We start from the raw sequence: 57671 nt of genomic DNA on the forward strand, positions 1-57671 counted from the left end.
TCGATGAATTTTTCGCGCGGCACGGCGGCGAGCGCCTCAAGCACATGCTCATCGCGGATCCCCTGCCCGCGAAGTTGATCAAGAAGCGTCTGTACGCGTCTGCTTACCATTGCGTGTCAACTCCCACGCTGTCTAACCAGTCAGAAACCACATCATGCGCGCTGTGCGCGGTTAAATCCACATGCAGCGGCGTAATGGAGACATAACCGTCCTCCACCGCGGCAAAATCGGTGTCAGGCCCGGCGTCATGCTTGTCGCCCGGCGGGCCAATCCAGTACAGCGTATTGCCACGCGGATCTTCCTGCGGGATCACTTTATCCGCCGGATGGCGGCTGCCGCAGCGGGTTACGCGGATCCCTTTGATCTGATCCAACGGCAGGTCCGGGACGTTGATGTTCAGGATCCGTCCTGTACGCAGCGGCTCACGGCTTAACGCGCGCAGGATACGGCAGGTGATGGCTGCGGCGGTCTCGTAATGCTGATAGCCGTCCAGCGAAACGGCCAGCGCCGGAAAACCAAGATGCCGTCCTTCCATCGCCGCGGCGACGGTCCCCGAGTAAATCACATCATCGCCGAGATTCGGCCCGGCGTTAATCCCGGACACCACGATGTCCGGACGCGGACGCATCAGCGCATTTACGCCCAGATAAACGCAGTCAGTGGGCGTACCCATTTGGACCGCAATGTCGCCGTTATCAAAGGTGAAGGTGCGAAGCGAAGATTCCAGCGTTAATGAGTTCGACGCGCCGCTGCGGTTACGATCCGGGGCGACGACCTGTACGTCGGCAAACTCCCGCAGCGCTTTCGCCAGCGTTTGTATACCGGGTGCGTGGACCCCGTCATCGTTACTCAGCAATATGCGCATAATCACCCATTGTGTTAATCAGTTCCCTCACTACGCTGGTGGCGAAGCTCCCGGCAGGTAGCCAGAAACGCAGTTCGACGGTGACGTCGTCCCACCAGTTCCAGCACATCTGTTGCGGATAAAGCAGCATCGCCCGGCGCGCCGCGTCTACTTTTTCACGCACCAGTAATGACTGTAACTGCGTTTCTTCCGCGATAGCGGCCTGTTCAAACGCCAGCGCATCACGCTGGGTTCCCCATTCACCGCGACCGGGAAGCGAAGCCGTAATCATCAGCGTTTTAGCGTCGACGCGAGCCTGTAATTCCGCCCTCTCTTCCAACGTCGCCACGAACCAGCTTCCGCGTCCCGCTAATTGTAGCGCATCGCCGTCAACAACTTGATTAAAGTCTGGTTTTTTCAAACGCTCGCTGACAATTTGATTAAACAACGCACTACGGGCCGCCGACAACCAAAAACTGCGTTTATTGCGATCGCGCACCGGCGCATCGCTTTGCGCCCAGCGCAGCGCGCCCTGTATGTTACTGCCGCCAATGCCGAAGCGCTGCGCGCCAAAATAGTTGGGCACCCCCGCCTCATTAATCGCCTTCAGACGGGATTCCACCTCATCACGCTGACTGATGTCGCGCAGCACCAGCGTAAACGCGTTACCCTTCAGGGCGCCTAAACGTAGCTTACGCTTGTGGCGCGCATACTCCAGCACCTTGCAACCTTCCAACTGGAAGGCGCTCAGGTCCGGCATCGCTTTGCCCGGCACACGCGCGCACAGCCACTGTTCGGTGACGGCATGCTTATCTTTTTGCCCGGCAAAGCTGACTTCCCGGGCGTGAATTTTCAGAAATTTCGCCAGCGCGTCCGCGACAAAACGGGTATTGCAGCCGTTTTTGAGGATCCGCACCAGGACATGCTCACCTTCACCGTCGGGCTCAAAACCTAAATCTTCCACAACCACAAAATCTTCCGGGTTGGCTTTCAGCAGCCCGGTGCTCTGCGGTTTGCCGTGGAGCCAGGTGAGATCGTCAAACGCTGTCATTTCACCGCCTTTATCAGTAACGCGACCGCCTCACAGGCGATCCCTTCCCCCCGTCCGGTAAAGCCGAGTTTTTCCGTGGTGGTGGCTTTCACGTTAACGTCATCCATGTGACAGCCGAGATCCTCCGCGATAAACACGCGCATCTGCGGAATGTGCGGCAGCATTTTTGGCGCCTGGGCAATAATCGTCACATCAACGTTTCCGAGGGTATAGCCTTTGGCCTGAATGCGACGCCAGGCTTCACGCAGCAATTCACGGCTGTCCGCGCCTTTAAATGCCGGATCGGTATCCGGAAACAGCTTGCCGATATCCCCCAGCGCGGCTGCGCCGAGCAGCGCATCGGTCAGCGCGTGGAGCGCGACGTCGCCGTCAGAATGCGCTAACAGGCCCGTCTCATACGGGATGCGCACGCCGCCAATGATAACCGGGCCTTCGCCGCCAAAGGCATGTACGTCGAAACCGTGTCCAATTCGCATTACGCTATCTCCTCATGGTTTTTTCGGGTCAGATAAAATTCAGCCAGCGCTAAATCTTCCGGACGCGTTACTTTGATATTATCAGCCCGCCCTTCAACAAGCTGTGGATGGAAGCCGCAGTATTCCAGCGCCGAGGCTTCGTCGGTAATGGTCGCGCCTTCGTTCAGCGCGCGGGTCAGACAATCATGCAGCAGTTCACGCGGGAAAAATTGCGGCGTCAGCGCATGCCATAGATCGGTGCGTTCGACGGTATGGGCGATGGCCGCAACGCCCGGTTCGGCGCGCTTCATCGTGTCGCGCACCGGGGCGGCAAGGATCCCGCCGGTGCGGCTGGTTTCGCGGATCGCCAGCAGGCGGGCGAGATCATCCTGATGCAGACAGGGGCGCGCCGCGTCGTGCACCAGCACCCATTCAGCGTCGCCTGCGGCGCGAAGCCCGGCCAGAACGGAATCGGCACGCTCATTGCCGCCGTCCACCACGGTGATGTGCGGATGTTGCGCCAGCGGAAGTTGTGCAAAGCGGCTGTCGCCTGGACTGATGGCAATGATCACGCGGGTGACCTGGGGGTGCGCCAGCAGCGCATGGACCGAGTGTTCGAGAATGGTTTTATTGCCGATCGAGAGGTACTGCTTAGGACATTCAGTTTGCATACGGCGGCCAAAGCCGGCCGCCGGCACCACGGCGCAAACATCCAAATAAGTGGCTGCCATGTTAAATCCCTGGATGGTTTATCGAGTATTTTGCCCCGCAGTTTGCGCGCGTTTAGACGCGTCGGGCACCAGGCGATAAAACGTTTCGCCCGGTTTCGTCATGCTGAGTTCGTTGCGTGCGCGTTCTTCGATAGCTTCCTGACCGCCATTGAGATCGTCAATTTCGGCGAAAAGCTGATCGTTACGCGCTTTAAGTTTGGCGTTCGTCGCCTGCTGCGCCGCCACGTCATCGTTGACGCGACTGTAGTCATGTATACCGTTCTTACCGAACCACAGCGAATACTGCAGCCAGACCAGTAAAGCCAGCAACAGCAGCGTTAGTTTACCCATCCTGCCCCCTGAAAAACGGCACTATCATCCCATACTTCCACAAACGACTCTATGCTGTGGGCGGGAATGCCGCGACAACGCGGGCAAATGTACCACATTTGCCCTGCATAACGTATACCCGGCACCCCGGGAACATCATCTCATTGTTGGTTACGGTTTGAATTATGGACAGCGGTCGCGCTTTAGCCCAGCAGCCATAAAAACAGCGCGCCGAACATCGCACACACCGTCAGCAGCGTGGCGACAATGCTGTAGCGCAATTTTCCGTTGAAGAGGGAATGTTGGGCGATGCCTACGACAACCGCGACGGGCATTAGCGCCAGAAAGAATGGCCAGGTATAGATGAAGAAAAACAAGGTGTTAGGACCATACACCAAAAAAGGGATCCCCAGCGCCAGCAGCCATGACGCGAATCCCACCACGGCGCCGGGCAGCGACCAGGTGGTTTCGTCATCGGCAGAAAACGTTTCGGACGCCGGGAGGGTGATGTTCTGGCTATTACGCATATCGAATCCTGTAACCTTGACTGACCGGGCAAACAGGTCAGGTGTCTCAGGATCTGATAATATCGTCCTGTCTCAGCAGGTCTAACAATTGACTCACCAAATTTGTTACTAATTGTTCACCATTCAGATGAATCTCTGGCGATTCAGGGGCTTCGTAAACCGCATCAATACCGGTAAAGTTGCGCAACTCACCGGCGCGCGCCTTCTTATATAACCCCTTTGGATCGCGCGCTTCACAGGTTTCCAGCGGCGTATCGACAAACACCTCAATAAAACGCCCTTCGCCTACCCGCTCACGCACCATCCGCCGCTCCGCCCGGTGCGGCGAGATAAACGCTGTCAGCACCACCAGCCCGGCATCCACCATCAGATTCGCTACCTCGCCGACCCGACGAATGTTCTCTTTGCGGTCGGCATCGCTAAAGCCCAGGTCGCTGCACAGGCCGTGGCGCACGTTATCGCCATCAAGCAAATATGTGCTGACGCCGAGCGCGTGCAGCGCTTCTTCCAGCACGCCGGCCACCGTCGATTTTCCCGACCCAGAAAGCCCGGTAAACCACAGCACAACCCCACGATGACCATGGCGTTGCTCACGCTGGTGCGGCGTAACGGAATGCGCATGCCAGACGACATTTTCGTCATGCTGCGCCATTATTTGCCCTCCAGCAGATCGCGCGCGCCCCAGTGGGGGAAGTGACGGCGCACCAGCGCATTCAGTTCCAGCTCAAAGTCGCTATAACCAGTTGGGGCTGTCGCTGCCTGCGCAATGGGCTCACGCACCATGCCCGCCCCGACGGTAACGTTGCTGAGACGGTCGATAAAGATCAGTCCGCCGGTCACCGGATTCTGCGAATAGGTGTCCAGCACCAGCGGTTCGTCAAAGGTCAGATTAACCAGGCCAATGCCGTTCAGCGGCAGGTTTTCCACCTCACGCTGGGTCAGGTTGTTGATATCCACCTGATACTGCACGCCGTCAATGCGCGCGCGAGTCTTTTTGCCGGCAATTTTGACTTCGTAGCTCTGACCCGGCGCCAACGGCTGTTCTGCCATCCACACCACATCTACAGCGGCGCGTTGTACGGCAGGTAACGTGTCGCCCGCATCCAGCAGCAAATCGCCGCGGCTAATATCGATTTCATCTTTTAAAACGAGGGTGATCGCCTCACCGGCAAACGCCTGCTCCAAATCGCCGTCAAAGGTGACGATGCGGGCCACACTGGACTCCACGCCGGACGGCAGCACCCGAACGCGTTGACCCACGTTGACGCTTCCGGAGGCCAGAGTGCCGGAGTAACCGCGAAAATCAAGGTTCGGACGGTTAACGTACTGCACCGGGAAGCGCATTGGCTGGTTGTCCACCACCCGCTGGATCTCAACGGTTTCCAGCACTTCCAGCAGTGTCGGGCCGCTGTACCACGGCATGCTCTCGCTTCGGGAAGCCACGTTGTCGCCTTCCAGCGCAGACAGCGGCACAAAGCGGATATCCAGATCCCCCGGCAACTGCCCGGCAAAGTTCAGGTAATCTTCCCGAATGCGCGCAAAAGTCTCTTCGCTGAAACCGACCAGATCCATTTTGTTGATCGCCACGACCAGGTGCTTGATCCCCAGCAGCGTGGAAATAAAGCTATGGCGGCGGGTTTGATCCAGCACGCCTTTTCGCGCATCGATCAGCAGGATCGCCAGATCGCAGGTGGACGCGCCGGTCGCCATGTTACGGGTATACTGCTCGTGCCCAGGCGTATCGGCGATGATAAATTTGCGCTTCTCGGTGGAGAAATAACGGTACGCGACGTCAATGGTGATCCCCTGCTCGCGTTCAGCCTGTAGGCCATCCACCAACAGCGCCAGATCCAGTTTCTCGCCCTGCGTCCCGTGACGTTTGCTGTCATTATGCAGCGATGAGAGCTGGTCTTCGTAAATCTGGCGGGTGTCATGCAGCAGACGACCAATCAGGGTACTTTTGCCATCATCCACGCTGCCGCAGGTTAAGAAACGCAGCAGGCTTTTATGCTGTTGGGCGACCATCCAGGCTTCGACGCCGCCTTCATTGGCGATTTGTTGTGCAAGTGTGGTGTTCATGGCGGCTCCTTAGAAATACCCCTGACGTTTCTTCAGCTCCATAGAGCCTGCCTGGTCGCGGTCGATGACCCGCCCCTGACGTTCGCTGGTGGTCGAAACCAGCATCTCTTCAATAATTTCCGGTAACGTCCGGGCGTTCGATTCAACCGCGCCGGTCAGCGGCCAGCAGCCGAGGGTGCGGAAGCGCACCATCCGTTTTTTGATCATTTCCCCCGGTTGCAGGTCAATGCGATCGTCGTCGATCATCATTAGCATGCCGTCGCGCTCCAGTACCGGACGCTCAGCCGCCAGATACAGCGGGACAATCTCGATGTTTTCCAGCCAGATGTACTGCCAGATATCCTGTTCCGTCCAGTTAGAAAGCGGGAAGACGCGGATGCTCTCGCCTTTGTTAATCTGGCCGTTATAGTTGTGCCACAGTTCCGGGCGTTGGTTTTTGGGATCCCAGCGATGAAAACGGTCGCGGAAAGAGTAAATGCGCTCTTTAGCGCGAGACTTTTCTTCGTCACGACGCGCGCCGCCGAACGCAGCGTCAAACCCGTACTTGTTCAATGCCTGCTTCAAGCCTTCGGTTTTCATGATGTCGGTATGTTTGGCGCTGCCGTGGACAAACGGGTTAATGCCCATCGCTACCCCTTCCGGGTTTTTATGCACCAGCAACTCGCAACCGTAAGCTTTCGCGGTACGGTCGCGGAATTCGTACATTTCGCGGAACTTCCAACCGGTGTCGACGTGCAGCAGCGGAAACGGCAGCGTTCCCGGGTAAAACGCCTTACGCGCCAAATGCAGCATGACGCTGGAGTCTTTACCAATAGAATAGAGCATTACCGGGTTGGAGAATTCTGCCGCCACCTCGCGAATAATATGGATGCTTTCCGCTTCCAGCTGTCGCAGGTGGGTGAGTCGTTTTTGGTCCATAGCCGTTCCTTTACAATACCGCTACTGTCGAGCGCGTCAGATAACCCGACTATAGGGAGCGCAGCAGAACGAATGAAATTACGAATTGGAATGAGTAGTTCCTCAAAGGAATAACGATCTGGGAAAGCAAATATCAAAAAGTGCTTAAGCCAGCGGTTTTTCGGGCATTTCAGAGCAAATGAAATTGTGTTAGTCGGGCCGCGGTTTCATACTAGGCGGGTTAAAATTTTTGCTTTGTATTCAGGGCGTCTCCCTGGCAGGCTATTTAAGGACTCACTATGTTTTCCGCAACGCGCCGTTTTGTCGCCATTCTGGCCCTCGGCGTCTGCTTTATGGCTCCCGCACAGGCGTCAGCATCGTCACCTGGCGATTTTGCGACATTACAAACCCGGCATATTGCGACCGTCTTTCCCGGTCGAATGACGGGTTCCCCGGCTGAAATGCTTTCCGCTGACTATTTACGTCAGCAGTTTGCGCAAATGGGGTATCGCAGCGATATTCGTACCTTTAACAGCCGTTATATTTATACCGCGAAAGATAACCGCAAGAACTGGCATAACGTGACCGGTAGCACCGTGATTGCCGCCCATGAAGGCAAAGCGCCGCAGCAAATTATTATCATGGCGCACCTGGATACCTACGCCCCGCAAAGCGACGCCGACATCGACGCGAATCTGGGCGGGTTGACCCTACAGGGCGTGGACGATAACGCCGCGGGTCTGGGCGTGATGCTCGAGCTGGCCGAACGGCTGAAAGATGTCCCCACCGAATACGGCATTCGTTTTATCGCCACCAGCGGCGAGGAAGAAGGCAAACTCGGCGCGGAAAATCTCCTTAAGCGTATGAGCGCAGCGGAGAAGAAAAACACCCTGCTGGTGATTAATCTCGATAACCTGATTACTGGCGATAAGCTGTACTTTAATAGCGGACAGCGCACTCCGGAAGCCGTGCGCAAATTAACCCGCGACCGGGCGCTCGCCATTGCCCGCCGTCACGGTATCGCCGCCGCCACCAATCCCGGTCTGAATAAGGATTACCCGAAAGGCACCGGCTGTTGTAACGATGCGGAAGTGTTCGACAGAGCCGGAATTGCGGTGCTTTCCGTTGAGGCCACGAACTGGAACCTCGGTAAAAAAGACGGGTATCAACAGCGCGCGAAAACGGCGTCCTTCCCGGCAGGCAACAGCTGGCACGACGTTCGCCTGGATAACCAGCAGCATATCGATAAAGCGCTTCCCGGACGCATTGAGCGCCGCAACCGGGACGTGATGCGTATCATGCTGCCGCTGGTGAAAGAGCTGGCGAAAGCGTCTTAAGTTTCCCATATCGCCTGGCCCTGACGCACGCAGGGCCAGTTGCCAGTCTCCATGACCACAGATCGCCTTCACGCAATTCTCTGGCGCCACACTAATTTTTCAGGAAATAAAACTGTTATTAAGTAGCAGGAATACGGAATTATTATTTGAAAATTTCTACCGAAATAGTCAGCGCTGTAAAATGAGAGAAGAGAAAACCCAATAATCACATTGAAGAATCGTTATAAAACAAGCAATTTAACGCAAAGTAAATCGATGACGAATAATGTGATGTGAAGGGTGCATTTTGCCAACGGGAATAGCAAACTGCAAAAAGCCGGATAACGTCAACAATTTCTCCGGCCCGGAAGTAATTGCGGTACGCGGTATAACCAGGGCGTTATTTGAGACCCATGGACTGTTTCATTTGAACCAGCGCCGCCGCACCTTGCTTACAGCCTGCATCCTGGTTTTCCGCCGGTAATTCCGCAAGTTGTTTTTTAGCCTGTTCCAACTGCGGTTTCATGGCGTCCATTTGTTGTTTAGCTTGTTCGCTGGATTTTGACGCTTCAACAATTAATGTATCAACATCGTTAAAATATTGCTGACAGGTTTCGGTGATTGCTGCAAAAGAAGTGCCGGACACCAGCGTCAGTGCCGTAGCAAAAATGATTTTTTTCATCTGTTTTTCCCTCAGTGTTAAAATGACGTTACTGCCTCCGGCAATAACGTCATCAAGAGTAATGCAAACGAGAGGGTAAAACAGCTTCAGACATTATTTTCAGATTATTCATTTTAGTTTTCGACAAACAGATCACAGTTCGACGCCTGACGACATTTTTAACCCTGCCCCTCAGATGAGAAGAGGCTGATAAGAAAGACTGGCATTTATAAAATAATCAATTCTTTCAACTTCTTACCCATCTTCCGCTCTAAGGAGTACTTTAGGTTAAAAACACTTTTGTTGCTTATTCTGACTATTTCCGCCACTTCCTGGGTGCTGTAACCGGAAAGGAGTAAATGCAGGATCTTTACTTCAAGACCCGTCGCCCTCGTTATCTTTTGGCTCTGGTTCATTGAAACCATACGTCCGGACTTGCGCAATGCTAACGGCTTATAAGTTCGTACAGTCAATACATCAACGATACACGTTTCCTTATGTTTCCAGTAACCGGCAAGAGGCTCCATCGTTTGATCGCTAAGCAAAATTATCTTCATCGGCACTTTTTTCAAATGATTCAGCCATGCATCGTCAGCAAATAGAGAAAGATAATAATGGGAAAAATCAACAAAAATCATCCCGCCCGAATGAATATTGTAATAATTATCCTTCAGCAAGAGAGTTATTCCTTTTTCCAGTAGGAAATTCCCTATAGGCCAGATAATATATTGACTCTCCATGCAATTGAGCATGCGCACGTTAAAAGTATCGGTCATATTACATTGCCAGGCACAGCTTTGGCATTTAATGGGGTAATCTTTATGGTAGTTCACAATGCGTCCATTATGGAGAAATAACATTCCTTATCTAAATATTATTGTTTTATTTGTTGCTATTCTAGATATATTTCACTTCTCTATTATTATGAAAAAGATGGATTATTCTGATGCTTCGCAGAAAAGTATCTCGAGGTTATGCGATACTGATATTGCTTTTTATCCTGTTTACCAGGATTCTTTCCAGACAATTTTAGGATTATTGCTGGCGATGGCGCGGGTTTATGTAAAGGTAAATAGCACAAAATGTTAAATGTATTTCACAAAATGCTTCGAAAATGAAAGCAGCTCTCGCTCTGTGTGGGGAAAAACACCTGGCATCACAAGGTATCATTGCTTTTTCTTTTCTACTTTTTTAATTTTTAGGCGCTCGGGTACTTACCGGGAAACGGGCTTTTCTTAAATTTTCGCTATTTTCTGTATGTCAACGTAAATATATTTCGATAAAGAAATATGTTTACTGTTTGTTCATGCTCGCTTCATTATGGTTCTCTTCGAAAATAAATTAATTGTGAAGGTACATTTTGAAAATAAAAGAAATACCCGATATCACTCACTGTGTAGGTTGTGGGTTACATTGCCCAACCAGCGATCAAAAGACCATTTGGGCTGTACTTTGTGAAAATAAAAAAATAATCATATGGCCTGAGGACAACTATTTTTTCTCGGCATCACTTCATCATTTAGTCTTCAGAAAATTCGCGTGCAAATTACCAAGGGGCGTTATCTTTGTTGATTTTTGCATTGAGAATCTGCCATTGTTCATCGACATTGCCTGGCTGGAAAAACTTAAAAATTTTGAGATGAGCATTGTACTGGTCACCGACCGGTCAATGAAGTCAATGGCCAGGTACTGGTTCAACAGAAGAAAAGAGATTATTGCTATACTGGTGGCAGGCATCGAACGCGCCTCCTTTATGAAGGACGCAGAAGATATCTTACGCGGAAAAAAGGTCAAACCTAAAGGTATTGTTGAAATAACAGAAAATGAAATGCAAGTTTTAAGGATGTTTGGAAGTGGGCACTCAACGTCTTTCATCGCACAAAAACTCAACTGTTCTGTTAAGAGTGTTTATAATTACCAATACTCGCTGTGTAAGAAACTGGGTAATTTAAAACGCTTAGAGCAGTTACGTCTGAAACATCGGGTCAGCTGGTAAACAAACCGGCACAACGTACCGGTTTGTTGTTCAGAAGAGAGAACATGGATGATTAGAAGCTGTAACGGAATCCAAGATTCGCCTGAACAGGGTCTTCTTGCTTATTCCCTTTTGCATAATCAAGTTCGGCAAACAGTGAAAGCTCCTTGTTGAAGGACGCACTTACCCCGATACCCGCTTTTCCCAGGTCACCGGAAAGATTGGTGGTAAACGTATTGCGCTGGTTAATTGTCGTACTGTTGTTGTCGACATATTCATGCACCCACGCCGCTTTGAAATACGGTGTAATAGATGTCCCTTTGTTTAGCAAGAAAGTACGTCCAAGATTAAAACCAGCTTCTGTGGTCAGCGAATCCTGATCGTCAATGCTGCCTTTCATGCCATTATTCAGTTTGATATCCTGACCTTTAACCTGAATTGCGGCAACCTTTGCATACGGCTCAAACCAAAAATGGTTCTGGAAATGGATGCTCTTACCCACTTCGATCGCTGCGCCCAGAGCATGTTGACTGTAATCGGCCGAAATACCGCTTCCATTTGTCGATACTGCATTTAAAGCGTTATCAAAATGGTTGTACTTCAGTATGCCATCAACATACCATCCCTCGTTGTGAAACCAGGTGGCCTGTGCGCCAATGCTAAGGCTATCAATACGGCTTACGCCCCCTCGCGCGTGCTTCACCTTACCGCTGTTATAGCTTGTAAACAGACCAACACGTGTTTTGGCGCCTTCGGTTGCCATTATTTGGTCAACGCCTAACTCTATTCCTGATTGCTCTAGTTTAAAGTCAGTATGCCCGCTGTCGATATTTGAGTCTCCACCCGTGAAACGCACCCATGCGCCATTGTCACCTTCCGTTTTCTCCGCCAGGCCTTGCCGGAAGCGTAAATTCTGCATCTCGTTTTTAAACATGATAACGGGCGCCGCTGACATAGAAAGCACAGCATCCGTCGCGGGCGTGGTTTTCGGCTTGTCCGTGATGGACGGAATTTCCTGACCCGGATCAGGTGTAGGATCGACAGGTGTCGGGGTTTCTTCGCCCGGTTCAGGAGTCGGAGTTTCTTCTCCCGGTTCTGGCTCCGGAATTTCGACTACAGGCTCTTTTTCTGCTGCCAGATACCAAATTTTACCGGTGTCTTCATCTCTTTCATAAAGCGAATACATGTAGGTACCGCCGTCAATGGCATTAATATTGGTACCGGCGAGCGTGGCAAGGCTAAAACTCGCTCCACCGCTTGCATCGGAAATAATATCAAGGCTGCGTCTATCCGGCTCTGTGATCTCCGCACCTGAATCGGCTACGGTAACGTTATGGTTGCCGGTACCCGTGGTGATGTTCAGGTAGTCCCCTTTGCCGCCTTCTAAAGAGGTATTGAAGTAAAAATGTAAATTGCCAGACAGTGAGTCAACATTCAGTCTGGAGTAAATAGCCGCACCGCTGGTGGCATCGCTGCCAGTGTAATACCTGACATTACCTTGTCCAGACAAGGCACCTACGGTTGCCGCGTCACTGTCACTGCTGTTGGCGATAATCAACAATGTTGAATCGCTGCCATTCAGCGCTACGTTATCTGCCCTCGCCCCGCCATCAGCGGATGTCGAAAGCTGCAATTGCCCCCGGTCATTAACCTGCGTTGCTCCTGTCATTGTTGCGCTATTCGCCAACCAGGATTTCGCGCTGCCGTTAATGGTGACATTTTCCGTGGTCGCATTACCATACACCGTCTGTATCGCCGCATCGTTCAGCGTCACATTATTCGCTGCAGAGCCAGCGTAAATCGTCTGTACGGCATTATCGTTCAGGGTGACGATGTTAGCCGTACCGCCCTGTTGTAATACCTGCGCCCCGGTACCAAACAACGTCGTATTATTGGCGACGCCGGCAATGGCTGATGTATCCGAACCGTTGATAAACAAGTACTGAATGCCACCGCTTTTGATGGTTGTATCATTCACTACGCCGCTGTTATAGACATATTGACGTCCATCTTCATTGATGGTCGCGCTATTTGCGATACCTGATAAGGTCACATACTGGATGCCGCCGTTAATCTGCGCATTACTGGAGACTCCAGACTGCTGAGCATATTCGTAGCCGCCTTGATCGATAACGGTACCGCTGCTGCTGCCACCTTCGTAGACAAATAATTTTCCGCCATCACTGACGTTATTATCTATGGCTTTACCAGTACTCCCGGTGTTTCCACTGTTAGAAATATAAGCGGTTCCCCCTTCCAGATGAGAATTTTGCAGCGTGCCACCATCATATACGCGTACTAAGCCGCCACTTTTAATTTTTATATTGGATGCGGTAGCGGGTACTGTACTATCAAAACCACCATTCGCTATTTTTGAGACCTGCGTGATGTAAACTTCGGCGCCCGAGTTGACGATAGAATCTTCCATAAAACCGAGCACACTCATCAGGCTACCGCTCAACATATTGACGTTCATTGCCGTGCCAGCGTAGCCATTAACCCCACCATAGTTATATGCGCCAATTTCGATGCAGCGATTTGCGTCAAGATCACCAGTCACCGTTGCAGAGCCGCCATACGATACGCTGGTGCGGCTACCGCAAAATGTCGCGGCAAAGGAAGATTGCGATAATGATATCGCCGTCAGAAATGCAAGTGTCGTCAGTTGTGTTTTAAGCTTCATCATTTAATACCATGCGTGTGATACAGATAAAAATAAAAAAAAACGCCCCTCTTGCGTAAAATACTTGGGGATTTTTAGCGGGTGATAGCGGGAGGGAAATAAAATGATGCGACTGATACATTAAAAAATCAGCAGGTTGGAGTTCCTTCCTATATATACCGTCCCTTAATTGCTATGGTATGGAAAAGAATAAAACTAAGCAAGATGGTGATATAATTACGAAACGTGATTTTTAATGGAAAAATCCTAACCAAAATGAGTTATCGCCAATAAATATAAATTTTACATATTGCAAAAACAGTTAGATAAAATTGCCGATGCTTTTTTTGGCTGATTTTTCTTAACCACTCCAGGAATATTGCTCTCTTTTTATGAGATAACGAAATTTCACTTTCAGCACTTTTTGCTAAAGTATCGTGACAGGCTGGAAGAGGTCAGACATTTTCGGGAAAATAAGCGCACGCATGATGGCGGGATACCGTGACGAAAGTCCCAGAATTTTAGCCCTGTAACAACATGGTTATCGTCATTAAATCCCCGCTTTCGCAGGGATCTGTCAACACATAACTCACTGGAGTATCAAGAGTTTTTCATTGAATGCTTTACTGATTATTCCATAACATCAAAACGCAGTGGTTGAGTGGTATTAGAATATGGAATAAAAGGGCCTGTAGGCTTTCTTATGTTTCACCAGGGCAAGTATTATGGTGATTCAACCTTCCTGAAGAAATTACCCCTCGTGCAAACCGCATTCGCGTTTCAGGCCAAAGAAGCGGGTTTCTTCTTCTGCCATCCCCGGCTCCCACTTGCGGGTAGTGTGCGTGTCGCCCACCGAGAGATAGCCTTCATCCCACAGCGGGTGGTATTTCAGGCCGTGCTTTTGCAGGTACTGGTACACCGTGCGGTTGTCCCAGTCGATGATGGGCAACACCTTAAACACCCCACGCTGAATGGCCAGCACCGGCAGATGGGCCCGACTCCCGGACTGCTCGCGACGCAAACCGGCAAACCATGTTTGCGCGTTCAGCTCTTTTAGCGCACGGTTCATCGGCTCGACCTTGTTAATCTCATTGTATTTCTCAATGCCCTCAACGCCCTGCTCCCAGAGTTTTCCGTAGCGCGCCTCCTGCCAGGCGGCGCTTTCAGTCGCGCGGTACACCTTCAGGTTCAGCTTAAGCTTGTCCGTTAACTCATCGATAAAACGGTAGGTTTCCGGAAACAAATAACCGGTATCAGTGAGGATCACCGGAATGTCCGGGCGGATCTGATTGACCAGATGCAAACTGACCGCCGCCTGAATGCCAAAGCTGGACGACAGCACGTATTCACCGGGCAGATTTTCCAGCGCCCAGACCACGCGGCCTTCTGCATCCCGTTTTTCCAGCTGGCTGTTGATTTCTGCCAACGCCATAACACGTTCAACTTTTGGCAGATCGTTCAGGGCGTTTAGATCGAGTATGGACATAAGAACCTCGTTTGCCTGCATTGCCGGGCGGCAATGACGTTTGCCCGGCCTGAAAACCTAAAGGCCCGGTAAGCGAAGCGCCTCCGGGCAAAGGCGTGGTTATTCCCAAAAATCCCGCGCAGGATCGCGCACCGGGCGAATAATGCCCGCACGCACCGTAAAGTCGCCGAAGCCTTCACCCGCTTCGCGCTCTTTCACCCAGCGCCCGATCAGTTCATCCAGCGAGGCCAGAATCTCCGGCTCGGTGATATTCTCTTTAAACATGCGGGGAATACGCGTTCCGATGCGATTGCCGCCCAGATGCAGGTTGTAACGACCCGGCGCTTTCCCGACCAGCCCCACTTCCGCCAGCATGGCGCGGCCACAGCCGTTCGGGCAACCGGTCACGCGCATAACAATATGCTCATCGCTCACCCCATGCTTCGCCATCAGCGTATCGACCTTATCAATAAAGGTCGGCAGGAAGCGTTCAGCCTCTGCCATTGCCAGCGGACAGGTCGGGAACGAGACGCAAGCCATTGAGTTTTCCCGCTGCGGCGTTACGGCATTCATTAAGCCGCTCTCCTGCGCGATCTTCTCTATTTTCGCTTTTTCGCTCTCCGGCACGCCGGCAATAATCAGGTTCTGGTTAGCGGTAATGCGGAATTCACCTTTATGGATCTTCGAAATCTCAAGCAGACCCGTTTTCAGCGGACGGCCCGGATAATCCAGAATACGGCCATTTTCAATAAACAACGTCAGGTGCCAGTTATTGTCGATGCCTTTTACCCAGCCGATACGATCGCCGCGACCGGTGAATTCATACGGGCGAATCGGCGCAAATGTGATCCCCGCGCGACGTTCAACTTCCGCTTTAAATGTCTCAACGCCTACGCGCTCCAGGGTGTATTTGGTTTTCGCGTTTTTACGGTCGGTACGGTTACCCCAGTCGCGCTGGGTGGTGACCACCGCTTCCGCCACCGCCAGCGTGTGCTCCAGCGGCAGGAAGCCGAACTCGCTCGCGGTGCGGGCATAGGTTTTCTTGTTACCGTGTTCGATGGACAATCCGCCGCCCACCAGCAGGTTAAAGCCCACCAGCTTGCCGTTTTCCGCCACGGCGACAAAGTTCATGTCGTTGGCATGCAGATCGATATCATTCTGCGGCGGGATCACCACCGTGGTTTTGAACTTACGCGGCAGATAGGTCTGACCGAGAATCGGTTCTTCATCGGTGGTCGCGACCTTTTCCTGATCCAGCCAGATCTCCGCATAAGCGCGGGTGCGCGGCAGCAGATGCTCAGAGATTTTCTTCGCCCACGCGTAGGCTTCGGCATGCAGCTCAGACTCATAAGGGTTCGAGGTGCAGAGCACGTTGCGGTTCATGTCGTTGGCGGTCGCCAGCGCATCCAGTCCAACGGAGTGCAGCATCTGGTGCACCGGCTTCACGTTTTTCTTCAGAATGCCGTGGAACTGGAAGGTCTGACGGTTGGTCAGACGGATGCTGCCATAAATCGTGTTTTCAGCCGCGAACTTGTCGATCGCCTGCCACTGTTTCGTGGTGATGACGCCGCCCGGCAAACGGCAGCGCAGTAGCATCGCGTGACGCGGCTCCAGCTTCTGCTCGGCGCGCTCGGCGCGGATATCGCGATCGTCCTGCTGATACATACCGTGAAAGCGGATCAGCAGGAAGTTGTCGCCTTTAAACCCGCCGGTGAGACCGTCATTCAGATCTTCAGCAATGGTGCCGCGCAGGTAGTTGCTTTCCAGCTTCATGCGCTCGGCGTCTGACAGTTTACCTTCGACCACCAGTGGTCCTGGATGTTTTTCGCTCATTAGTAGACATCTCGCTGATAACGGCGCTCTACGCGCAGCTCACTTAAAAATTCATCCGCTGCTTCGGCGTCCATCCCGCCGAATTCAGCAATCACGTCCAGCAGTGCCTGCTCAACGTCCTTCGCCATGCGATTGGCGTCGCCGCAGACATAAATGTGCGCGCCGTCGTTAATCCAGCGCCACAGTTCTGCGCCCTGTTCGCGCAGTTTGTCTTGTACGTAGACTTTTTCTTTTTGATCGCGTGACCAGGCCAGATCGATGCGCGAGAGCACGCCCTCTTTAACGTAGCGCTGCCATTCCACCTGGTAGAGGAAATCTTCGGTAAAGTGCGGATTGCCAAAAAAAAGCCAGTTTTTCCCCGGCGCTTCATCCGCCGCGCGCTGCTGCATAAAGGCGCGGAAGGGGGCGATGCCGGTACCAGGACCGATCATAATGACTGGCGTTTGTGGGTTTTCCGGCAGACGGAAATTATCATTGTGTTCGATGAACACGCGCACTTCGCCTTCTTCTTCGACACGATCGGCGAGGAAACTGGACGCACCACCGGCACGGGCACGGCCTTCCACCTCATAACGTACCGCGCCGACGGTAATATGCACTTCGCTTTCCACTTCCGCCTGCGATGAGGCAATGGAATACAGGCGCGGCGTAAGCGGACGCAGCAGGCCGATCAGCGCGTCTGCGTCCAGTTGTGCCGGTGAGAAGCGCAGCATGTCGACAATCGGCGTCGTCGCCGCGTAGTGCTGCAACTGCGCCTTATCGCCCACCAGCGGCAACAGGGATTCACTGCGCGTTAGCGTGGCGTAGTTTTCAACGATATTGGCGGTGTTGACCGTTAACTCAAAATGCCACTGCAACGCCTCCGACAGCGGGAGGTTTTTCCCGTCGACCGTTACGGGTTCATCGCCTTTCAGCCATACCAGCTCGACAATCTCTTTAACCAGCGCCGGATCGTTCTGATACCAGACGCCCAGCGCATCGCCGGGCTGGTAACGCAGGCCGGAATCGCCAAGATCGATCTCGATATGGCGCACGTCTTTTTCTGAATTACGCCCGGTAATCTTTTGATTGACCGAAAGCGATGCGCTGAGCGGCGCTTCTTTAGTGTAGGGGCTGGAGTGAATTTCGTTAACCGCACCACTGGCAATGACCTGCGAAGGGGCAGCGACCGGCGCACGGGATTTCAACACGTCAACCACGCGCGCACGCCATTCTGCGGCGGCGGGCTGGTATTCGACGTCGGCATCCACGCGATCCAGTAAACGCTCACCGCCCAGTTCCGCCAGCCTGCTGTCGAAATCTTTCCCGGCCTGGCAGAAAAATTCATACGACGTATCGCCAAGACCGAACACGGCAAAGGCGGTATTTTCCAGCTTCGGCGCTTTTTTCGAAAACAGGAACTTGTGCAGCGCGACGGCTTCTTCCGGCGGTTCCCCTTCTCCCTGCGTGGAAGCCACAACAACCAGCAGCTTTTCATTGCCGATCTGTTTGAATTTGTAGTCGCCTGCGTTGACCAGCGTGACGCTGAGTTTAGCCGCCAGCAAATCATCACGCAGCGCTTCTGCGACACGGCGCGCATTGCCGGTCTGGGAAGCGGAAATCAGCGTAATGCCCGGCATTTCAGCGACCGGCGCAGGCGGTGACACGGCTGCGCCCGGCTGCTGATTCAGCATGCCCCAGAAATAGCCAGAGACCCAGGCAAGCTGCGTGGGCGAGAGATCGGTTGTGGCCGCCTGAAGGCGCGCCAGCTGCTCCGGGTTCAGCGGAAGCAAAGCGGAAGGTGGGGCCTGTGTCGTCATGCGTCGTTATGTTCCAGTAAGCAAAGCGGATTTAAGCGATAAAACCCAAACTGAGGGTAAGGTTAACGGCGGGGATAATAACAATTAAAGAAGGGTTGGAAATATCAAATAACCAAATGGACTAACCTGTTTTAGTTATCGTTATTAACAATAAAAGCGATTAAATAACCCACTGAAATATATAGAGATACACATTATTCATCGCGTCAATTCCGTTATCAACGCGTCATGGCCGCTTTAGTTAATGCGAAAAAATGTACTTTGCTGTACCCTACGGCGGTTTTTGCCTGACTGAGAATTTAAGATGACCACCACCCTGTTTAAAGATTTCACCTTCGAAGCCGCTCACCGTTTGCCGCACGTCCCGGAAGGACATAAATGTGGTCGTCTGCACGGGCACTCTTTTATGGTGCGCCTGGAGGTTACCGGCGAAGTTGATCCGCACACGGGTTGGATTATTGATTTTGCAGAACTGAAGGCGGCGTTTAAGCCAACCTATGACCGTCTGGATCACTACTACCTGAATGATATTCCGGGTTTGTCGAATCCCACCAGCGAAGTGCTGGCGAAGTGGATTTGGGAACAGGTAAAACCCGCAGTACCGTTACTGAGCGCGGTGATGGTAAAAGAAACGTGTACGGCAGGCTGCGTCTATCGCGGCGAATGATCCTTGAAAGAAGCCGGATAGCGGCGCGAAGCGCCTTATCCGGCCTGCACTGTGACGTCTGACGCGGTTGTCAGGCAATGTTCAAATATTTATGCGTTTGCATCGACAACCGCCAGTTGCGGGCGATACAGGTTTCAATGCACAGTCGGGTCGCATCGTCTTTCTGGCTGATGGGTTGGAGTGCGATAACGCGCTGCTTTTCGTCCGTCAGCGTCGCCAACAGTTCGTCCAGCGCTTCAATGTCACGCACACGTCCCACAGGATGTTTGATTTCATCAGCACGCTCAAGCGCTTGCGACAGCACGTCGTAACCGCCACGCATATTCACTTTTGGTGAGACCGTGACCCATGTTGAGTGAGAACAGCGCACTTCATGAGTGCCGCTGGTTTCTATCTGGCAACTAAAGCCATTCTTTTCGAGCAGTTCGGTTAGCGGCATCAGATCGTGAATGCAGGGTTCCCCTCCTGTGATCACCACATGGCGAGCCGTCCAGCCCTGTCGACCAATGATGGCAAGCAGATCTTCTGCACTGCCTGCCCCCCATTTGTCGCTCTCTTTAGTTTTCGCCAGAATGCTGAACAGCGACACTTCCCGATCCGCGAGCTTATCCCATGTATGTTTGGTATCACACCAGGCGCAGCCAACCGGGCATCCCTGTAAGCGAATAAAAATAGCGGGAACGCCGGTAAAATAACCCTCGCCTTGCAGGGTCTGGAACATCTCGTTAATCGGGTACTGCATAGTCATCTCTGTAAGGGGAATAAACGTTAAGTATCGCAGATGTTGCCCTTAAGGTCATGTGCGAGAGCTGCTTTACCGCAGGCATAAAAAAACCCGCCGAAGCGGGTTTTTTAGAAGAACGAAAGTTCAGGATTACGCCTGGCCTTTGATCTCTTTACGACCGTTGTACGGTGCTTTTTCGCCCAGCGCTTCTTCGATACGGATCAGCTGGTTGTATTTAGCAACGCGGTCAGAACGGCTCATGGAACCGGTTTTGATCTGGCCAGCAGCGGTACCTACAGCCAGGTCAGCGATGGTCGCATCTTCAGTTTCGCCAGAACGGTGAGAGATAACGGCAGTGTAGCCCGCGTCTTTCGCCATCTTGATTGCAGCCAGGGTTTCGGTCAGAGAACCGATCTGGTTGAATTTGATCAGGATGGAGTTAGCGATGCCTTTCTCGATACCTTCTTTCAGGATCTTGGTGTTAGTCACGAACAGGTCGTCGCCCACCAGCTGAATTTTGTCGCCCAGGACTTTAGTCTGGTATGCGAAACCGTCCCAGTCAGACTCGTCCAGACCGTCTTCGATAGAGACGATCGGGTACTGCTTGGTCAGTTCTTCCAGGAAGTGAGTGAATTCTTCAGAGGTGAACGCTTTGTTGCCTTCGCCAGCCAGAACGTATTTACCGTCTTTGTAGAATTCAGACGCTGCGCAGTCCATCGCCAGAGTGATGTCTTTGCCCAGCTCGTAGCCAGCCGCTTTTACCGCTTCAGCGATAACAGCCAGTGCTTCGGCGTTAGAACCCAGGTTCGGCGCGTAACCCCCTTCGTCACCCACCGCAGTGTTCATGCCTTTGCCTTTCAGCACTTTTGCCAGGTGATGGAAAACTTCAGAACCCATGCGGATGGCTTCTTTAACGGTTTTCGCGCCAACCGGCTGAATCATGAATTCCTGGATGTCGACGTTGTTGTCAGCGTGCTCGCCACCGTTGATGATGTTCATCATCGGAACCGGCATGGAGTATTTGCCCGGAGTACCGTTCAGTTCAGCGATGTGTTCGTACAGCGGCATGCCTTTAGAGGCTGCAGCGGCTTTGGCGTTAGCCAGAGATACCGCCAGGATTGCGTTCGCACCGAAGTTGGATTTGTTTTCAGTACCGTCCAGATCGATCATGATCTTGTCGATACCAGCCTGATCTTTGGCGTCTTTGCCAAGGATAGCCTGAGCGATCGGACCGTTAACCGCGCCAACTGCTTTGGTTACGCCTTTACCCAGGAAACGGGATTTGTCGCCATCGCGCAGTTCCAGCGCTTCGCGGGAACCCGTAGAGGCACCTGACGGGGCAGCTGCCATACCGACGAAACCACCTTCCAGGTGTACTTCGGCTTCAACAGTCGGGTTACCACGGGAGTCGATGATTTCACGACCGATGACTTTAACGATTTTGGACATTAGGTTTTCCTCGAGTCACTAGTTAACTAAAACTCCAGACAAACAACGCGTACCTTTGGTACGCGTTGCCGTTCTAACTTTTTTACTTCTTACTTCGCCTGACGCTTCTGATACTCGCTGGCGGCCTTCACGAAGCCTGCAAACAGCGGATGCCCGTCACGCGGCGTTGAAGTAAATTCCGGGTGGAACTGGCAGGCAACGAACCACGGATGGTTAGGCACCTCGATGATCTCGACTAACTGATCGTCCCCGGAGCGGCCCGCAACGCGCAGACCCGCAGCTTCAATTTGTTTCAACAACATGTTGTTGACTTCATAGCGGTGACGATGGCGCTCGGTGATGACTGGCTGGCCATACAGCTGGCGAACCACGCTATCGTCGGACAACTGGCAAGCCTGTGCGCCAAGACGCATAGTACCACCCAGATCGCTTTTCTCGGTACGGACCTCGACGTTACCGTCTTCGTCGCGCCATTCCGTAATCAGCGCCACGACAGGGTACTTACAGTCTGGCACAAATTCCGTAGAGTTCGCGTTTTCCATTCCCGCTACGTTGCGCGCAAATTCGATCAGCGCAACCTGCATACCCAGGCAAATGCCGAGGTAAGGAATATTGTTCTCACGCGCATAGCGTGCAGTGGCGATCTTGCCTTCAACACCACGGTAGCCGAAGCCGCCAGGGATCAGGATAGCATCCAGATCTTTCAGAATTTCAACGCCGCGCGTTTCAACATCCTGCGAATCAATCAGCTTAATGTTGACGGAGACGCGATTCTTCAGACCGCCGTGTTTCAGCGCTTCGATGACCGACTTATAGGCGTCCGGCAGTTCAATGTATTTGCCGACCATACCGATAGTCACTTCGCCGCCCGGATTGGCTTCTTCATAAATTACCTGTTCCCATTCAGACAGGTTAGCTTCCGGACAGTTCAAGCTGAATCGTTTACAAATATAATCATCCAGACCCTGAGATTTCAACAGGCCCGGAATTTTATAAATGGAATCGACATCTTTCATTGAAATAACGGCTTTTTCAGGCACGTTACAGAACAATGCAATTTTCGCACGTTCGTTTGCCGGAATCGCGCGATCGGAACGGCAAACCAGGATGTCTGGCTGAATACCAATGGAAAGCAGCTCTTTAACGGAGTGCTGTGTCGGTTTAGTTTTTACTTCACCAGCCGCCGCCATGTAAGGCACCAGCGTCAGGTGCATGAACAGCGCATGTTCACGACCAATATCGACCGCCAGCTGACGAATCGCTTCGAGGAAAGGCAGGGATTCGATATCCCCTACGGTACCGCCGATTTCAACCAGCACAACGTCATGCCCTTCGCCACCGGCAAGGACGCGTTCTTTAATGGCGTTGGTGATGTGTGGGATAACCTGCACGGTTGCGCCCAGATAGTCACCACGGCGCTCTTTACGCAGAACATCAGAGTAGATACGGCCAGTCGTAAAGTTGTTACGACGGGTCATTTTTGTACGGATGAAACGCTCGTAGTGGCCAAGATCCAGATCGGTTTCAGCGCCGTCTTCAGTAACGAACACTTCCCCGTGTTGGGTTGGGCTCATGGTGCCAGGATCGACGTTGATGTACGGATCCAGTTTCATCATGGTCACATTGAGGCCACGGGCTTCAAGAATGGCTGCGAGGGAGGCTGCGGCAATGCCTTTACCCAGAGAGGATACGACCCCGCCGGTCACAAAAATATAGTTCGTTGTCATGCTGAACCTGAGAAGTTAGGGTGAAACGATGGAATAACCAGGACGGGAAAGTAGTATACCCGAACACAGCGAGCGCCACAAACTTTCATTCTCCGTCTCCTTCCCAGGCCAGGACTATCATAAGGAGTGAGAAAATAGCCCCTTTTGGGTAAATGTTTTTGACGCAAATCAAGCGCTTGTCATTTAAAAAACCGCACAAATAGCGCTTGTTCGCAAAATTCCGTTAGAGATCAGTTTCCTGGCGTTTTACTTCCTGCCACACGACTTCCATGGTTTCCAGATCGACTCCTGTCATTTCCAGGCCGCGCGCCGCAACAATCCGTTCGACTTCGCGAAAACGACGCTCAAATTTTTCGTTGGCTTTTTGCAGGGCAATCTCGGCTTTGGTCCCCAAATGACGCGCCATATTGACGGTGGCAAACAGCAGATCCCCCATTTCTTCCTCGAGTTTAGCCTGGTCAACCACCGCCTGTCGGGCTTCATACATCACCTCGTCGATTTCTTCATACACTTTATCGACGACCGGCCCGAGCGTGGTCCAGTCAAACCCGACGTTTGAGCAACGCTTCTGGATTTTCTGCGCCCGCATCAGCGCGGGTAAGCTGCGCGGGATATCATCCAGCGCGGAATGCTGCGCTTTTTGCGCCCGTTCTTCGGTTTTGATCTGCTCCCAGCGAGTCAGGACTTCCGTACTGTTGCTGGCGGAAACGTCCGCAAAAACGTGCGGGTGGCGGCGTTCGAGTTTGTCGCTGATGGCAGCGCAAATATCATTGAAATCAAAGCGCCCTTCTTCCTGCGCCATTTGCGCGTAAAACACCACCTGAAACAGCAAATCGCCCAATTCGCCGCGCAGATCGTCAAAGTCTTCTCGCGCAATCGCGTCAAGGACTTCATAGGTTTCTTCCAGCGTATAGGGCGCAATGGTGGCAAAAGTCTGTTCTTTGTCCCACGGGCAGCCGTTTTCCGGGTCGCGCAGGCGCTGCATGATGTTAAGCAGGCGATCAATTTGTGTCATGGGTATGTCCTGAACCTCCAGGCCCGTCAAGCCAAACGCTGTCGGGCAAAAAAAAGCCGGATGGCGGCGTACCGCATGATCCGGCCTGTATTATCGTTAATTGCCGTGCAGACGACGCGCGTCAATTACATCCGGCACCTGGTTGAGCTTGCTGAGAACGCGCCCCAGCACCTGCAGGTTGTAGATTTCGATGGTCATATCGATGGTCGCCAGTTGCTGCTTTGTGTCGCTGCGGCTGGCGACGCCCAGCACGTTGACCTTTTCGTTCGCCAGAATGGTGGTGATATCACGCAATAACCCGCTGCGGTCGTTAGCCTGAACGCGCACCACCAGCGAGTAACCCGCCGAATAGCTTTCGCCCCACACCGCATCCACAATCCGCTCCGGCGCATGCGCGCGCAGTTCCACCAACTGTTCGCAGTCGGCGCGGTGAACGGAAATCCCGCGCCCCTGAGTGATGAATCCGACGATCTCATCTCCCGGAATCGGCTGGCAGCAACGCGCGATGTGGTGCATCAGGTTGCCAACCCCTTCCACCACAACCCGACCGTCGTCTTTCCGGCGATTCTGCGGCGCGTAAGTTTTCTGCTGAAGCTGTTTCAGCGCGGCGGCATCTTCTTCAGCCGCGCTCGGTTTGTTGAACTGCGACTGCAGGAAGTTGACCATCTGGTTAAGGCGGATATCGCCGCCGCCGATCGCCGCCAGCAGTTCCTCCAGCTCGTTAAAGTTGTAGCGCGGCAGCAGCAGTTTTTCCGCCTCTTTCAGGCTGATCCCCAGATGCGACAACTCATCGTCAAGGATCTGGCGACCGGCAAGGATATTCTTGTCGCGATCCTGCTTGCGGAACCAGGCGTGGATTTTTGAGCGTCCGCGGCTGGTGGTGACATAGCCCAGGTTCGGGTTAAGCCAGTCGCGGCTGGGGTTCGGCTGCTTCTGGGTGATGATTTCGATCTGATCGCCCATCTGCAACTGATAGGTAAACGGCACGATACGCCCGCCAATTTTCGCCCCGATGCAACGATGCCCCACGTCACTGTGAATGTGATAGGCGAAGTCAAGCGGCGTGGAGCCCGCAGGTAAGTCGACCACATCGCCTTTTGGCGTAAACACATACACCCGGTCGTCAAAAACCTGGCTGCGCACTTCATCGAGCATTTCGCCCGAATCCGCCATCTCTTCCTGCCAGGCGATCAGCTTACGCAGCCAGGCGATGCGATCCTCATGACCCGAACGCGCGCCGCCTGCTGCCGCCCCTTCTTTATACTTCCAGTGCGCGGCGACGCCCAGCTCGGCATCTTCGTGCATCTGTTTGGTGCGGATTTGAATCTCAACGGTTTTACCGCCCGGCCCCAGCACCACGGTATGAATAGACTGATAACCGTTTGGTTTTGGGTTAGCGACGTAGTCGTCAAACTCATCCGGCAAATGACGATAGTGGGTGTGCACAATGCCCAGCGCGGCGTAGCAGTCCTGCAAACGCTCGGCGACGATACGCACGGCGCGTACGTCAAACAGCTCGTCAAACGCCAGATCTTTTTTCTGCATCTTGCGCCAGATGCTGTAGATATGTTTCGGACGTCCGTAAACTTCCGCCTTCACGCCTTCGGTTTTCATTTCGGCGCGCAGATGGCCAACGAACTCTTCAATATAGTGTTCGCGATCGATACGACGCTCATGCAGCAGTTTGGCGATACGCTTGTATTCCGCCGGATGCAGATAGCGGAAGCAGTAATCTTCCAGCTCCCATTTCAACTGACCAATACCCAGACGGTTGGCCAGCGGAGCGTAAATGTTCGTGCACTCTTTCGCCGCCAGCACGCGCTCATCTTCCGGCGCGTCTTTCACCTCACGCAGATGGGCAATACGTTCGGCAAGCTTAATGACCACACAGCGGAAATCGTCCACCATCGCCAGTAGCATACGGCGAACATTGTCGACCTGCTCGGACGAAACGGAGTCGGTGTGCGTGGCTTTAAGCTGGCGAATCGCCGCCATGTCGCGGACGCCATGGATCAGGTTGACGATCGATTTGCCCACGCTTTCGCGCAGAACGTCTTCGCTGACCACGTTGGCGTCGGCTAACGGGAACAGCAGCGCCGCCCGTAGCGTGTCGATATCCATACTCAGCGTCGAAAGGATTTCCACCATCTCGACGCCGCGCCACAGCAGCAGTTCCGCGTCCGGATGCCCCTGTGTCTGTTGCAGGCAATACGCCCAGGTTTCGGCTAAGCGTTCACACGACTGCTGGCTGGCGATCCCAAGACTTTCGATCCATTTTTTCGGATCAAATTCCCCAGCTTTATTTAGATGTGCACTTCTTACCGCAACCATTGTCCTCTCCTTAAGGGACCGGGCCTGCCGAATTCAGCAAGCCGGAAGTTATTACTTGCGCTCAAACAGAACCATTGATTCCAGGTGCCCAGTGTGCGGGAACATGTCGAGCATTGCCAGCCGCTGAATTTGGTATCCCGCACGTAATAATTCGTCACTGTCCCGCGCCAGCGTGGCAGGGTTACAGGATACATAAACAATGCGGTCAGGCTGTAATTTTACAAGATGCTGCATCACACCCGCCGCCCCGGCGCGCGCAGGGTCCAGCAGGACCTTGTCGAAGCCGTTTTTCGCCCACGGCTGTTGGGTTACATCCTCTTCCAGATTGGCATGAAAGAATGTCACATTCTGTAATGCATTTTGCCGCGCGTTTTCACGCCCTTTCTCAACCAGCGCGGGTACGCCTTCGACGCCCACTACGCTCGCCGCCAGCGTCGCGAGCGGCAACGTGAAGTTGCCCATGCCGCAAAAAAGGTCAAGCACGCGATCGTCCGGCTGTACGTCAAGCCACGCCAGCGCCCGGGCGACCATCTGCTGATTCACCCCTTCGTTGACCTGGATAAAGTCGCGCGGACTAAAGTTTAAGCGTAGCCCGTTTGACTCGTACCAGGGCGTTTGCCCCGAAACGGACGCCAGTATCTCGCTTGCGGGCGCCAGATAAAGCGCCAGGTTCTGTGAATGCGAAAAGCGTTCCAGTTTTTCCCGGTCATGGGCGCTTAATGGCGCCGTATGGCGCAAGATCATCAGCGTGCCGCTGCCCGCCTGCACCAGTTCGACGTGCCCCAGATGGCGTTTCCCCTGTAATGTCTCCAGACATGCCCTGAGGTCAGGCAACAGCGCCTCAAGCTGGGGCGCCAGAACAGGGCACCGGGTGACGTCAACAATGTCGCTGGACGCCGACTGGCGAAAGCCCATCTGCAGTTGCTGGGTTTTCGGCGGGTAATGGAGGCTTAAGCGCGCGCGACGGCGATAACCCCACGGCTCCCCGGCGATGACCTCCGCCACGTCATTTTTCATCAGGCGCGCTAACGCGGCGCATTTGCTGCGCTGTTGCAGGGCAACACTGGCGTGCTGCTGCTGGCAGCCGCCGCAAACGCCAAAATGGGGGCAGCGCGGCGCGACGCGCTCAGGGCTTTCATTTAACCGGCGCTTCACTTGCGCTCTGGCGTACTGTTTTTTATCTTCAGTAATGACCACCTCCGCACTTTCCTGCGGCAGTAATCCTGGGATAAACAGCGCCTTTCCGTTATGCCGCGCCACGCCCTGACCAAAGGCATCCAGGTCAGTGACTGTAACGGTTATGATCTGGCGCGTCGTCACGCGCCGTTTTGCAGAGTAGAATTGCGCCATCGACGAGATTATTCTCAAATTAACAGTGTGACCCTAATTGTCCCATAACGGAACTCCATGACCAACTACAGCCTGCGCGCTCGCATGATGATTCTGATCCTGGCGCCGACCGTACTGATCGGTTTATTGCTAAGTATCTTCTTTGTCGTTCATCGCTATCACGACCTGCAGCGTCAACTGGAAGATGCCGGCGCGAGCATTATTGAGCCGCTCGCCGTCTCCACTGAATATGGTATGAATCTGCAAAACCGCGAATCTATCGGCCAGTTGATTAGCGTTCTGCATCGCCGCCATTCAGAGATCGTGCGGGCGATTTCGGTCTACGACGAGAATAACCGCCTGTTCGTCACATCGAACTTTAATCTTAACCCGTCGGAGCTCCAGCTTCCGCCGGGTCTGCCGTTTCCACGCCGGTTGAGCGTGGAACGCCATGGCGACATTTTAATCCTGCGAACGCCGATCGTGTCGGAAAGCTATTCACCGGACGAGTCTGCGTTAACCGACGCGAAAAATGCGCATAATATGCTGGGATATGTGGCGCTTGAGCTGGATCTCAAGTCTGTTCGCCTGCAGCAGTATAAAGAAATTTTCATCTCCACGGTGATGATGCTGTTCTGCATCGGCATCGCGCTCATTTTTGGCTGGCGCCTGATGCGCGACGTGACCGGGCCTATTCGTAACATGGTCAACACGGTGGATCGCATTCGTCGCGGGCAGCTCGACAGCCGGGTTGAAGGTTTCATGCTGGGTGAACTGGACATGCTGAAAAACGGCATTAACTCCATGGCGATGTCGCTTGCCGCCTATCACGAAGAGATGCAGCACAACATCGATCAGGCGACCTCCGATCTGCGTGAAACGCTTGAACAGATGGAGATCCAGAACGTTGAACTGGATCTGGCGAAGAAGCGCGCCCAGGAGGCCGCCCGCATTAAGTCCGAGTTTCTGGCCAATATGTCCCATGAGCTACGCACGCCGCTTAACGGTGTCATCGGCTTTACTCGCCTGACGCTGAAAACAGAGCTGAACACTACCCAGCGTGACCACCTGAACACCATTGAGCGTTCGGCAAATAATCTGCTGGCGATCATTAACGACGTGCTGGACTTTTCCAAGCTGGAAGCGGGCAAACTGATTCTGGAAAGCATTCCCTTCGCCCTGCGCAATACGCTGGATGAAGTGGTGACGTTGCTGGCACACTCGTCCCACGATAAAGGCCTTGAGCTGACGCTTAACATTAAAAATGACGTTCCGGACAACGTCATCGGCGACCCGCTGCGCTTACAGCAGGTGATTACCAACCTGGTCGGCAACGCGATCAAATTTACCGAAAGCGGCAACATCGATATTCTGGTCGAGAAACGCGCGATCAGTAATACCAAAGTCCAGATAGAGGTCCAGATTCGTGATACCGGTATCGGTATTCCTGAACGCGACCAGTCACGCCTGTTCCAGGCCTTCCGTCAGGCCGATGCCAGTATCTCCCGTCGCCATGGCGGTACCGGGCTGGGGCTGGTGATTACACAGAAGCTGGTCAATGAAATGGGGGGAGATATCTCCTTCCATAGCCAGCCGAACCGGGGCTCGACGTTCTGGTTCCATATCAACCTGGATTTGAATCCGAACGTGGTCAGCGATGGCCCGGCCACTGGCTGCCTGACCGGGAAGCGCATCGCTTACGTTGAGCCAAACGCCGCTGCCGCGCAATGCACTTTAGATATCCTCGCGGAAACGCCGCTGGAGGTGATTTACAGTCCTTCGTTCTCCGCGCTGGCGGTAGAGCATTACGACTACATGCTGCTGGGCGTCGCCGTGACCTTCAACGAACCGCTGACCATGCAGCATGAACGCCTGATTCAGGCGACGGAAATGACCGACTTCCTGATGCTGGCGCTGCCGTGTCACGCGCAGGTTAACGCGGAAAAACTTAAGCAAGACGGCGTGGCGAGTTGTCTGTTAAAACCGCTGACCTCAACGCGCCTGCTGCCCGCGCTGGTGGAGTTGTGCCGCCAGAATCACCATCATGACGCCCTGCCATCCGACGAAAACAAGATCGCCATGACGGTAATGGCGGTAGATGATAACCCCGCTAACCTGAAACTGATCGGCGCCTTACTGGACGATCTGGTGCAGCACGTTGAGCTTTGCGACAGCGGCCAACAGGCGGTGGATCGCGCCAGACAGATGCAGTTCGACTTGATCCTGATGGATATTCAGATGCCGGATATGGACGGCATTCGCGCCTGTGAGTTGATCCACCAGCTTCCTCACCAACAGCAAACGCCGGTGATTGCCGTGACCGCACATGCGATGGCGGGTCAGAAGGAGAAGCTGCTGAGCGCCGGTATGAATGATTATCTGGCGAAGCCGATTGAAGAAGAAAAGCTGCATAACCTGCTGCTGCGCTACAAACCGGGCACCGGCGTCACCACGCGGATGCTGACGGCTGAGCCGCCCGAGCCGGTTTTTAATCCAAACGCGACGCTCGACTGGCAATTGGCGCTGCGCCAGGCGGCAGGAAAACCGGATCTGGCGCGCGATATGCTGCAAATGCTGATCGATTTCCTGCCGGAAGTGCGTAACTGCATCGAAGAACAACTGGTCGGCGAAAACCCGGATGGGTTAGTCGATTTAATTCATAAGCTGCACGGCAGCTGTGGCTACAGCGGGGTTCCACGGATGAAAAATCTCTGTCAGCTGCTGGAAGGCCAGTTACGTAACGGTACGCCCGAAAGCGAACTGGAACCTGAATTCCTCGAACTGCTCGACGAGATGGACAACGTGGCGCGCGAAGCGAAGAAGATACTGGGGTGACTGTCTATTGACGGAAGTAATGTCAGCGGCTTACCGGGCCTGCGGACAGGATAATTGCAGGCCTGATAAGCGTTGCGCCATTGGGGAAATTAGCCTGAAAGCCGCCCAATCTTGATCGTTGCAGCCACATTTCGCGCCGTCATCCGCACGTTGTCTTCCGCATTTTTCAGGGCGTCGTCCAGAGTACAGATGCAGTAAATGACGCTGAACACCGCATCCAGCCCATGTTCGTGCACCACGCCAACGTCCGCGGTCAGGCTGCCGGCAATCGCGATCACTGGCTTGTTATAGCGTTTTGCCACGTTCGCCACGCCAACCGGCACCTTACCGTGAATGGTCTGGCTGTCGATGCGCCCTTCGCCGGTAATCACCAGATCGGCGTCGGCGACGCAGGCATCGAGATGCAGCGCGTCGGTCACAATCTCAATGCCGCGCCGCAGCTGCGCGCCGCAGAATGCATACAGCGCCGCGCCCATTCCCCCTGCCGCGCCGCCGCCCGCAAGCGAAGAGACATCCACATCCAGATCTCGGGCGATGAGTTGAGCATAATGTTCCAGCGCCCGATCCAGGCGCACAATCATCTCCGGCGTCGCCCCTTTTTGCGGCCCGAACACCGCTGAAGCGCCCTGCTTACCGGTCAACGGATTGGTGACGTCGCACGCCACCTCAATGCGACATCCGGCCAGACGCGGGTCTAACTGGCTAATATCAATGCGGTCGAGGGTTTCCAGCGCCGCGCCGCCCTGGGCGATGTCGGCATGCCGGGCGTCGAGCAGTTTTGCCCCTAACGCCTGAACCATACCCGCGCCGCCGTCGTTGGTCGCGCTGCCGCCAAGCCCGATAATGATATGTTCCACGCCCGCGTCCAGAGCATGTCGAATAAGCTCTCCGGTACCCCAGGAGGTGGTTTTTAACGGATCGCGCCGATGGGGAGGAACCTGCTCCAGCCCGCTGGCCGCCGCCATTTCAATAAAGGCGGAGCGCGCATCGCCGGATAACCCATAAAAAGCCTGCGTCGGCTCGCCCAGAGGCCCCATGACCTCAACGTCAACAATGCGTCCCGCCGTCGCCGCAACCATGGCTTCAACCGTTCCTTCACCGCCATCAGCGACCGGCAGCTTGACGTAATCCGCATCGGGCCAGATCTCGCGAAACCCCTGTTCAATGGCGCTCGCCACCTCAAGAGCACTCAAACTTTCCTTATATGAGTCCGGTGCGATCACTATTTTCATAAATCGTCCTTACGCATGTTGACTCTGTTAAGCATATACCCGTCATACTACAAATAAAAAAATGGCCGGTCCGAAAGGGGACCGGCACAGGTCTTAACGCACCATGCAAGGACGCTTGTTATCAAAGGTCCAGTTCGGAATCAGATACTGCATGCCCATCGCGTCGTCACGCGCGCCTAAGCCGTGTTTCTGATACAGCTCATGCGCCTTCATCACCTGATCCATGTCGATCTCAACGCCCAGTCCCGGTTTCGCCGGTACCTGAACCATACCGCCTTTGATCTCGAACGGTTCTTTAGTCAGACGCTGGTTGCCTTCCTGCCAGATCCAGTGAGTGTCGATAGCGGTGATCTTGCCCGGCGCGGCGGCCGCGACATGGGTAAACATCGCCAGTGAAATATCGAAATGGTTATTAGAGTGCGAGCCCCAGGTCAGACCAAACTCGTGGCACATCTGCGCCACGCGCACAGAACCTTGCATCGTCCAGAAGTGCGGATCCGCCAGCGGAATATCCACGGATTGCAACGACAGAGTATGGCCCATCTGACGCCAGTCGGTTGCGATCATATTGGTCGCCGTCGGCAAGCCGGTAGCGCGACGGAACTCCGCCATCACTTCGCGTCCGGAGAAGCCCTGCTCAGCGCCGCATGGATCTTCCGCATAGGCCAGCGTGCCTTTCAGGTACTTACCAATTTTAATCGCCTCATTCAGCGACCATGCGCCGTTCGGGTCGAGCGTCACCCGCGCCTGCGGGAAGCGTTTCGCCAGCGCCACGATGGACTCGGCTTCTTCTTCTCCGGCCAGCACGCCGCCTTTCAGTTTGAAGTCATTGAAACCATATTTTTCATACGCGGCTTCCGCCAGGCGCACCACCGCATCCGGGGTCATCGCTTCTTCATGGCGCAAGCGATACCAGTCGCATTGCTCATCCGGCTGGCTCTGGTACGGCAGCGGCGTCGCTTTACGGTTACCGACGAAGAACAGATAACCGAGCATTTCCACTTCGCTACGTTGCTGTCCGTCGCCGAGCAGTGACGCCACGTTAACGCCAAGATGCTGACCCAACAGGTCAAGCAGCGCCGCTTCGATACCGGTCACCACGTGAATGGTGGTACGCAGGTCGAAGGTCTGCAAGCCACGACCACCCGCGTCGCGATCGGCAAATTCATTCCGCACCGCGGTTAATACATTTTTGTATTCGCCCAGCGTTTTCCCCACCACCAGCGGGATCGCATCTTCCAGCGTCTTACGGATCTTTTCGCCGCCGGGAATTTCACCAACGCCGGTGTGGCCAGAGTTATCTTTGATAATGACGATGTTACGCGTGAAAAACGGAGCGTGCGCGCCGCTCAGGTTCATCAGCATGCTGTCGTGACCGGCAACCGGGATCACCTGCATGGCGGTAACAACGGGAGTGGTAAATTGTGCGCTCATAATCTTGTCCTTTTCAAAATCAGTGACGACCGAAAACGGGGCGTTTGCGGTCAAAAGTCCAGCCGGGGATCAGATACTGCATCGGGCCTGCGTCATTGCGCGCGCCGCCGGGCAGCTTTTTGTACGCTTCATGCGCCTTATGCACCTGATCCCAGTCCAGCTCAACGCCCAGCCCGGGCGCGTCCGGAACGGCAATTTTGCCGTTTTTGATCTCCAGAGGATGTCGGGTCAGGCGGCAATCACCCTCCTGCCAAATCCAGTGGGTATCAATGGCGGTCGGTTTGCCTGGCGCGGCCGCGCCAACGTGAGTAAACATCGCCAGAGAGATATCAAAGTGATTGTTGGAATGGCAGCCCCAGGTCAGGCCCCAGTCGTCACACAGTTGCGCCACGCGTACCGCGCCGGAAAGCGTCCAGAAATGCGGATCGGCGAGCGGAATATCAACGGCATTGAGCATCACCGCGTGGCCCATCTCGCGCCAGTTGGTCGCGATCATGTTGGTTGCGACCGGCAGCCCGGTCGCCCGACGGAATTCCGCCATCACTTCGCGACCGGAGAAGCCCTGTTCCGCGCCGCAGGGGTCTTCCGCGTAGGTCAGCACATCGTTCAGCCCTTTGCATAACGCAATGGCTTCATCCAACCGCCAGGCGCCGTTCGGATCAACGGTGATACGCGCATCCGGAAAACGTGTTTTCAGCGCACGGGCAGTTTCAATCTCCTGCTCGCCCGGCAGAACGCCGCCCTTGAGTTTAAAATCTTTAAAGCCGTAGCGATCCTGCGAGGCTTCCGCCAGACGCACGACCGCGTCGCGGGTTAATGCTTCCTGATGGCGCAGATGATACCAGTCGTGGTTCCCCGGAGTGTTTTCCAGATAGGGCAGATCGGTTTTTGTACGATCGCCGATATAGAACAGGTAACCCAACACCGTCACCGCATCGCGCTGCTTGCCAGGCCCTAACAGCTCGCAGACTGGCACATTCAGCGCTTTGCCCAGCAGGTCGAACAGCGCCGCTTCCAGCGCGGCGACCGCGTTAACGCGCAGTTCAAACGTCCACGCCCCTTTGCCGAAGGTGTCAAAGTCTGCAGCCTGGTTGCCTTTATGTACCTGCTGAACCACTTTATTCAGCCGGGCCACCTCCTGACCGAGCACCATCGGAATGGCATCGACCAGCGTTTGATAAATCACGTCTCCGCCCGGCGCCTCGCCAACGCCGGTATTCCCGGCGTTGTCGGTGAGCACCACGATATTTCGGGTGAAGTACGCGTTATGCGCGCCGCCGATGTTCAGCAGCATACTGTCATGTCCGGCCACCGGAATGACCTTCATGTCGGTGATAACAGGACTCGATTGCGTTGTCATGATCATTGCCCCGCAACAGGTTTCAGTTCGACACGTTTAATATCACCCACCAGCACCAGGTAGCTCAGCACCGCGACCAACGCATGGATCCCCACGTAGATCAGCGCGCCGTTGAAGGAGCCGGTCGTGCCGACAATGTAGCCGATGGCGATAGGCGTCACGATACCGGAGATGTTGCCGAACATGTTGAACAAACCGCCGCTCAGACCGCTGATCTCTTTCGGCGCGGTGTCCGCCATTACCGCCCAGCCCAGCGCGCCAATCCCTTTGCCGAAGAACGCCAGCGCCATAAAGCCGATGATCATCCACTCGACGTTAACGTAGTTACAGAACACCATCACCATCGACAGCAGCATCCCCATCACAATCGGCGTTTTACGGGCGATGTTCAGCGAGCCGGTACGGCGCATCAGCCAGTCGGAGATAATGCCGCCCAGTACGCCGCCAACAAAGCCGCAGATGGCGGGAACCGAGGCCACAAAACCCGCTTTCAGAATCGACATGCCCCGCGCCTGCACCAGATAAACCGGGAACCAGGTGATAAAGAAGTACGTCAACGCATTGATGCAGTACTGGCCGATATAAACCCCGATCATCATGCGTGAGCCCAGCAGTTGCTTGATCTGTCCCCATTTCACGCTGAACGGCACTTTAGCTTTGTTGCTCTTCTGATCCATGTTGATCAGCGCGCCGCCCTCTGCAATGTACTCAAGCTCTTTCTGGTTGACGCCCGGATGCTGGTTCGGCTCGTGGATCACCTTCAACCAAATGAAGCTGATGACGATACCCAGTCCGCCCATGAAGAAGAACACGTGCGACCAGCCTACTTCGTGGGTCAGCCAGCCCATGATGGGGGCGAAAATAACGGTGGCAAAATATTGCGCGGAGTTAAAAATCGCCACCGCGGTTCCCCTTTCCTGCGCCGGGAACCACGCTGCGACGATACGGCTATTGCCCGGGAAAGAGGGCGCTTCCGCCAGACCGACCAGGAAACGTAGCGTAAACAGCGCGACGATAATGCCGAAGCCGCTAAAGATATCGACGAAGCCCTGCAGGAGGGTAAACATCGACCAGATAAAGATGGACCAGAAGTAGACGCGTTTGGAACCAAAGCGGTCGAGCAGCCAGCCACCCGGAATTTGACCGATAACGTAGGCCCATGAGAACGCAGAGAAAACGTAACCCATACCGACCGGATCGAGGCCAATGTCTTTGGCCATCTCGGAACCAGCGATAGAAAGCGTCGCGCGGTCGCCGTAGTTGAAGGATGTGACGATAAACAGCATCACCACTATCCAGTAGCGGGCGTTAGTGCGTTTTTCCGCACTGCTCGCAGCCTGACTTAATGAACTCATTGTTGCACTCCTGAATTTTCGCGTTAGTCACGCTCACTCTGAACTGCACAGCCGGTAGGGAATCAGAGGTGACGTTTCATACATGGCAGCTTTTTGTAGGTCGTTCGCCTTGCGTACTGCTTTTTTATAACTGGCAGGAGAAGTATAAAAAGCGCCAGGAGGTTGCTCACCGTGCAACAACACAACATTTCAGGGGGATAACGCGTCGGTTTGTGGCAAAAGCCCAGGGTAATGGAAGCGACTTCACGGAAATGAAAAGCAGTCAGGGAATTCGCCCAGCAGGAGAGGCAGAAAAGGCAGGAGTGTGAATCAGGTCGCTTGACCCTATGAAAACGTCAATAAAAACCCTTTCGTCTGAAAGGATTTTAGGCATTTGCCCGATGCTAACACGATTCAGTTTTGACTAAACTGATTTCAGGTTGTCCCCCTTGCTTACTGGCGCAAGCGGGAGTCCCTCCCGGTAGGGGGAGGGTTTACTCTCACGATAAAAGCGTTCCCCACTGTTCCACCCAGGGATTCGATTCGCTTTCAGGTTCCGGATGTTCGCTGGCATCAATCAACAGCATCTCGCCGACGCGCTGCGCACGCTGTTCCTGCAGCAGGGCATCAAATTGTTTGCCGCCGTTACAGAAATTCACGTAACTGCTGTCGCCCAGCGCGATAACGCCGTAGCGCAAATTGGGCTGAAACCCCAGATTATCCTTTATGCCCTGAAACAGCGGCACGATGCTGTCAGGTAAATCTCCCTGCCCCGTTGTGGAGGTCACCACCAGCGCGACGTTATCCTGATAGTTCTGCCAGTCGCTCAGTTCAGGATCTTCATAAACGGTCGCCTCATGTCCCTGCGCCGTGAGGATCGCTTCGGCTTCTTCGGCAACCAACAGCGAGTTTCCGTACATCGTCCCGACAAAAATGCCTATTTTCGCCATGCTTACTGACTCCCTGAGTTACGAATTTACGCCTTCATCCTGACCTGCCGACGCGCTTAACTCAACCCTTTCATTGTCGGGGAGACATCCTCGCCAGCCAAAATGCGCCAGCGCCTGCATCCAGACCGCGTCCAGCCCGGCGCGAATCGTCAGCGGCTCGCCGGTAAAGGGATGTGTCAGAGAGAGCGCGCTGGCGTGCAGCATGAGACGGTGGCAGCCGAAATGTTCCGCTGCGCTGCGGTTTTGCCGCAGATCGCCATGCTTGCTGTCGCCGATAATCGGATGACGCAAATGCGCAAGGTGGCGCCTGAGCTGATGCTTGCGGCCGGTTTTTGGCTCTAACGCCACCAGACCGTAACGGGTCGTTGGATACCGCCCGGTTGCCACCGGCATTTCTACGGTCGCCAGACCGCGATAATGGGTCACCGCTGGCTGCGGCTCTTTATCCTCGCGGGCAAATTTATCGGCGATTTTGTCCCGTTCTTCTACCAGCGGATAGTCGAGCACCGCGTCGTCCATCAGCCAGCCGCGTACAATCGCGTGGTAGCGCTTTTGGATCTGATGCTGCTCAAACTGCTGCGCCAGCCGTCGTCCGGCTTCGCTGGACAACCCCATCAGCAGGACGCCGGAGGTGGGCCTGTCGAGACGGTGGGCGGTAAAAACGTGCTGACCAATCTGATCGCGCACGGTCTGCATCACCACCACTTTTTCATCGCGATCGAGCCAGCTGCGGTGTACCAGCCAACCGGAGGGTTTATTGACCGCCACCAGCCATTCGTCCTGATACAGAATCTCCAGCATCAGGATTTATCTTGCGCAAACAGCGCATCCAGCGCCTGCAGCGCGGCGATCAGAACCTCACGCTGCGGATGATCGGCGCTCAGCGCCACTTCGTAGTACGGCGCGACGGCAAAAGCCTCAGGCAATGGCTGGGCGCTGTCCAGCAGGGCCTGCATCCGGGGGATCAACACCCATTGCAGCCACTCGAGCGGCTCCATGGTATCCATGCAAAAAGGCTGCGTACTGGTAAACAGGTGGGCTTCGGGTTCATCCATCCGCCAGTGTTGATGCTCGCGCAGCAGCGCTTCCAGTGCGTGAAGCTGCTGACGCACACGGTCATGAGTCGTCATGAAGTCACCTCAGTAAAGAAAAATGTGGCGCGAAGAATACCACCAGTAAAAAAAGAAATAAAAAAAGGGAGCACTGTAAAAACAGTGCTCCCGGTTCGTTTCGCAGCATTCCAGCTACTTTTAGTGCTCCCTGCTCATCCTTGACAACTTTTCCAGCGGTCTTGCGACCCGTTGTTCATCCTGAACGTGCGCATCCTGCTCACACCACCCCGATGTGAAAACTTCATCCTGAAGTGTCCTGGCCTTCCTGACCCACCGACCATCCTGACCGGCTCTCGTTCTCCTTCCTGGAGGTGTCCTTTAACGCCTTCCTGCGTTTTCCACTTTGCTTCGTCCTGAAGCCTTTCCTTGCAACACCGTCCTGGTGTGTCCTGCCAAAGCGCCATCATCCTGATGTTCGCTTCGTTGTGCGACTCCCTGTCGACGTACATAGAATCGCCTTTTTTACGCCGTCTTACAAGGGACTTACAGGCAATGCCTTAAGGAAAATTTCATATGAAAGTTGACACGAATTAGTTAACCGTCTGATTTATTAGGATATTGATAATTCTTATGCCCTTAAGTCTTCACTTATCACCTGGCGATCTCCTACAGGGCGTGTAAGAGATCTCTCACAACATTACCAGGTAAATGGATTACAGAACAGGCTTAAGCTGAGTAAGGAATTCCGCAAGGGAGGGAGCCAGAACGGTGCGTTGCCGCGTTCCCAGCGTTTCTTTGATGACATCACCTGACAGATTACACACTGAAATCACCTCCAGTTCATTTTCCTGGGTGGCGATGAACAGCGTCGGCGGCAGCTTCAGACGTTTTTGCGTAACCAGATGACCAATCAGGTTTTCCTGAACCCGACGGAAATCGTCAACGCTCCAGGTTTGCAGCAGCGTCAGCGTTTCATTGTGAAACTGTGCGGGCATATCGCCGGCAAACTGCGTGGTGTAAAACGCGTGAAGGGCAGGTTGTATCACAATATCAAAGGCGCGTTCAACCGCGTTTACATTCGACTCGCCCTCAAACGGCTGCGGCTGCCAGTAAACCGCGTCCTGAGTAGAGGAAATGATGCAGGGAGAAGGCACGCCATACAGCTCCTCGCTCATCGGCCAACTTTGCTGTTTTTCATGCCATGCGTCGCAATAACGCGTCGTAAAAGCCTTCAGGGCCAATGCAGTCTGTTCGTTCACCGGTTTCTCTCATCATAAAAGCCAGGATACACTGGAGCCATAGTGTATCTGGTTTACGACGGTGAAACATGTCTTCTTATGAAAACCATCAGGCGCTTGACGGCCTGACTCTTGGTAAATCAACCGATTACCGGGATAATTACGACGCCAGCCTGTTACAGGGCGTTCCCCGCAGCCTCAATCGCGACCCGCTCGGCCTCCACGCTGACCGCCTGCCCTTTCACGGCGGCGACATCTGGACGCTGTACGAACTGTCGTGGCTGAACGCCAAAGGCCTGCCGCAGGTCGCGGTCGGGCAGGTGGAACTGGATTACGCCAGCGTTAACCTGATTGAATCCAAAAGCTTTAAGCTCTATCTCAACAGCTTTAACCAGACCCGTTTTGACAGTTGGGACGCGGTGCGCCAGACGCTGGAAAACGATCTCAGCGCTTGCGCGCAAGGACAAGTCAGCGTCGCGCTGTACCGCCTGGATGAGCTGGAAGGCCAGCCGATCGCCCATTTTCATGGCGCCTGTATTGACGATCAGGACATCAGCATTGACAACTATCAGTTCACCACCGACGCACTGCAGGATGCCGCCAGCGGCGAAAAAGTCGTAGAGGAGACGCTGGTCAGCCATCTGCTGAAATCCAACTGTCTGATCACTCACCAGCCGGACTGGGGCTCCATTCAGATCCAGTATCGCGGCCGGAAAATAGATCGCGAAAAGCTACTGCGTTACCTGGTTTCCTTCCGTCATCATAACGAGTTCCATGAACAGTGCGTGGAACGCATCTTCAATGACCTGTTGCGCTTCTGCCAGCCGGAAACCCTCAGCGTTTACGCGCGTTACACCCGCCGTGGCGGACTGGATATTAACCCATGGCGGAGCAATACCGATTTCGTTCCTGCGCTCGGCAGACTGGTTCGCCAGTAAATTATTTCACCGTTTTGCGTGCCTGATTCCGCACTCAAGGTTGTGAAAGATCATAAGCCAGGGCTATTGTAATCAACAGGGAATGACGTTTTGCGTCCCATAAGGAGTTTACTTGATTACACATATTAGCCCGCTTGGCTCAATGGACATGCTGTCGCAACTGGAAGTCGATATGCTTAAACGCACGGCCACCAGCGACCTGTATCAACTGTTTCGTAACTGTTCGCTTGCCGTCTTAAACTCCGGCAGTCTGACTGACAACAGCAAAGAGCTGCTGTCCCGCTTTGAAACCTTCGACATCAACGTGCTGCGCCGCGAGCGCGGCGTGAAGCTGGAGCTGATCAACCCACCGGAAGACGCTTTCGTTGACGGACGTATTATTCGCGCGCTACAGGCCAACCTGTTTGCCGTGCTGCGCGACATCCTGTTTGTCAACGGACAGATCCATAACGCGGGCCGTTTCCAGCATCTGGATCTCGAAAGTTCGGTACACATTACCAACCTGGTGTTCTCCATTCTGCGTAACGCCAGAGCGCTACACGTGGGCGAAGCGCCAAACATGGTGGTGTGCTGGGGCGGCCACTCGATTAACGAAAATGAGTACCTGTACGCCCGCCGCGTCGGCACGCAACTGGGTCTGCGTGAACTGAACATCTGCACCGGCTGCGGGCCGGGGGCAATGGAAGCGCCAATGAAGGGCGCGGCAGTGGGTCACGCCCAGCAGCGTTACAAAGACAGTCGTTTTATCGGCATGACCGAACCGTCGATCATCGCCGCCGAACCGCCAAATCCGCTGGTCAACGAACTGATCATCATGCCGGACATTGAAAAACGTCTGGAAGCGTTCGTACGTATCGCCCACGGGATTATCATCTTCCCGGGCGGCGTCGGTACTGCGGAAGAACTGCTGTACCTGCTGGGGATCCTGATGAATCCGGCGAACAAAGATCAGGTGCTGCCCCTGATCCTCACCGGCCCGAAAGAGAGCGCCGACTACTTCCGCGTTCTGGACGAGTTTATCGTGCACACGCTGGGTGAAGCGGCGCGCAGTCACTACCGGATTATTATCGACGATGCGGCGGAAGTGGCGCGTCTGATGAAAAAAGCGATGCCGCGGGTGAAAGAGAACCGTCGTGACACTGGCGATGCCTACAGCTTCAACTGGTCGATTCGCATCGCGCCGGATCTGCAAATGCCGTTCGAACCGTCCCATGAAAATATGGCTAACCTGAAGCTGTACCCTGACCAGCCCGTTGAAGTGCTGGCGGCAGACCTGCGTCGCGCGTTCTCCGGGATCGTCGCGGGTAACGTGAAGGAAGTCGGCATTCGCGCCATCGAGCAATATGGTCCTTACAAAATCCATGGCGATAAGGCGATGATGCGGCGCATGGACGATCTACTGCAAGGGTTTGTCGCGCAACACCGTATGAAGCTGCCTGGCTCTGCATACATTCCCTGCTACGAAATCTGCGCCTGAGGCGAAAAGTCCTGAACGAACCGGAAACGGCTGCTGGCCTTTCCGGTTTTTTATTGATACCAATAAGATAGCCTCGCCAATTAATTAGTTTCACTTATAAATCTTACTCATTATTTTTATACGCAAACGATTACCCGCCCTGAGATACCGCGTTTTATCATTCTTAACTTTGCTTAGGCATCAGAAACCACCAATAAATGGCACTTTTACAGCGTAACCTCCGCATCTCTCGGGGAAAACTTCCCGTCGCTGTATCGTTAATGCTAGCCTTCGCGCGCGTAAATTCGCTTTGATGATTTTTTGACAGATTAATGATCCAATTTTATCCACATTAAAGGTGGATTATTGCATTTGGGATCGCGATCACTGATAGATTCATTGGTTATCTGTATCTTTCCGCCCGCAAATTATTACGGCGAAAAATTATATAAAAATCGTCTTTGATGAAATTTCGTTTTACGGTCGGGACTTTTTTCATTGGATTAGACCAGCAACCTGACTTTTAGCATCCTCCAGGAGAAATAGATGGAAACCACTCAAACCAGCACTATTGCTTCGATTGATTCCCGAAGCGCATGGCGCAAGACAGATACCATGTGGATGCTGGGCCTTTACGGCACGGCTATCGGTGCGGGCGTACTGTTCCTGCCAATCAACGCAGGCGTCGGCGGCATGATTCCGCTGATCATCATGGCGATTATCGCTTTCCCGATGACCTTTTTTGCCCACCGCGGCCTGACCCGCTTTGTTCTGTCCGGTAAAAACCCGGGCGAAGACATCACTGAAGTGGTTGAAGAGCACTTCGGTATCGGCGCAGGTAAGCTGATTACCCTGCTCTATTTCTTTGCCATTTACCCTATCCTGCTGGTTTACAGCGTGGCGATCACCAACACGGTGGAAAGCTTTCTGACGCATCAGCTGGCTATCACGCCGCCGCCGCGTGCGATTCTGTCCCTGATCCTGATTGTCGGTATGATGACTATCGTGCGTTTCGGCGAGCAGATGATCGTGAAAGCGATGAGCATCCTGGTGTTCCCGTTTGTGGCAGCGCTGATGCTGCTGGCTCTGTACCTGATCCCGCAGTGGAACGGCGCGGCGCTGGAAACGCTGTCCTTTGATACCGCCGCCTCTACCGGCAACGGCCTGTGGATGACCCTGTGGCTGGCGATCCCGGTGATGGTCTTCTCCTTCAACCACTCGCCGATCATCTCCTCTTTCGCGGTAGCGAAGCGTGAAGAGTACGGCGACGGCGCCGAGAAAAAATGCGCTAAGATTCTGGCGTTCGCCCACATCATGATGGTGCTGACGGTCATGTTCTTCGTCTTCAGCTGCGTACTGAGCCTGTCCCCGGCGGATCTCGCCGCGGCGAAAGAGCAGAATATCTCGATTCTGTCTTACCTGGCGAACCACTTTAACGCGCCGATCATCGCCTGGATGGCGCCGATCATTGCGATGATCGCCATCACGAAGTCTTTCCTCGGCCACTATCTGGGCGCGCGTGAAGGCTTCAACGGCATGGTTATCAAATCTCTGCGTGGTAAAGGTAAATCCATCGAGATCAACAAACTGAACCGCATTACCGCGCTGTTCATGCTGGTGACCACCTGGATTGTCGCGACGCTGAACCCGAGCATTCTCGGTATGATCGAAACCCTGGGCGGCCCGATCATCGCGATGATTCTGTTCCTGATGCCGATGTACGCGATTCAGAAAGTACCGGCAATGCGTAAGTACAGCGGCCATATCAGCAACGTCTTCGTTGTCATCATGGGTCTGATCGCTATCTCCGCAATTTTCTACTCTCTGTTCAGCTAAGTTTTACAGCGCCGCCTGTGGGCGGCGCGTCCTCCCGAGCTTTATTTAATGGAAGTCCTATGATTAGCGTCTTCGATATCTTCAAAATCGGCATTGGCCCTTCCAGTTCTCATACCGTTGGACCAATGAAGGCAGGCAAACAGTTCACGGACGATCTGATTGCCCGCAACATGCTTACCGATGTCACCCGCGTCGTGGTGGATGTTTATGGCTCTCTGTCTTTGACGGGGAAAGGCCACCACACCGATATCGCGATTATTATGGGTCTGGCGGGAAATCTGCCGGACAGCGTCGACATCGATGCCATTCCAAGTTTCATTCAGGATGTGAATACCCACGGGCGTCTGCTGCTGGCAAATGGTCAGCATGAGGTCGAATTCCCGGTGGATAAGTGCATGAATTTCCATGCCGACAACCTGTCCCTGCATGAGAACGGTATGCGCATCACCGCGCTGGCAGGAGAAACCGTCCTCTACAGCCAGACTTATTACTCCATTGGCGGCGGCTTCATCGTCGATGAAGACCATTTCGGTTTACCGAACAGTGCGCCAGTCGAAGTGCCCTATCCATACAAATCTGCCGCCGATCTGCAAAGACATTGCGCAGAAACCGGGCTCTCGCTTTCCGGCCTAATGATGCAAAACGAACTGGCGCTGCACAGCAAAGAAGAGCTGGAACAGCACTTTGCCAACGTCTGGGAAGTGATGCGCAGCGGTATTGAGCGCGGCATTACCACCGAAGGCGTTCTGCCCGGAAAATTGCGTGTGCCGCGCCGTGCGGCGGCGCTGCGCCGGATGCTGGTCAGCCAGGATAAAACCACGACCGATCCAATGGCCGTCGTGGACTGGATCAACATGTTCGCGCTGGCGGTTAACGAAGAAAACGCCGCCGGTGGGCGCGTAGTCACCGCACCGACCAACGGCGCCTGCGGTATCGTTCCGGCGGTGCTGGCGTACTACGATAAGTTCATCCGTGAAGTGAATGCGAACTCGCTGGCCCGCTATATGCTGGTTGCCAGTGCGATTGGCTCGCTGTACAAAATGAACGCCTCCATTTCCGGTGCGGAAGTAGGCTGCCAGGGCGAAGTCGGCGTGGCGTGCTCTATGGCGGCGGCGGGTCTGGCGGAACTGCTGGGCGGCAGCCCGGCGCAGGTGTGCATTGCGGCGGAAATCGGCATGGAACACAACCTCGGTCTGACCTGCGACCCGGTCGCGGGACAAGTACAGGTGCCGTGCATCGAACGTAACGCGATCGCCTCGGTGAAAGCGGTCAACGCGGCGCGTATGGCGCTGCGTCGCACCAGCGAACCGCGCGTCTGCCTCGATAAAGTGATCGAAACCATGTATGAAACCGGAAAAGACATGAACGCCAAATACCGCGAAACCTCCCGCGGCGGTCTGGCGATGAAAATCGTCACCTGCGACTAACGCCTGCCGTCTGCCCGGTGGCATAGCGCTTACCGGGCAAACCACGCCAGGCTCGCCTCATTTCGCCGTGAATGTTACCCTACCCGCAGGTTGTAAAGGGAGAACACCGTGGCTGTCCATCTGCTTATTGTCGACGCGCTCAATTTGATTCGCCGCATTCATGCCGTGCAGGGTTCGCCGTGCGCGCAGACCTGCCAGCATGCGCTGGATCAGCTGATTCTCCACAGCCAACCCACCCACGCCGTGGCGGTATTTGATGATGAAGCGCGAAACAGCGGATGGCGTCACCAACGGCTTCCGGATTACAAAGCGGGTCGCCCGCCAATGCCGGATGACCTGCATGACGAGATGCCCGCTCTGCGTGCCGCCTTTGAACAGCGCGGCGTCGCCTGCTGGGTATCTGACGGTCACGAAGCTGACGACCTGGCGGCAACGCTGGCGGTGAAAGTCACTCAGGCCGGTCATCAGGCCACCATCGTGTCGACGGACAAAGGTTATTGCCAGCTTCTCTCCCCGACGCTGCGCATCCGCGACTACTTTCAGAAGCGCTGGCTGGATGCCCCCTTCATTGAAAAAGAGTTTGGCGTCTCGCCCCAACAGTTACCAGACTATTGGGGACTGGCGGGGATCAGTAGCTCAAAGGTGCCCGGCGTCGCCGGTATCGGTCCGAAAAGCGCCACGCAGCTGTTGGCGCAGTTTCAGACGCTGGAAGGACTTTACGCACACCTGGCGGAAGTGCCGGAAAAGTGGCGTAAAAAACTGGATGAGCATAAAGAGATGGCTTTTCTCTGTCGCGATATCGCCCGACTGCAAACGGATTTACAACTCGACGGCAACCTGCAGCAGCTACGGCTGGTCAAAGCGTAGTGATTGTAATTATTCCTCTATGCGCAAACCGTAAGTTTTAAATTTCTCCAGCACCACGGCAATCTCTGCATCTGATAACACGGGCACCGGGTCAACCACCGCCAGCGTACTCATGTACAGTTGCGCTAACACTTCCACCTCATGCGCCAGCCACAGCGCTTTTTGCAGATTCGCTTCGCAGGCGATCAACCCATGATGCTGCAACAGCGTGGCTTTACGATTTTTCAGCGCGACGGCGACGTGCCCGGAAAGCTCACGGGTGCCAAAGGTCGCATAAGGCGCACAAGGAATGGTATTCCCCCCCGCTGCGGCAATCATGTAATGAATAGCCGGGATCGGGCGGTTAAGGATAGAAACCGCGGTGCAATGAATCGCATGGTTGTGGACCACGGCATTCGCGTCCGGGCGCGTCTGATACGCCGCCAGATGAAAACGCCATTCGCTGGAGGGCAATTTCCCGTCTTCATAATGGCCGTCGTTATCGACAAAGACGATCATATTTTCCGTCATGCGTTCATAAGGAATGCCGCTGGGCGTAATTAACATGCCGTCCTGATAACGCGCGCTGACGTTTCCCGCCGTTCCCTGATTAAGTCCCAGTCGGGTCATTTCTAAACAGGTTTCAATGATTTCACGGGATAATTGCGTTCTTTCCATCTTTGTTCTCCGGGTAATCGGTTCAATGGCTGATTTTTTTGCGCATCTTATTTTTGTCTTACGCGCTTAATTAATTTCATTTCCACTTTTACGGTTTCTTTCACTGGTCGTTCATCGATTGCACTGAGCATCATGTCCACCGCCTTTTCAGCCCAGGCGTTTTCATCCTGCTGCATCGACCAGACGTTATTCGACAGAAACCCAAGCATCGGATGTTCGTCAAAGGTGCCGATATTGATGTCAGGCGGCACGACGCCAACGCGATCGCGGATCGCTCTCACCGCCCCTTCGAGAACCGGCAATGAGGACGCGATAAACGCTTGCGGGCATCCTTGTTCATCCATCAGCGTTTGCATGATCTCGTAACCGCCTTCCGGGGTGTTTACCGGCCCTTCGCGCACCCAGTCACGATGGTGAATGCCTTTTTCTCTGAGTGCGTTCAGATAACCGTTAAGACGGTCGCTGATACTCGGTAAACCGGTATCGCCCACCAGAAACCAGACCGGTAATTTTTCTGCGTCCAGTAATTGCCGGGTTAATTGCTCACCGCCCGACATATTATGGCTTTCCACCAGCGCGTTATCGGTATATTTAAAATCACGATCCAGCAATACCATCGGTTTTCTCACCTGGCGTAAATGGTGCTGCTGATTTTCCAGGGTCGAAGGCACAATAAACAGACCATCGACATTACGGGCGATTAACGCTTTCGTTAACTTATTTTCGTAATCCACATCGTCATAGGTACAGCTGATCATCAACTGGTAGCCGGAACGCCGACAGCGCTGTTCCAGCTTTTCTGCCAGCGTGGCGAAGAAGACGTTAGAAATATTGGGAACAATGAGTCCCAGGGTATACGTTTTATTCAGCTTAAGGCTACGGGCGGAATGGTTAATGACATATCCATAGCGCTCCACATATTCGTTTATTCGCGTTTGTGTCTTGAGGCTGATGCGATACTGTTCAGCTTTTCCATTTAGCACCAGTCTCACGGTCGTTACCGATAAATTCAGATCGCTGGCTATCTGTTCTACTGTCTTAGCCATGTCATTGCCCCAGTCACCGTCCAAGCGTCAATTCACAATCATAAAAGCATTTTACACTTTTGTCTTACCGCATCAGTCGCTTAAGCGTGAGCCGGCGGGCGTTACGCATAAACGGGGGCGCAGGCCTCGCCCCCCACGGCCTTACTTTTTGCCAAACGGATGCAACAGCTTGTCAATTTCCGGCGTATTGATATTTTGCGCACTGACAAATTTCACCGGAATGTCGATCTCTTTCGGCACCGTTTGGCCAGAAAGCGCCGCATTCAGCGTTTTGATCCCCTGATAGCCAATCTGAAACGCATCCTGCACCACAAATCCCTGAATCACGCCAGCATTCAGGAAATTGATAATCGCCTCAGTGCTGTCGAAGCCAATGACTTTCACTTTGCCTTTCAGGTTCTGGCTGTCGATGGCGTTGGCGACACCGAGCGTTGATCCCTCATTCGTGCCGTAGATCCCCGCCAGATCCGGGTTCGCCTGGATCATATCGATGGTTTTATCCATCGCTTTTTGCGGATCGCCGTCGCTGTACTGTACCGGCAGCACCTGAATATCCGGGTACATCTCCTTCATGCGCGCAATGAATCCTTCCGAACGTTCAATCGCCGACGACGTCCCCGCTACGTGGGCGATAATGCCAACCTTGCCTTTCTTATTCACCTGCGCCGCCAGCGCGTCGGCGGCTTCCGCCCCGGCTTTGCGGTTATTGGTCGCCACGAAGCTCACCGGAATATCAGAATTAACGCCAGAGTCAAAGGTCACCACCTTGATACCGCGTGAATTGGCGGTTTCTACCAGCGGCGCCAGCGCGTTAGCGTCCAGCGCCGCCAGCAGCAGGCCGTTGGGCTTCTTCGCCATTGCGTTTTCCACCAGTTGAATTTGCTCGGCGATCTGAGTTTCATCGGCAGGGCCGACATAGCTGGTTTTATCGCCCAGCTCCTTCGCCGCCGCTTCGGTCCCCATTTTCACGGTTTGCCAGAATTCATGCTGGAAACCTTTACTGATCACCGGAAGATTTAAATCTTTCGCCAGCGCGCCGGAAGAGATGCACGCCAGCAGGGATAACGCATAAACAAGATGCCTGGTTTTCATTATGTGACTCCGTTGTGAGTGTCTCACCCTTTACGTCAGGGTCTGTATGCCCCGTGACTGCCGGGAGCGTAAATCAACGAATTTTTTTGCGTAAGGTATCAAGGTACACAGCGGCCACCACCACAATGCCCATCGCCACCATTTGCCAGAACTGGGAAACGCCCATCAGGTTCAGGCCATTTTTCAGTACGCTCATGATGAACGCGCCAATGATAGTGCCGCCGATGGTGCCAATGCCGCCCATCAGGCTGGTGCCGCCGATAACGACTGCCGCAATCGCCTCCAGTTCATAGCCGACGCCAACCGTAGGCTGCCCGGAGTTCAGGCGTGAGGCCAGAATGACGCCCGCGATGCCGGTCAGTAGCCCGCAAAAGGCGTAAACGAATATTTTGACCCGCTGGACCTTAATACCGGAGAGATGCGCCGCCACCTCATTGCTGCCGACGGCATAGACATAGCGGCCAATCACCGTTTTCTTGAGAATGTACCCGGCCACCAGCGCCACGATAACGAGATAAAACACCGGATACGGCAGCACGTCGAACAAACGCCCCTGGGCCAGCAGCTTAAAGGTGGGGTAATCGGCAAAATAGATTGCGCGGCCATCCGTCATCACCATGTTGATCCCGCGAACGGACATCATCAGCCCGAGGGTGGCAATAAACGGCGGGATGGTCATTTTGGTGACCAGCAGGCCGTTGACGTAACCGCAAAGCCCTCCGGCAATGACGCCCGCCAGAATACAGACGGGCAGCGGCAGCCCGAGGGTGGCGCAAATTCCCACCGCGACGCCGGAAAACGCCACCACTGAGCCTAATGAAAGGTCGATTCCTGCGGTGATAATCACAAAGGTCACGCCAATCGCCATAATGCCAATCACCGAGGTTTGTAACGCGATGGTCATGATATTTTCGGTATTAAAGAAAAAGGGCGAACTGAAGCTAAAGAAAATGATCAGAATGATCAGACTCAACAGCGGCGCGAGGCGCATCAGTAGCGCTTTGTTAACTTTTAATTTCTTATTATTCGTAGCAGATGAGGTGACAGAGATGGTCATGATTTAATCCTCTAACGTCGCGAACTGCATGATTTTTTCCTGTGTGGCGTTATCGGCAGTTAATTCACCGGTAATACGACCGCTGCGCATCACTAAGATGCGATCGCACATGCCTAACACTTCCGGTAATTCAGAGGAAATCATGATTATCGATTTACCTTTCGCCACCAGGCGATTCATTAATTCATAGATTTCCAGTTTTGCCCCGACATCAATTCCCCGGGTTGGCTCATCAAAAATGAGAATTTCAGTATCCTTACACACCCAGCGGGCAATAATAATTTTCTGCTGGTTCCCACCGCTTAAATTAATGGCTGCCTGTTCGAGATGCGGCGTTTTTATTCTAAGCGCGTTTACCTGCTCCTCGCTGATTTGCTGGCAACGTCGGGTATCAACATTGCCAAAGCGGTCAGAAAACTCAGGGTAATTGCCCAGCATAATGTTACGCTCGACGGAAAGATTGAGCGCCAGCCCTTCCTTCTTGCGGTCTTCCGTTAAATAACAAATACCTTGCGCGATGGCATCGGCAATATCGTTAATCACGATCGCTTTGCCGTGGAGCTTTATCGTCCCGGCATCGACCGGATCGGCGCCAAAAATCGCCCGCGCCAGTTCAGTTCGTCCAGCCCCCATCAACCCGGCGAAACCAAGAATTTCACCGCGGTGAAGGGTAAAGTGAATATCGTTCAGCACGCCTTTTCGCGTTAACCCGCAGACCTCCAGCACCGGCTCCCGGCGCGCCTTTCGCGCGCGAGGGGGAAAGATATTGCCCAACTCGCGGCCCACCATCATCGCTATCAGATCGCTGATTTTTACCGTTTCATACTCCACGGTATCGATGTACTGACCGTCGCGCATCACGGTGGCGCGATCGGCGATCAGCGCCAGTTCCTCCAGACGGTGCGAGATGTAAATAATGCCGGTCCCCTGCGCCTTGAGCAGTCGGGTAACGCGGAACAGGCTCTCAATCTCCGTTTCGGTGAGCGCCGCGGTGGGTTCGTCCATAATCAAAATTTTGGCGTTAACCGAGATCGCTTTGGCGATTTCCACCATTTGCTGCTGCGCGACCGTCAGGTCTGAGACCAGCGTATCGGGGGCAATATTCAGATTGAGCTTTTGCAAAATATCCGTCGCCGCCTGGCGCTGCTGTTTTTCATCCAGCCGCCAACGGTTATTTTTACAATACTCGCGGCCAATAAAGATATTCTCTTCAACGGTTAATTCAGGAAATAAATTAAATTCCTGATGAATAATGGTGATGCCAGCATTTTGCGCGCTAAGCGGATCGCTAAACGCGATCGGTCTTCCCTCAAAGATAATCTCGCCTTCGTCCGGTTGATAAACGCCCGCTAAAATTTTCATTAGCGTTGATTTACCCGCGCCATTTTCACCTAATAGCGCATGGACTTCGCCTTTACGGAGCGTGAAATTCACATTACTCAACGCTAATACGCCGGGAAAGCGTTTCGTAATATGATTCATCTGTAAAAATGTTTCGGACATTGCTGCTTTCCTCAATAATCAGAAACCGCAGGCTGTAAATCAGGCGAAGTACGTTCTCAGGGCCGCCCCTTACCGCGAATGTGAATTCTTCCTGAAAACAGTGATACGTCACGTTGGCTCAATGCTGAATATTGCTAACTCGAGTTAGCGATTTGCCTTTTAAAGCTATTTTAGCCACCCCAAATAGCCAAATTATTTGGCGTGAATTTGTGACGCCGGGCAGACTCTTTATTTTAACCAATTGAAATAGATTGATTTTTATAGAAATCGTCACGCGCTTTTATTTGACATAGATCGAATTTTAACCACTTCTCGTGAAGTTTCTCACAATCCCGTCAGAAAAAAGTTGTGTAAAAAACCTGCCAATACCTAAGCTAACTCGAGTTAGCAAAAACACATTTTTTCAGCCGACTGCCGCGGTGGCGCCTCTCTTCCGCCTGCGCAGCGCGTCTAAACGAAGATGAGGAACCACGCATGAAGAAAATGTCCCTGCCAAAAATCGGTATTCGTCCGGTGATCGACGGACGCCGTATGGGCGTTCGCGAATCACTGGAAACCCAAACCATGAATATGGCGAAAGCTACCGCCGCTCTGCTGACGGAAAAGCTGCGCTATGCCTGCGGCGCGCCCGTCGAATGCGTCATTGCCGACAGCTGCATTGCCGGGATGGCGGAAGCCGCCGCCTGCGAAGAAAAGTTCAGCGGCCTGAACGTCGGTCTGACAATCACCGTCACCCCGTGCTGGTGCTACGGCAGCGAAACCATCGATATGGACCCAATGCGTCCAAAGGCTATCTGGGGATTTAACGGCACTGAACGCCCGGGAGCGGTGTATCTGGCTGCGGCGTTGGCGGCCCATAGCCAGAAAGGGATCCCGGCGTTTTCCATTTACGGTCAGGATGTGCAGGATGCAGGCGACAGCGCCATTCCTGCCGACGTGGAAGAGAAGCTGTTGCGCTTTGCGCGGGCAGGACTGGCGGTGGCCAGCATGAAGGGCAAAAGCTACCTCTCGCTGGGCGGTGTCTCGATGGGTATCGCCGGATCGATAGTCGATCATAATTTCTTTGAGTCCTGGCTCGGCATGAAGGTGCAGTCCGTCGATATGACCGAACTGCGCCGCCGTATCGATCATAACATTTACGACGAAGCCGAACTGGAAATGGCGCTGGCCTGGGCCGATGCCCATTTCCGCTTTGGCGAAGATAAAAACGCGAAACAGTACCAGCGCAACGCTGAACAGAGCCGACACATCCTGCGCGAAAGCCTGCTGATGGCAATGTGCATCCGCGACATGATGCAGGGCAACAGCAAGCTGGCGGAGAGGGGACGCGTGGAAGAGTCCCTCGGCTACAACGCCATCGCGGCAGGTTTTCAGGGTCAGCGCCACTGGACCGATCAATACCCGAACGGCGATACCGCCGAAGCGCTGCTAAACAGCTCCTTTGACTGGAACGGAGTGCGCGAACCGCTGGTGGTCGCCACTGAAAACGACAGCCTGAACGGCGTCGCGATGTTGTTCGGCCATCAACTGACCGGCACGGCGCAGGTCTTCGCTGACGTGCGTACCTACTGGTCGCCGGACGCGGTTAAACGCGTCACCGGCCATACCCTCAGCGGTACGGCGGAACACGGCATCATCCACTTGATCAACTCCGGTTCCGCCGCGCTCGACGGCACCTGTAAACAGCGGGACAGTGACGGCAACCCGACGCTGAAACCGCACTGGGAGGTGACGCAAGAGGAAGCCGACGCCTGTCTGGCAGCCACCGAATGGTGTCCGGCGATCCACGAGTATTTTCGCGGTGGCGGCTATTCGTCACGCTTCCTGAGCGAAGGCGGCGTCCCGTTCACCATGACCCGTGTGAATATCATCAAGGGACTGGGGCCGGTATTGCAAATCGCCGAAGGCTGGAGCGTGGCGCTACCGAAAGCGGTTCATGACACACTCGACAAGCGTACTGACTCCAGTTGGCCGACCACCTGGTTCGCTCCGCGGCTGACCGGCAAAGGACCGTTCACTGACGTTTATTCGGTCATGGCAAACTGGGGCGCAAACCACGGGGTGCTCACCGTGGGACATGTTGGCGCTGACTTCATTACCCTCGCTGCAATGCTACGTATTCCGGTCTGTATGCATAACGTGGACGAAGCGAAAATTTATCGCCCTTCCGCCTGGGCCGCGCACGGCATGGACATCGAAGGTCAGGATTACCGCGCCTGCCAGAACTACGGGCCGCTGTATAAGCGTTAAGATTCGACGTGGGCCGGATAGCGTAATGCCATCCGGCAACGGGAGTCCTTATGAAAAATGACGTTATTCTGGTTCTCGACTGTGGCGCAACTAACGTGCGGGCGATAGCCGTCGATCGGCAGGGCAAGATTGTCGCCCGCGCCTCGGTGCTTAACGCCAGCGAGGCGGCCACTGAAAACAGCGCGTGGCATCAGTGGTCGCTTGACGCCATACTGCAACGCTTCGCCGGGTGTTGCCGGATGCTGAGCGGCGAACTGTCCGCCTGCCGGGTTCGCGGCATTACGGTGACCACCTTTGGCGTTGACGGCGCGCTGGTGGATGCGCGCGGCGAACTGCTGTATCCGGTAATTAGCTGGAAATGCCCGCGCACGGCGGCGGTCATGGACGCCATCGGCCGTTTTATGCCGCCACGCCAGCTTCAGGCGATTTCCGGCGTGGGCGCATTCAGCTTTAATACCCTGTATAAGCTGGTGTGGCTGAAAGAGAATCACCCTGCGCTTCTGGCGCAGGCGCATGCCTGGCTGTTTATCTCCTCACTGATTAATCAGCGTCTGACCGGCGAATTCACCACCGATATCACAATGGCCGGCACCAGCCAGTTGCTGGATCTTCACCAGCGCGATTTCAGCGGCGATATTTTGCAGGCCGCCGGTTTGACGCGCGCGCTGTTTCCCCGGCTGGTAGAAGCGGGTGAACGAATCGGCTTGCTGCAGCCTACCGCTGCGACGCTGCTGGGACTGGCGCCGGGCGTTCCGGTGATCTCCGCCGGACACGACACTCAGTTTGCCTTGTTTGGCGCGGGCGCGGCGCAGGACGAGCCGGTGCTCTCCTCCGGCACCTGGGAAATCCTGATGGTACGCAGTCGCCAGGTCGATACCGCGACGTTAAGCCGCTATGCCGGATCAACCTGTGAACTGGACAGCCAGAGCGGATTGTATAACCCCGGCATGCAGTGGCTGGCCTCCGGCGTACTTGAATGGACGCGCAAACTGTTATGGACGCCCGACACGCCCTGGCAAACGTTAATTGATGAGGCACAGCGTGTACCGCCTGGCGCTGAAGGGGTCAGAATGCAGTGTGAACTGCTTACCTCCCCGCTGGCGGGCTGGCAAGGGGTAACGCTCGCCACCACCCGCGCGCATTTATACCGCGCGGCGCTGGAAGGCTTAACGGAACAGCTTCGCCAAAACCTGCATATGCTGGAAAGCATCGGTCACTTCCGGGCAACGGAGCTTCTGCTGGTGGGGGGAGGAAGCCGCAACCCGTTGTGGAATCAAATCAAAGCCAACGTGCTGAACATCCCCATTAAGGTGCTTGACGACGCGGAGACCACCGTCGCCGGGGCGGCGATGTTTGGCTGGTATGGCGTTGGCGAATTTGCCAGTCCGCAGCAGGCGCGCGAGCAGGTGCGCTACCAGTACCGTTATTTTCATCCTCAGTCACCCTATCCGTCACACTAAAGGAGTGGTTCATGCTTAAAACACTTTCTCCATTAATCTCGCCTGAACTGCTCAAGGTGCTGGCGGAAATGGGACATGGCGACGAGATCGTTTTCTCGGACGCGCACTTTCCGGCACACAGCATGGGGCCGCAGACAATCCGCGCCGATGGACTGCAGGTTAGCGAATTATTGCGGGCGATCATTCCGCTGTTCGAGCTGGACAGCTATGCGCCGCCGGTGGTGATGATGGCGGCGGTTGAGGGCGATACCCTCGACCCGGATGTTGAAACCCGTTATCGCGATGCCCTTTCGTTGCAAATGCCTTGCCCTGACATTGTGCGCATCGATCGCTTCGCTTTTTACGAACGCGCGCAAAAGGCTTTTGCGATCGTCATCACCGGCGAGCGCGCCAAATACGGGAATATTCTTTTAAAAAAAGGCGTAACGCCGTAATCTCACCCGCGGCAGAGTTTTCCGGACGGTGAGAGGGTCAGCGATGAAAGCGGTACGTCAGCAAGCGATAGTGCATCTGCTTAGTCAGCATCAAAGCCTGACCACTGACGCGCTGGCCGCGCTGCTTAATGTCAGTAAAGAGACCATCCGCCGCGATCTCAGCGCGTTACAAAGTCAGGGCAACGTGTTGCGTAGCCACGGACGGGCAAAAAGCATTCGGCGGGAAAACGGAGATAACGGCGATCCGTTTTCTCTCCGTCTGAAAAGCCATTACGCCCACAAAGCAGACATTGCCAGAAAGGCGCTCGGCTGGATAGAAAACGGTATGGTCATTGCGCTGGATGCCAGTTCAACCTGCTGGTATCTGGCGCGGCAGCTACCGGATATCGACATTCAGGTGTTCACCAACAGTCAGCCAATCTGCCAGGCGCTAGGCAAGCGCGAGCACATTCAACTGATTTGTTCTGGCGGTACGCTTGAGCGTAAACACCGTTGTTATGTGAATCCCTCACTCATTTCTCAACTGAAAACGCTGGAAATTGATCTGTTTATCTTTTCCTGTGAAGGAATCGACCGCCACGGCGCGCTGTGGGATTCCAGCGCTTTTAACGCTGAATATAAATCCGTACTGCTGAGTCGCGCCGCGCAGTCGCTGCTGCTGATCGATAAAAGCAAATTCAACCGTTCGGGAGAGGCCCGGCTGGGTCATCTGGATGAGGTGACGTCTATTGTTTCAGACGTGTCGGCGAGATAGCGCCAAACGAGGCCTCCTCCGGCGTAGTTTTAGCGTTCGTCGCGACGCCCGCCTACCGCCGCCCACAGGCGACGCACGTGCACCGTGACTTCTTCGCGATCGTGATAGAGCTGACGCGCCTGGATCTGCGCGTTCACGCCATGTTCATCCAGTTGCGCCTGAATATACGCCAGGTTCTGGGAGACTTCTTCATAGCGTTTTTTCATCGGCAGCTTGAGGTTAAAAATGGTTTCACGACACCAGCCATTCACCAGCCACTGCGCCATCAGCGCCGCCACTTTCGCCGGTTTCTCCACCATATCGCATACCATCCATGAGATGTTGTTACGGTTCGGGCGATACTTAAAGCCATCTTCCCGCAACCAGGTCACCTGTCCGGTATCCATCAGGCTTTGCGCCATCGGACCGTTATCGACCGAGTAAACCCACATGTTCCGCTTCACCAGCTGGTAAGTCCAGCCGCCGGGGCAGGCGCCTAAATCCACCGCATACATCCCGTTCGCCAGACGCTCATCCCACTCATCTTCCGGAATGAACACGTGCAGCGCTTCTTCCAGCTTGAGCGTCGAGCGGCTTGGGGCGTCGGCGGGAAACTTAAGGCGCGGAATGCCCATGTAGTACGGGGAGTTATTTGAGGCATACGAATAACCGGTATAACAGCATCCCGGCGCGATAAAGAAGACGTGGACCACCGGACGCTTCGGCGTTTCATAGTGCGTCAGAATGCCTGCGTCACGCAGCGCGGCGCGCAACGGCACCGTAAACTTGCGGCAGAACTTCATCAGTTCTTTGCTTTCATTGGTGTCCGCCACTTCAACCCGCAGATCGCCGCCCTTCTCGACCACGCCCTGCAGCATACCGACGATCGGCGTGATCCTGTCTTCCGGCGGCAAATGCTGCAGCAGCTCGCCCACCACAAACCACTGGCGGGTGAAGATCAGTGAACTGAACGGCAGCTCGCTGATAATTTTTTCCGCATCATCGGCCTGATAACATTCATAAATGACATATCCCGCGTTTTCTTTAACGCGCGCAAAGCCAAACAATTCGCGACGTCCCGCTTTATCGGTAATTTCCGCAGCGCACTCTTTTTCAAAGCCCGGGCGACACAACAACACCACTTTATTCATGAACAACGCCCTTACGCTTCAAACGAACGGCGCCGATTAACATCAACACCCACCCTGCCAGGAAACTCACCCCGCCAACCGGAGTCACAAACGCCCACAGGCGCAAATGCGACAGCGCCAGGCAATATAAGCTGCCGCTAAACAACACAGTGCCTAACGCCAGAAAAACGCTACTCCAGTAGAACCAGATGCTGATGCGACGCTGCATCGCGACCGCCAGACCGAAGATCGCCAGCGTATGAAACGCCTGGTATTGCAGACCGGTCTGGATCCAGCCCATCTCAACCACACCAAGGGTTTTGCTTAGCACGTGCGCTCCGAAAGCGCCCAGAGCAACATAGATAAAGCCACTGACAGCGGCAAAAATCAGCATAAAACGGCTGGTCATGGTAATACCCTAAGTAAGTTATTGTTCGTAGCGAAAGCGGAATTTCTCTTGTTCAGCCGCCGCTTTCGCCAGGATCCACTGACGGAAGGCGGCTA

Annotated in this window: 52 protein-coding genes (2 of these 52 only partly in view); 14 read left to right on the forward strand and 38 right to left on the reverse strand. The window is 54.3% G+C overall.

All coding sequences use genetic code 11. The features are described 5' to 3' along the window. The 10 genes from OOJ60_RS06620 to cysD all read right to left on the reverse strand — a co-directional run. Window positions 1-110 carry the 5' portion of a protein-L-isoaspartate(D-aspartate) O-methyltransferase gene (locus tag OOJ60_RS06620; protein WP_042288697.1) on the reverse strand. Its footprint begins 517 nt before the window's first position, so only the first 110 of its 627 coding nucleotides appear in the window; the start codon lies at window positions 108-110; the stop codon falls past the left edge of the window. Continuing rightward, window positions 104-865: a 5'/3'-nucleotidase SurE gene (surE, locus tag OOJ60_RS06625; RefSeq protein WP_042288698.1), complete on the reverse strand. Its 762-nt coding sequence runs from the start codon at window positions 863-865 to the stop codon at window positions 104-106. The genes OOJ60_RS06620 and surE overlap by 7 nt, the downstream gene beginning before the upstream one ends. Further along, complete coding sequence (gene truD / locus OOJ60_RS06630; protein ID WP_205612279.1) at window positions 846-1895, reverse strand: tRNA pseudouridine(13) synthase TruD; 1050 nt, start codon at window positions 1893-1895, stop codon at window positions 846-848. The genes surE and truD overlap by 20 nt, the downstream gene beginning before the upstream one ends. After that, complete coding sequence (ispF, locus tag OOJ60_RS06635) at window positions 1892-2371, reverse strand: 2-C-methyl-D-erythritol 2,4-cyclodiphosphate synthase (RefSeq protein ID WP_205612280.1); 480 nt, start codon at window positions 2369-2371, stop codon at window positions 1892-1894. Before ispF ends, truD begins: the two co-directional genes overlap by 4 nt. Further along, window positions 2371-3081 (reverse strand): 2-C-methyl-D-erythritol 4-phosphate cytidylyltransferase, encoded by a 711-nt coding sequence (ispD, locus tag OOJ60_RS06640; RefSeq protein ID WP_060569393.1) that lies wholly within the window; start codon window positions 3079-3081, stop codon window positions 2371-2373. Before ispD ends, ispF begins: the two co-directional genes overlap by 1 nt. Before the next feature lie 18 nt (window positions 3082-3099). After that, window positions 3100-3411 carry a cell division protein FtsB gene (gene ftsB / locus OOJ60_RS06645; RefSeq protein ID WP_042288707.1) on the reverse strand — a complete coding sequence of 104 codons (312 nt, stop codon included), beginning with the start codon at window positions 3409-3411 and terminating at the stop codon, window positions 3100-3102. A 182-nt stretch (window positions 3412-3593) separates the two neighbouring features. Beyond that, entirely contained in the window at window positions 3594-3917 is a 324-nt protein-coding gene (locus OOJ60_RS06650; RefSeq protein WP_042288710.1) for a DUF3561 family protein, read from the reverse strand. A 46-nt stretch (window positions 3918-3963) separates the two neighbouring features. Next, entirely contained in the window at window positions 3964-4569 is a 606-nt protein-coding gene (cysC, locus tag OOJ60_RS06655) for an adenylyl-sulfate kinase (RefSeq protein ID WP_205612281.1), read from the reverse strand. Next, window positions 4569-5996, reverse strand: coding sequence for a sulfate adenylyltransferase subunit CysN (gene cysN, locus OOJ60_RS06660; protein ID WP_205612282.1), 1428 nt, complete (start codon window positions 5994-5996; stop codon window positions 4569-4571). The genes cysC and cysN overlap by 1 nt, the downstream gene beginning before the upstream one ends. A gap of 9 nt (window positions 5997-6005) precedes the next feature. Then, on the reverse strand, window positions 6006-6914 hold the full coding sequence (cysD, locus tag OOJ60_RS06665) for a sulfate adenylyltransferase subunit CysD (protein ID WP_042288720.1): 909 nt from the start codon (window positions 6912-6914) through the stop codon (window positions 6006-6008). 278 nt (window positions 6915-7192) lie between these two features. Here cysD and OOJ60_RS06670 point away from each other — a divergent pair, with 278 nt between their 5' ends. Beyond that, window positions 7193-8230: an aminopeptidase gene (locus OOJ60_RS06670; RefSeq protein ID WP_205612283.1), complete on the forward strand. Its 1038-nt coding sequence runs from the start codon at window positions 7193-7195 to the stop codon at window positions 8228-8230. 379 nt (window positions 8231-8609) lie between these two features. Here the strand turns inward: OOJ60_RS06670 and OOJ60_RS06675 are convergent, their stop codons facing one another. After that, window positions 8610-8891 (reverse strand): DUF5339 domain-containing protein, encoded by a 282-nt coding sequence (locus OOJ60_RS06675; protein WP_205612284.1) that lies wholly within the window; start codon window positions 8889-8891, stop codon window positions 8610-8612. A 206-nt stretch (window positions 8892-9097) separates the two neighbouring features. Next, window positions 9098-9646, reverse strand: coding sequence for a helix-turn-helix transcriptional regulator (locus OOJ60_RS06680; protein WP_042288729.1), 549 nt, complete (start codon window positions 9644-9646; stop codon window positions 9098-9100). A 584-nt stretch (window positions 9647-10230) separates the two neighbouring features. Between OOJ60_RS06680 and OOJ60_RS06685 the strand changes: the two genes are divergently transcribed. Then, window positions 10231-10866: a helix-turn-helix transcriptional regulator gene (locus OOJ60_RS06685; RefSeq protein ID WP_205612285.1), complete on the forward strand. Its 636-nt coding sequence runs from the start codon at window positions 10231-10233 to the stop codon at window positions 10864-10866. A gap of 52 nt (window positions 10867-10918) precedes the next feature. Here the strand turns inward: OOJ60_RS06685 and OOJ60_RS06690 are convergent, their stop codons facing one another. From OOJ60_RS06690 to cysJ, 4 genes are all read right to left on the reverse strand, one after another. Further along, complete coding sequence (locus OOJ60_RS06690) at window positions 10919-13531, reverse strand: autotransporter outer membrane beta-barrel domain-containing protein (RefSeq protein ID WP_205612286.1); 2613 nt, start codon at window positions 13529-13531, stop codon at window positions 10919-10921. Window positions 13532-14258: 727 nt separating this feature from the next. Next, a complete protein-coding gene (gene cysH / locus OOJ60_RS06695) occupies window positions 14259-14993 on the reverse strand; it encodes a phosphoadenosine phosphosulfate reductase (protein ID WP_042288763.1) in 735 nt (244 codons plus the stop codon). Between the two features lie 99 nt (window positions 14994-15092). Next, window positions 15093-16805, reverse strand: a complete 1713-nt coding sequence (gene cysI, locus OOJ60_RS06700; RefSeq protein ID WP_042288765.1) for an assimilatory sulfite reductase (NADPH) hemoprotein subunit — start codon at window positions 16803-16805, stop codon at window positions 15093-15095. Next, window positions 16805-18604: an NADPH-dependent assimilatory sulfite reductase flavoprotein subunit gene (gene cysJ / locus OOJ60_RS06705; RefSeq protein WP_042288768.1), complete on the reverse strand. Its 1800-nt coding sequence runs from the start codon at window positions 18602-18604 to the stop codon at window positions 16805-16807. The genes cysI and cysJ overlap by 1 nt, the downstream gene beginning before the upstream one ends. Window positions 18605-18908: 304 nt before the next feature. Here cysJ and queD point away from each other — a divergent pair, with 304 nt between their 5' ends. Next, a complete protein-coding gene (queD, locus tag OOJ60_RS06710) occupies window positions 18909-19271 on the forward strand; it encodes a 6-carboxytetrahydropterin synthase QueD (protein ID WP_060569385.1) in 363 nt (120 codons plus the stop codon). A gap of 70 nt (window positions 19272-19341) precedes the next feature. Here queD and queE read toward each other — a convergent pair whose 3' ends face one another. From queE to rlmD, 6 genes are all read right to left on the reverse strand, one after another. Then, a complete protein-coding gene (queE, locus tag OOJ60_RS06715) occupies window positions 19342-20013 on the reverse strand; it encodes a 7-carboxy-7-deazaguanine synthase QueE (protein WP_042288797.1) in 672 nt (223 codons plus the stop codon). 132 nt (window positions 20014-20145) lie between these two features. Beyond that, window positions 20146-21444 carry a phosphopyruvate hydratase gene (gene eno / locus OOJ60_RS06720; protein ID WP_042288799.1) on the reverse strand — a complete coding sequence of 433 codons (1299 nt, stop codon included), beginning with the start codon at window positions 21442-21444 and terminating at the stop codon, window positions 20146-20148. An 89-nt stretch (window positions 21445-21533) separates the two neighbouring features. After that, window positions 21534-23171: a glutamine hydrolyzing CTP synthase gene (gene pyrG, locus OOJ60_RS06725; protein ID WP_042288801.1), complete on the reverse strand. Its 1638-nt coding sequence runs from the start codon at window positions 23169-23171 to the stop codon at window positions 21534-21536. Between the two features lie 223 nt (window positions 23172-23394). Beyond that, window positions 23395-24186 carry a nucleoside triphosphate pyrophosphohydrolase gene (gene mazG / locus OOJ60_RS06730; protein ID WP_205612287.1) on the reverse strand — a complete coding sequence of 264 codons (792 nt, stop codon included), beginning with the start codon at window positions 24184-24186 and terminating at the stop codon, window positions 23395-23397. Between the two features lie 96 nt (window positions 24187-24282). Then, complete coding sequence (gene relA / locus OOJ60_RS06735) at window positions 24283-26517, reverse strand: GTP diphosphokinase (RefSeq protein ID WP_042288805.1); 2235 nt, start codon at window positions 26515-26517, stop codon at window positions 24283-24285. Window positions 26518-26568: 51 nt separating this feature from the next. Beyond that, window positions 26569-27867, reverse strand: coding sequence for a 23S rRNA (uracil(1939)-C(5))-methyltransferase RlmD (gene rlmD, locus OOJ60_RS06740; protein ID WP_205612288.1), 1299 nt, complete (start codon window positions 27865-27867; stop codon window positions 26569-26571). Window positions 27868-27924: 57 nt separating this feature from the next. Between rlmD and barA the strand changes: the two genes are divergently transcribed. Then, window positions 27925-30681, forward strand: a complete 2757-nt coding sequence (gene barA, locus OOJ60_RS06745) for a two-component sensor histidine kinase BarA (RefSeq protein ID WP_181822609.1) — start codon at window positions 27925-27927, stop codon at window positions 30679-30681. A gap of 89 nt (window positions 30682-30770) precedes the next feature. On the opposite strand, the gene OOJ60_RS06750 is transcribed toward barA, so the two are convergent. From OOJ60_RS06750 to gudP, 4 genes are all read right to left on the reverse strand, one after another. Then, window positions 30771-31913 (reverse strand): glycerate kinase, encoded by a 1143-nt coding sequence (locus OOJ60_RS06750; protein ID WP_200035430.1) that lies wholly within the window; start codon window positions 31911-31913, stop codon window positions 30771-30773. Between the two features lie 93 nt (window positions 31914-32006). Continuing rightward, window positions 32007-33347 carry a glucarate dehydratase gene (gudD, locus tag OOJ60_RS06755; protein WP_042288813.1) on the reverse strand — a complete coding sequence of 447 codons (1341 nt, stop codon included), beginning with the start codon at window positions 33345-33347 and terminating at the stop codon, window positions 32007-32009. A gap of 19 nt (window positions 33348-33366) precedes the next feature. After that, complete coding sequence (locus tag OOJ60_RS06760) at window positions 33367-34707, reverse strand: enolase C-terminal domain-like protein (protein ID WP_205612289.1); 1341 nt, start codon at window positions 34705-34707, stop codon at window positions 33367-33369. A gap of 2 nt (window positions 34708-34709) precedes the next feature. Next, window positions 34710-36062 (reverse strand): galactarate/glucarate/glycerate transporter GudP, encoded by a 1353-nt coding sequence (gene gudP, locus OOJ60_RS06765; protein ID WP_042288816.1) that lies wholly within the window; start codon window positions 36060-36062, stop codon window positions 34710-34712. A gap of 68 nt (window positions 36063-36130) precedes the next feature. On the opposite strand from gudP, the gene OOJ60_RS06770 reads away from it, so the two are divergent. Then, window positions 36131-36370 (forward strand): hypothetical protein, encoded by a 240-nt coding sequence (locus OOJ60_RS06770; protein WP_072014993.1) that lies wholly within the window; start codon window positions 36131-36133, stop codon window positions 36368-36370. A gap of 171 nt (window positions 36371-36541) precedes the next feature. On the opposite strand, the gene OOJ60_RS06775 is transcribed toward OOJ60_RS06770, so the two are convergent. The 4 genes from OOJ60_RS06775 to syd all read right to left on the reverse strand — a co-directional run bounded on the left by OOJ60_RS06775 (window position 36542) and on the right by syd (window position 39302). Beyond that, window positions 36542-36991, reverse strand: a complete 450-nt coding sequence (locus OOJ60_RS06775) for a flavodoxin (RefSeq protein ID WP_042288819.1) — start codon at window positions 36989-36991, stop codon at window positions 36542-36544. A gap of 18 nt (window positions 36992-37009) precedes the next feature. Then, window positions 37010-37792 carry a tRNA pseudouridine(65) synthase TruC gene (truC, locus tag OOJ60_RS06780; RefSeq protein ID WP_042288822.1) on the reverse strand — a complete coding sequence of 261 codons (783 nt, stop codon included), beginning with the start codon at window positions 37790-37792 and terminating at the stop codon, window positions 37010-37012. Then, window positions 37792-38121, reverse strand: a complete 330-nt coding sequence (locus OOJ60_RS06785; protein WP_181822607.1) for a YqcC family protein — start codon at window positions 38119-38121, stop codon at window positions 37792-37794. The genes truC and OOJ60_RS06785 overlap by 1 nt, the downstream gene beginning before the upstream one ends. A 635-nt stretch (window positions 38122-38756) precedes the next feature. Next, on the reverse strand, window positions 38757-39302 hold the full coding sequence (gene syd / locus OOJ60_RS06790) for a SecY-interacting protein (protein ID WP_205612290.1): 546 nt from the start codon (window positions 39300-39302) through the stop codon (window positions 38757-38759). A gap of 68 nt (window positions 39303-39370) precedes the next feature. Between syd and queF the strand changes: the two genes are divergently transcribed. The 5 genes from queF (at window position 39371) to xni (ending at window position 45805) form a co-directional block, all read left to right on the forward strand. Then, window positions 39371-40219 (forward strand): NADPH-dependent 7-cyano-7-deazaguanine reductase QueF, encoded by an 849-nt coding sequence (gene queF, locus OOJ60_RS06795; protein WP_042288829.1) that lies wholly within the window; start codon window positions 39371-39373, stop codon window positions 40217-40219. 112 nt (window positions 40220-40331) lie between these two features. After that, entirely contained in the window at window positions 40332-41696 is a 1365-nt protein-coding gene (ppnN, locus tag OOJ60_RS06800; protein WP_205612291.1) for a nucleotide 5'-monophosphate nucleosidase PpnN, read from the forward strand. A 525-nt stretch (window positions 41697-42221) separates the two neighbouring features. Continuing rightward, window positions 42222-43511 (forward strand): HAAAP family serine/threonine permease SdaC, encoded by a 1290-nt coding sequence (sdaC, locus tag OOJ60_RS06805; protein WP_042288834.1) that lies wholly within the window; start codon window positions 42222-42224, stop codon window positions 43509-43511. A 59-nt stretch (window positions 43512-43570) separates the two neighbouring features. After that, on the forward strand, window positions 43571-44938 hold the full coding sequence (sdaB, locus tag OOJ60_RS06810) for an L-serine ammonia-lyase II (protein WP_042288836.1): 1368 nt from the start codon (window positions 43571-43573) through the stop codon (window positions 44936-44938). A 108-nt stretch (window positions 44939-45046) separates the two neighbouring features. Beyond that, window positions 45047-45805 (forward strand): flap endonuclease Xni, encoded by a 759-nt coding sequence (xni, locus tag OOJ60_RS06815; protein ID WP_042288840.1) that lies wholly within the window; start codon window positions 45047-45049, stop codon window positions 45803-45805. Window positions 45806-45814: 9 nt separating this feature from the next. Here the strand turns inward: xni and fucA are convergent, their stop codons facing one another. The 5 genes from fucA to OOJ60_RS06840 form a co-directional block, all read right to left on the reverse strand. Next, window positions 45815-46462, reverse strand: a complete 648-nt coding sequence (fucA, locus tag OOJ60_RS06820; RefSeq protein WP_060569373.1) for an L-fuculose-phosphate aldolase — start codon at window positions 46460-46462, stop codon at window positions 45815-45817. Between the two features lie 47 nt (window positions 46463-46509). Beyond that, entirely contained in the window at window positions 46510-47508 is a 999-nt protein-coding gene (locus OOJ60_RS06825) for a LacI family DNA-binding transcriptional regulator (RefSeq protein WP_042288844.1), read from the reverse strand. 141 nt (window positions 47509-47649) lie between these two features. Continuing rightward, window positions 47650-48600 (reverse strand): ABC transporter substrate-binding protein, encoded by a 951-nt coding sequence (locus tag OOJ60_RS06830; protein WP_060569372.1) that lies wholly within the window; start codon window positions 48598-48600, stop codon window positions 47650-47652. Between the two features lie 73 nt (window positions 48601-48673). Further along, entirely contained in the window at window positions 48674-49657 is a 984-nt protein-coding gene (locus tag OOJ60_RS06835) for an ABC transporter permease (protein WP_042288851.1), read from the reverse strand. Window positions 49658-49660: 3 nt separating this feature from the next. Next, window positions 49661-51160 carry a sugar ABC transporter ATP-binding protein gene (locus OOJ60_RS06840; protein ID WP_205612292.1) on the reverse strand — a complete coding sequence of 500 codons (1500 nt, stop codon included), beginning with the start codon at window positions 51158-51160 and terminating at the stop codon, window positions 49661-49663. Between the two features lie 474 nt (window positions 51161-51634). Between OOJ60_RS06840 and fucI the strand changes: the two genes are divergently transcribed. Genes fucI through fucR form a run of 4 tightly spaced genes read left to right on the forward strand, consistent with a single transcriptional unit; the run spans window position 51635 to window position 56058 of the window. Beyond that, window positions 51635-53410: an L-fucose isomerase gene (gene fucI / locus OOJ60_RS06845; RefSeq protein WP_042288856.1), complete on the forward strand. Its 1776-nt coding sequence runs from the start codon at window positions 51635-51637 to the stop codon at window positions 53408-53410. A gap of 50 nt (window positions 53411-53460) precedes the next feature. Continuing rightward, on the forward strand, window positions 53461-54870 hold the full coding sequence (gene fucK, locus OOJ60_RS06850; RefSeq protein ID WP_205612293.1) for an L-fuculokinase: 1410 nt from the start codon (window positions 53461-53463) through the stop codon (window positions 54868-54870). A gap of 11 nt (window positions 54871-54881) precedes the next feature. Then, a complete protein-coding gene (gene fucU, locus OOJ60_RS06855; protein WP_060569370.1) occupies window positions 54882-55304 on the forward strand; it encodes an L-fucose mutarotase in 423 nt (140 codons plus the stop codon). A 43-nt stretch (window positions 55305-55347) separates the two neighbouring features. Beyond that, the gene (gene fucR, locus OOJ60_RS06860) at window positions 55348-56058 is read left to right on the forward strand and encodes an L-fucose operon activator (RefSeq protein WP_205612294.1); all 711 of its coding nucleotides are present in this window, start codon (window positions 55348-55350) and stop codon (window positions 56056-56058) included. A gap of 29 nt (window positions 56059-56087) precedes the next feature. Here fucR and rlmM read toward each other — a convergent pair whose 3' ends face one another. The 3 genes in view from rlmM to gcvA are tightly spaced (at most 18 nt apart) and all read right to left on the reverse strand, a layout consistent with a single transcriptional unit that may run on beyond the window. Continuing rightward, window positions 56088-57188: a 23S rRNA (cytidine(2498)-2'-O)-methyltransferase RlmM gene (rlmM, locus tag OOJ60_RS06865; protein ID WP_042288866.1), complete on the reverse strand. Its 1101-nt coding sequence runs from the start codon at window positions 57186-57188 to the stop codon at window positions 56088-56090. Further along, window positions 57181-57576: a DUF423 domain-containing protein gene (locus OOJ60_RS06870; RefSeq protein WP_042288868.1), complete on the reverse strand. Its 396-nt coding sequence runs from the start codon at window positions 57574-57576 to the stop codon at window positions 57181-57183. Before OOJ60_RS06870 ends, rlmM begins: the two co-directional genes overlap by 8 nt. An 18-nt stretch (window positions 57577-57594) precedes the next feature. Beyond that, window positions 57595-57671, reverse strand: partial view of a glycine cleavage system transcriptional regulator GcvA gene (gene gcvA, locus OOJ60_RS06875; protein WP_042288871.1) — the 3' end only. The gene runs 841 nt beyond the window's last position; the window shows 77 of its 918 coding nt (coding positions 842-918); the start codon falls outside the window, past its right edge; the stop codon is at window positions 57595-57597.

The organism is Citrobacter sp. R4 (assembly GCF_026719175.1).
Classification (GTDB): domain Bacteria; phylum Pseudomonadota; class Gammaproteobacteria; order Enterobacterales; family Enterobacteriaceae; genus Citrobacter_A; species Citrobacter_A sedlakii.

Bases quoted from the DNA above. Each gene is read 5' to 3' on its own strand.
- OOJ60_RS06690 (WP_205612286.1), bottom strand. From the start codon at position 13,531: ATGATGAAGCTTAAAACACAACTGACGACACTTGCATTTCTGACGGCG.
- fucR (WP_205612294.1), top strand. From the start codon at position 55,348: ATGAAAGCGGTACGTCAGCAAGCGATAGTGCATCTGCTTAGTCAGCAT.
- queE (WP_042288797.1), bottom strand. From the start codon at position 20,013: ATGCAGTACCCGATTAACGAGATGTTCCAGACCCTGCAAGGCGAGGGT.
- OOJ60_RS06840 (WP_205612292.1), bottom strand. From the start codon at position 51,160: ATGTCCGAAACATTTTTACAGATGAATCATATTACGAAACGCTTTCCC.
- OOJ60_RS06750 (WP_200035430.1), bottom strand. From the start codon at position 31,913: ATGAAAATAGTGATCGCACCGGACTCATATAAGGAAAGTTTGAGTGCT.
- sdaC (WP_042288834.1), top strand. From the start codon at position 42,222: ATGGAAACCACTCAAACCAGCACTATTGCTTCGATTGATTCCCGAAGC.
- OOJ60_RS06680 (WP_042288729.1), bottom strand. From the start codon at position 9,646: ATGACCGATACTTTTAACGTGCGCATGCTCAATTGCATGGAGAGTCAA.
- cysJ (WP_042288768.1), bottom strand. From the start codon at position 18,604: ATGACGACACAGGCCCCACCTTCCGCTTTGCTTCCGCTGAACCCGGAG.
- truC (WP_042288822.1), bottom strand. From the start codon at position 37,792: ATGCTGGAGATTCTGTATCAGGACGAATGGCTGGTGGCGGTCAATAAA.
- cysI (WP_042288765.1), bottom strand. From the start codon at position 16,805: ATGAGCGAAAAACATCCAGGACCACTGGTGGTCGAAGGTAAACTGTCA.
- cysN (WP_205612282.1), bottom strand. From the start codon at position 5,996: ATGAACACCACACTTGCACAACAAATCGCCAATGAAGGCGGCGTCGAA.
- fucA (WP_060569373.1), bottom strand. From the start codon at position 46,462: ATGGAAAGAACGCAATTATCCCGTGAAATCATTGAAACCTGTTTAGAA.
- queD (WP_060569385.1), top strand. From the start codon at position 18,909: ATGACCACCACCCTGTTTAAAGATTTCACCTTCGAAGCCGCTCACCGT.
- OOJ60_RS06825 (WP_042288844.1), bottom strand. From the start codon at position 47,508: ATGGCTAAGACAGTAGAACAGATAGCCAGCGATCTGAATTTATCGGTA.
- cysC (WP_205612281.1), bottom strand. From the start codon at position 4,569: ATGGCGCAGCATGACGAAAATGTCGTCTGGCATGCGCATTCCGTTACG.
- OOJ60_RS06650 (WP_042288710.1), bottom strand. From the start codon at position 3,917: ATGCGTAATAGCCAGAACATCACCCTCCCGGCGTCCGAAACGTTTTCT.
- ispF (WP_205612280.1), bottom strand. From the start codon at position 2,371: ATGCGAATTGGACACGGTTTCGACGTACATGCCTTTGGCGGCGAAGGC.
- OOJ60_RS06675 (WP_205612284.1), bottom strand. From the start codon at position 8,891: ATGAAAAAAATCATTTTTGCTACGGCACTGACGCTGGTGTCCGGCACT.
- barA (WP_181822609.1), top strand. From the start codon at position 27,925: ATGACCAACTACAGCCTGCGCGCTCGCATGATGATTCTGATCCTGGCG.
- sdaB (WP_042288836.1), top strand. From the start codon at position 43,571: ATGATTAGCGTCTTCGATATCTTCAAAATCGGCATTGGCCCTTCCAGT.
- rlmM (WP_042288866.1), bottom strand. From the start codon at position 57,188: ATGAATAAAGTGGTGTTGTTGTGTCGCCCGGGCTTTGAAAAAGAGTGC.
- ftsB (WP_042288707.1), bottom strand. From the start codon at position 3,411: ATGGGTAAACTAACGCTGCTGTTGCTGGCTTTACTGGTCTGGCTGCAG.
- truD (WP_205612279.1), bottom strand. From the start codon at position 1,895: ATGACAGCGTTTGACGATCTCACCTGGCTCCACGGCAAACCGCAGAGC.
- mazG (WP_205612287.1), bottom strand. From the start codon at position 24,186: ATGACACAAATTGATCGCCTGCTTAACATCATGCAGCGCCTGCGCGAC.
- queF (WP_042288829.1), top strand. From the start codon at position 39,371: ATGTCTTCTTATGAAAACCATCAGGCGCTTGACGGCCTGACTCTTGGT.
- rlmD (WP_205612288.1), bottom strand. From the start codon at position 27,867: ATGGCGCAATTCTACTCTGCAAAACGGCGCGTGACGACGCGCCAGATC.
- OOJ60_RS06830 (WP_060569372.1), bottom strand. From the start codon at position 48,600: ATGAAAACCAGGCATCTTGTTTATGCGTTATCCCTGCTGGCGTGCATC.
- fucK (WP_205612293.1), top strand. From the start codon at position 53,461: ATGAAAAATGACGTTATTCTGGTTCTCGACTGTGGCGCAACTAACGTG.
- OOJ60_RS06670 (WP_205612283.1), top strand. From the start codon at position 7,193: ATGTTTTCCGCAACGCGCCGTTTTGTCGCCATTCTGGCCCTCGGCGTC.
- OOJ60_RS06835 (WP_042288851.1), bottom strand. From the start codon at position 49,657: ATGACCATCTCTGTCACCTCATCTGCTACGAATAATAAGAAATTAAAA.
- gudD (WP_042288813.1), bottom strand. From the start codon at position 33,347: ATGAGCGCACAATTTACCACTCCCGTTGTTACCGCCATGCAGGTGATC.
- OOJ60_RS06760 (WP_205612289.1), bottom strand. From the start codon at position 34,707: ATGACAACGCAATCGAGTCCTGTTATCACCGACATGAAGGTCATTCCG.
- eno (WP_042288799.1), bottom strand. From the start codon at position 21,444: ATGTCCAAAATCGTTAAAGTCATCGGTCGTGAAATCATCGACTCCCGT.
- pyrG (WP_042288801.1), bottom strand. From the start codon at position 23,171: ATGACAACGAACTATATTTTTGTGACCGGCGGGGTCGTATCCTCTCTG.
- OOJ60_RS06775 (WP_042288819.1), bottom strand. From the start codon at position 36,991: ATGGCGAAAATAGGCATTTTTGTCGGGACGATGTACGGAAACTCGCTG.
- gudP (WP_042288816.1), bottom strand. From the start codon at position 36,062: ATGAGTTCATTAAGTCAGGCTGCGAGCAGTGCGGAAAAACGCACTAAC.
- surE (WP_042288698.1), bottom strand. From the start codon at position 865: ATGCGCATATTGCTGAGTAACGATGACGGGGTCCACGCACCCGGTATA.
- fucI (WP_042288856.1), top strand. From the start codon at position 51,635: ATGAAGAAAATGTCCCTGCCAAAAATCGGTATTCGTCCGGTGATCGAC.
- fucU (WP_060569370.1), top strand. From the start codon at position 54,882: ATGCTTAAAACACTTTCTCCATTAATCTCGCCTGAACTGCTCAAGGTG.
- OOJ60_RS06870 (WP_042288868.1), bottom strand. From the start codon at position 57,576: ATGACCAGCCGTTTTATGCTGATTTTTGCCGCTGTCAGTGGCTTTATC.
- cysH (WP_042288763.1), bottom strand. From the start codon at position 14,993: ATGTCCATACTCGATCTAAACGCCCTGAACGATCTGCCAAAAGTTGAA.
- ispD (WP_060569393.1), bottom strand. From the start codon at position 3,081: ATGGCAGCCACTTATTTGGATGTTTGCGCCGTGGTGCCGGCGGCCGGC.
- cysD (WP_042288720.1), bottom strand. From the start codon at position 6,914: ATGGACCAAAAACGACTCACCCACCTGCGACAGCTGGAAGCGGAAAGC.
- relA (WP_042288805.1), bottom strand. From the start codon at position 26,517: ATGGTTGCGGTAAGAAGTGCACATCTAAATAAAGCTGGGGAATTTGAT.
- OOJ60_RS06785 (WP_181822607.1), bottom strand. From the start codon at position 38,121: ATGACGACTCATGACCGTGTGCGTCAGCAGCTTCACGCACTGGAAGCG.